General features: G+C 56.8%; 51 protein-coding genes (2 of these 51 only partly in view). 19 read left to right on the plus strand and 32 right to left on the minus strand.

Annotated elements, in window-relative coordinates:
* From BLP93_RS07025 to BLP93_RS07075, 11 genes are all read right to left on the minus strand, one after another.
* On the minus strand, positions 1-1,071 hold the 5' portion of the coding sequence (locus tag BLP93_RS07025; protein ID WP_092119177.1) for a CpaE/TadZ family protein. It extends 81 nt beyond the left edge of the window; the window shows 1,071 of its 1,152 coding nt (coding positions 1-1,071); the start codon lies at positions 1,069-1,071; the stop codon falls past the left edge of the window.
* Positions 1,072-1,138: 67 nt separating this feature from the next.
* Complete coding sequence (locus tag BLP93_RS07030) at positions 1,139-2,212, minus strand: pilus assembly protein TadG-related protein (RefSeq protein ID WP_139162947.1); 1,074 nt, start codon at positions 2,210-2,212, stop codon at positions 1,139-1,141.
* Between the two features lie 16 nt (positions 2,213-2,228).
* The gene (locus tag BLP93_RS07035) at positions 2,229-2,699 is read right to left on the minus strand and encodes a TadE/TadG family type IV pilus assembly protein (protein ID WP_092119180.1); all 471 of its coding nucleotides are present in this window, start codon (positions 2,697-2,699) and stop codon (positions 2,229-2,231) included.
* Positions 2,700-2,723: 24 nt separating this feature from the next.
* Positions 2,724-3,155 (minus strand): TadE/TadG family type IV pilus assembly protein, encoded by a 432-nt coding sequence (locus tag BLP93_RS07040; RefSeq protein WP_092119182.1) that lies wholly within the window; start codon positions 3,153-3,155, stop codon positions 2,724-2,726.
* A 63-nt stretch (positions 3,156-3,218) separates the two neighbouring features.
* Entirely contained in the window at positions 3,219-3,518 is a 300-nt protein-coding gene (locus BLP93_RS07045) for a hypothetical protein (RefSeq protein WP_092119184.1), read from the minus strand.
* Between the two features lie 84 nt (positions 3,519-3,602).
* On the minus strand, positions 3,603-5,000 hold the full coding sequence (locus tag BLP93_RS07050; protein ID WP_161946224.1) for a type II and III secretion system protein family protein: 1,398 nt from the start codon (positions 4,998-5,000) through the stop codon (positions 3,603-3,605).
* Between the two features lie 31 nt (positions 5,001-5,031).
* Positions 5,032-5,910 carry a Flp pilus assembly protein CpaB gene (gene cpaB, locus BLP93_RS07055; RefSeq protein WP_161946225.1) on the minus strand — a complete coding sequence of 293 codons (879 nt, stop codon included), beginning with the start codon at positions 5,908-5,910 and terminating at the stop codon, positions 5,032-5,034.
* A 116-nt stretch (positions 5,911-6,026) separates the two neighbouring features.
* Positions 6,027-6,602 carry an A24 family peptidase gene (locus BLP93_RS07060; protein WP_092119193.1) on the minus strand — a complete coding sequence of 192 codons (576 nt, stop codon included), beginning with the start codon at positions 6,600-6,602 and terminating at the stop codon, positions 6,027-6,029.
* Positions 6,603-6,637: 35 nt separating this feature from the next.
* Positions 6,638-6,850 (minus strand): Flp family type IVb pilin, encoded by a 213-nt coding sequence (locus tag BLP93_RS07065; protein ID WP_092119196.1) that lies wholly within the window; start codon positions 6,848-6,850, stop codon positions 6,638-6,640.
* A 906-nt stretch (positions 6,851-7,756) separates the two neighbouring features.
* Entirely contained in the window at positions 7,757-10,522 is a 2,766-nt protein-coding gene (locus tag BLP93_RS07070; protein ID WP_092119198.1) for a sensor domain-containing protein, read from the minus strand.
* A gap of 287 nt (positions 10,523-10,809) precedes the next feature.
* Positions 10,810-12,219, minus strand: a complete 1,410-nt coding sequence (locus BLP93_RS07075) for an ATP-binding protein (RefSeq protein WP_092119492.1) — start codon at positions 12,217-12,219, stop codon at positions 10,810-10,812.
* Positions 12,220-12,723: 504 nt separating this feature from the next.
* Between BLP93_RS07075 and BLP93_RS07080 the strand changes: the two genes are divergently transcribed.
* Positions 12,724-13,149: an endonuclease domain-containing protein gene (locus BLP93_RS07080; RefSeq protein ID WP_092119201.1), complete on the plus strand. Its 426-nt coding sequence runs from the start codon at positions 12,724-12,726 to the stop codon at positions 13,147-13,149.
* Between the two features lie 228 nt (positions 13,150-13,377).
* On the opposite strand, the gene BLP93_RS07085 is transcribed toward BLP93_RS07080, so the two are convergent.
* Positions 13,378-13,872: a DUF2442 domain-containing protein gene (locus BLP93_RS07085; RefSeq protein WP_092119204.1), complete on the minus strand. Its 495-nt coding sequence runs from the start codon at positions 13,870-13,872 to the stop codon at positions 13,378-13,380.
* Between the two features lie 722 nt (positions 13,873-14,594).
* On the opposite strand from BLP93_RS07085, the gene BLP93_RS07090 reads away from it, so the two are divergent.
* From BLP93_RS07090 to grpE, 3 genes are all read left to right on the plus strand, one after another.
* Positions 14,595-15,578 (plus strand): bile acid:sodium symporter, encoded by a 984-nt coding sequence (locus BLP93_RS07090; protein WP_092119206.1) that lies wholly within the window; start codon positions 14,595-14,597, stop codon positions 15,576-15,578.
* 44 nt (positions 15,579-15,622) lie between these two features.
* The gene (locus BLP93_RS07095) at positions 15,623-18,067 is read left to right on the plus strand and encodes a GGDEF domain-containing protein (RefSeq protein ID WP_092119209.1); all 2,445 of its coding nucleotides are present in this window, start codon (positions 15,623-15,625) and stop codon (positions 18,065-18,067) included.
* Between the two features lie 301 nt (positions 18,068-18,368).
* Entirely contained in the window at positions 18,369-19,157 is a 789-nt protein-coding gene (grpE, locus tag BLP93_RS07100) for a nucleotide exchange factor GrpE (protein ID WP_092119212.1), read from the plus strand.
* Between the two features lie 202 nt (positions 19,158-19,359).
* Here grpE and BLP93_RS07105 read toward each other — a convergent pair whose 3' ends face one another.
* The 11 genes from BLP93_RS07105 to BLP93_RS07155 form a co-directional block, all read right to left on the minus strand.
* Positions 19,360-22,596 carry a tetratricopeptide repeat protein gene (locus BLP93_RS07105; protein ID WP_092119215.1) on the minus strand — a complete coding sequence of 1,079 codons (3,237 nt, stop codon included), beginning with the start codon at positions 22,594-22,596 and terminating at the stop codon, positions 19,360-19,362.
* Between the two features lie 366 nt (positions 22,597-22,962).
* On the minus strand, positions 22,963-23,976 hold the full coding sequence (locus BLP93_RS07110) for a sigma-54 interaction domain-containing protein (protein ID WP_092119218.1): 1,014 nt from the start codon (positions 23,974-23,976) through the stop codon (positions 22,963-22,965).
* Between the two features lie 420 nt (positions 23,977-24,396).
* Positions 24,397-26,301, minus strand: coding sequence for a thioredoxin domain-containing protein (locus tag BLP93_RS07115; protein WP_092119221.1), 1,905 nt, complete (start codon positions 26,299-26,301; stop codon positions 24,397-24,399).
* Positions 26,302-26,311: 10 nt separating this feature from the next.
* Positions 26,312-27,730, minus strand: a complete 1,419-nt coding sequence (gene pyk, locus BLP93_RS07120; RefSeq protein WP_092119222.1) for a pyruvate kinase — start codon at positions 27,728-27,730, stop codon at positions 26,312-26,314.
* A gap of 169 nt (positions 27,731-27,899) precedes the next feature.
* Entirely contained in the window at positions 27,900-28,166 is a 267-nt protein-coding gene (locus tag BLP93_RS07125) for a DUF2442 domain-containing protein (protein WP_092119224.1), read from the minus strand.
* Positions 28,147-28,317, minus strand: coding sequence for a DUF4160 domain-containing protein (locus tag BLP93_RS17680; protein WP_425248221.1), 171 nt, complete (start codon positions 28,315-28,317; stop codon positions 28,147-28,149). The genes BLP93_RS07125 and BLP93_RS17680 overlap by 20 nt, the downstream gene beginning before the upstream one ends.
* A 119-nt stretch (positions 28,318-28,436) precedes the next feature.
* A complete protein-coding gene (locus BLP93_RS07135; protein ID WP_092119227.1) occupies positions 28,437-29,348 on the minus strand; it encodes a rhomboid family intramembrane serine protease in 912 nt (303 codons plus the stop codon).
* A complete protein-coding gene (locus BLP93_RS07140; protein ID WP_092119230.1) occupies positions 29,345-29,725 on the minus strand; it encodes a flagellar basal body rod C-terminal domain-containing protein in 381 nt (126 codons plus the stop codon). Before BLP93_RS07140 ends, BLP93_RS07135 begins: the two co-directional genes overlap by 4 nt.
* Positions 29,726-29,979: 254 nt before the next feature.
* Complete coding sequence (gene folE2 / locus BLP93_RS07145) at positions 29,980-30,765, minus strand: GTP cyclohydrolase FolE2 (protein ID WP_092119233.1); 786 nt, start codon at positions 30,763-30,765, stop codon at positions 29,980-29,982.
* A 4-nt stretch (positions 30,766-30,769) separates the two neighbouring features.
* On the minus strand, positions 30,770-31,189 hold the full coding sequence (gene nikR / locus BLP93_RS07150; RefSeq protein ID WP_092119235.1) for a nickel-responsive transcriptional regulator NikR: 420 nt from the start codon (positions 31,187-31,189) through the stop codon (positions 30,770-30,772).
* Between the two features lie 8 nt (positions 31,190-31,197).
* Positions 31,198-31,896 (minus strand): class I SAM-dependent methyltransferase, encoded by a 699-nt coding sequence (locus BLP93_RS07155; protein WP_244148671.1) that lies wholly within the window; start codon positions 31,894-31,896, stop codon positions 31,198-31,200.
* Positions 31,897-32,169: 273 nt separating this feature from the next.
* On the opposite strand from BLP93_RS07155, the gene dnaE reads away from it, so the two are divergent.
* From dnaE to BLP93_RS07220, 12 genes are read left to right on the plus strand one after another with little or no spacing between them, the layout of a single operon-like run.
* Positions 32,170-35,670: a DNA polymerase III subunit alpha gene (dnaE, locus tag BLP93_RS07165; protein WP_092119241.1), complete on the plus strand. Its 3,501-nt coding sequence runs from the start codon at positions 32,170-32,172 to the stop codon at positions 35,668-35,670.
* A gap of 27 nt (positions 35,671-35,697) precedes the next feature.
* On the plus strand, positions 35,698-36,084 hold the full coding sequence (gene queD, locus BLP93_RS07170) for a 6-carboxytetrahydropterin synthase QueD (protein ID WP_092119244.1): 387 nt from the start codon (positions 35,698-35,700) through the stop codon (positions 36,082-36,084).
* Between the two features lies 1 nt (position 36,085).
* Positions 36,086-36,550: a D-aminoacyl-tRNA deacylase gene (gene dtd / locus BLP93_RS07175; protein WP_092119246.1), complete on the plus strand. Its 465-nt coding sequence runs from the start codon at positions 36,086-36,088 to the stop codon at positions 36,548-36,550.
* Between the two features lie 20 nt (positions 36,551-36,570).
* Entirely contained in the window at positions 36,571-37,722 is a 1,152-nt protein-coding gene (locus BLP93_RS07180; protein WP_092119249.1) for a PP2C family protein-serine/threonine phosphatase, read from the plus strand.
* A gap of 19 nt (positions 37,723-37,741) precedes the next feature.
* Positions 37,742-38,089, plus strand: a complete 348-nt coding sequence (locus BLP93_RS07185; protein ID WP_092119252.1) for an STAS domain-containing protein — start codon at positions 37,742-37,744, stop codon at positions 38,087-38,089.
* A 16-nt stretch (positions 38,090-38,105) separates the two neighbouring features.
* Positions 38,106-39,203 (plus strand): FapA family protein, encoded by a 1,098-nt coding sequence (locus BLP93_RS07190; RefSeq protein ID WP_092119255.1) that lies wholly within the window; start codon positions 38,106-38,108, stop codon positions 39,201-39,203.
* 15 nt (positions 39,204-39,218) lie between these two features.
* Positions 39,219-39,965, plus strand: coding sequence for a motility protein A (locus BLP93_RS07195; RefSeq protein WP_092119258.1), 747 nt, complete (start codon positions 39,219-39,221; stop codon positions 39,963-39,965).
* Positions 39,966-39,990: 25 nt separating this feature from the next.
* Complete coding sequence (locus BLP93_RS07200) at positions 39,991-40,719, plus strand: OmpA family protein (RefSeq protein WP_244148672.1); 729 nt, start codon at positions 39,991-39,993, stop codon at positions 40,717-40,719.
* An 8-nt stretch (positions 40,720-40,727) separates the two neighbouring features.
* The gene (locus tag BLP93_RS07205) at positions 40,728-42,500 is read left to right on the plus strand and encodes a CgeB family protein (protein WP_244148673.1); all 1,773 of its coding nucleotides are present in this window, start codon (positions 40,728-40,730) and stop codon (positions 42,498-42,500) included.
* Positions 42,497-43,906 (plus strand): glycosyltransferase family 9 protein, encoded by a 1,410-nt coding sequence (locus tag BLP93_RS07210; RefSeq protein ID WP_244148674.1) that lies wholly within the window; start codon positions 42,497-42,499, stop codon positions 43,904-43,906. The genes BLP93_RS07205 and BLP93_RS07210 overlap by 4 nt, the downstream gene beginning before the upstream one ends.
* Before the next feature lie 4 nt (positions 43,907-43,910).
* Positions 43,911-45,830 carry a lytic transglycosylase domain-containing protein gene (locus tag BLP93_RS07215; protein WP_092119270.1) on the plus strand — a complete coding sequence of 640 codons (1,920 nt, stop codon included), beginning with the start codon at positions 43,911-43,913 and terminating at the stop codon, positions 45,828-45,830.
* 15 nt (positions 45,831-45,845) lie between these two features.
* The gene (locus tag BLP93_RS07220) at positions 45,846-46,160 is read left to right on the plus strand and encodes a hypothetical protein (protein WP_092119273.1); all 315 of its coding nucleotides are present in this window, start codon (positions 45,846-45,848) and stop codon (positions 46,158-46,160) included.
* Positions 46,161-46,219: 59 nt separating this feature from the next.
* On the opposite strand, the gene BLP93_RS07225 is transcribed toward BLP93_RS07220, so the two are convergent.
* From BLP93_RS07225 to BLP93_RS07265, 9 genes are all read right to left on the minus strand, one after another.
* Entirely contained in the window at positions 46,220-46,717 is a 498-nt protein-coding gene (locus tag BLP93_RS07225) for a HyaD/HybD family hydrogenase maturation endopeptidase (RefSeq protein ID WP_092119276.1), read from the minus strand.
* 353 nt (positions 46,718-47,070) lie between these two features.
* Positions 47,071-48,771 (minus strand): nickel-dependent hydrogenase large subunit, encoded by a 1,701-nt coding sequence (locus BLP93_RS07230; RefSeq protein WP_092119280.1) that lies wholly within the window; start codon positions 48,769-48,771, stop codon positions 47,071-47,073.
* Between the two features lie 47 nt (positions 48,772-48,818).
* Entirely contained in the window at positions 48,819-49,778 is a 960-nt protein-coding gene (locus tag BLP93_RS07235; protein ID WP_092119283.1) for a hydrogenase small subunit, read from the minus strand.
* Positions 49,779-50,233: 455 nt separating this feature from the next.
* Positions 50,234-51,436, minus strand: coding sequence for an FprA family A-type flavoprotein (locus BLP93_RS07240; RefSeq protein WP_092119286.1), 1,203 nt, complete (start codon positions 51,434-51,436; stop codon positions 50,234-50,236).
* 69 nt (positions 51,437-51,505) lie between these two features.
* Positions 51,506-51,664: a rubredoxin gene (gene rd, locus BLP93_RS07245; protein ID WP_092119289.1), complete on the minus strand. Its 159-nt coding sequence runs from the start codon at positions 51,662-51,664 to the stop codon at positions 51,506-51,508.
* Positions 51,665-51,717: 53 nt separating this feature from the next.
* The gene (locus BLP93_RS07250) at positions 51,718-51,924 is read right to left on the minus strand and encodes a rubredoxin (RefSeq protein ID WP_092119497.1); all 207 of its coding nucleotides are present in this window, start codon (positions 51,922-51,924) and stop codon (positions 51,718-51,720) included.
* Between the two features lie 60 nt (positions 51,925-51,984).
* Complete coding sequence (locus BLP93_RS07255) at positions 51,985-52,359, minus strand: desulfoferrodoxin (RefSeq protein ID WP_092119292.1); 375 nt, start codon at positions 52,357-52,359, stop codon at positions 51,985-51,987.
* Between the two features lie 272 nt (positions 52,360-52,631).
* Complete coding sequence (rbr, locus tag BLP93_RS07260; RefSeq protein ID WP_092119295.1) at positions 52,632-53,207, minus strand: rubrerythrin; 576 nt, start codon at positions 53,205-53,207, stop codon at positions 52,632-52,634.
* A 48-nt stretch (positions 53,208-53,255) separates the two neighbouring features.
* Positions 53,256-53,672, minus strand: coding sequence for a Fur family transcriptional regulator (locus BLP93_RS07265; protein ID WP_092119298.1), 417 nt, complete (start codon positions 53,670-53,672; stop codon positions 53,256-53,258).
* Positions 53,673-54,042: 370 nt separating this feature from the next.
* Here BLP93_RS07265 and BLP93_RS07270 point away from each other — a divergent pair, with 370 nt between their 5' ends.
* The 3 genes in view from BLP93_RS07270 to BLP93_RS07280 are tightly spaced (at most 18 nt apart) and all read left to right on the plus strand, a layout consistent with a single transcriptional unit that may run on beyond the window.
* Positions 54,043-55,881: an ABC-F family ATP-binding cassette domain-containing protein gene (locus BLP93_RS07270; RefSeq protein ID WP_244148675.1), complete on the plus strand. Its 1,839-nt coding sequence runs from the start codon at positions 54,043-54,045 to the stop codon at positions 55,879-55,881.
* Entirely contained in the window at positions 55,868-57,097 is a 1,230-nt protein-coding gene (locus BLP93_RS07275; protein WP_161946226.1) for a D-alanyl-D-alanine carboxypeptidase family protein, read from the plus strand. The genes BLP93_RS07270 and BLP93_RS07275 overlap by 14 nt, the downstream gene beginning before the upstream one ends.
* An 18-nt stretch (positions 57,098-57,115) precedes the next feature.
* Positions 57,116-57,538: the 5' end (the start) of a sensor histidine kinase gene (locus BLP93_RS07280; protein WP_092119307.1), read on the plus strand. The gene runs 1,569 nt beyond the window's last position; only the first 423 of its 1,992 coding nucleotides appear in the window; the start codon lies at positions 57,116-57,118; its stop codon lies off the right edge, out of view.

Genomic DNA, 57,538 nt, shown 5'->3' on the forward strand with positions numbered 1-57,538 from the left:
TTTGGTGATTTGCATCTTTGGTGCGAAACGCGACAGAGGCTTGCCCTTGTTGATGGCTGAAACAGTGGTTTGGTAGTCATTAGGAATCTTCCAGAAAACTTTCTTGCTCAAGGCTTTTTCCACGTCGGCCATGTCGATGCTGCCGTTTTTTAGGTGCCGATTCAGGATGACCTTGATCGTTTCAGGGGCAGGGTAGCCGATATCCTGAAAGGAGCGCAGGAGCTTGTTGGTGGTGGCCAGGCAGGGCAGGCTTTGGACTGAGATCAGGAACAGGGTGTCAGACATTTCCAGAACCTTCAGCGAGTTGTCGTCCATATGTTGCCCCAGGTCCACCACGATGAAATCAAATGATTGGCGCATGACGCTGAGCAGGCGCTGGATGATTTCCGGGGTGGCAATATTCTGGCTGCCAAAGGAGCCCGGTGAAGGAAGGACCCTCACGCCTGAAGGGTCTTTGGCCAAGATATTTTTCAGAAAAGTGGTATCCAAGCGAGAAATGTTGTTGTTGATTTCCTTCCAGGTATAGGCCGGCTCAATCTCCAGGAATAATGGAATATCCCCGAACAGGTTCAAGTCGAGAAGAACCACGGAATCGACGCTCTCCTCTTCTGCCAGACTCACGGCCAGATTAACGGCAAATGTTGTCGTGCCCACTCCTCCCTTGCTGCCCATCACGGAAAAGATACGACTTGAGCGGGTCGATCTATCAGAAGACTTGGTCTTGCCTTGTCTTGCCGCAAAGCGTTGCAGAGCCGCGGCTACTTCCGAATCTTCAGCTTCCGGTCCGAGAAATTCTCTGGCCCCGGCTCGAATGGCATTAAGTAGGAGGGCCTGATCCGTGGAGTTGGAGGTCAGGAATACCTCGCCCACCTCACCATCGTTCAACAGGTTGTGTATCAATTCAAAGGTGACATCCGGATCTTCATTGAGTTCAATGATCAGCAGGTCGGCTCGTATAGAGTCATTGTCAATTATCTCGAATTCAAACTGTTTGTTGAGAATGTCCTCGAATTTCTTGCGGAGGATTCTGCTTTGGATTTGCAACCTGACTCTGTATGTGCCTGCGTTCATTAATTCCTCTCTATTGAAATTGTTTCCGAATCAAGAGAAAAAGAAGTAAATGTATGTATAATTGTATTTACTCTACCAAGTTTGGAATGGAACCCAATAGTCCGTAATTAGCGCCACCGCCACGTGAATAATGGTGTTCATTACATAGTACAGTCGCGACAATTTCGTGATTATTGCAATCTACAGAATGAATAATTGCTCCTGAAAATCCAATGATGGGTATCAATGTGTTAGGGTTAGAACAATCATGCCAGTCATAAACTGCAACTATAGTAAACCAATTGCCATCCTCATCCCTGTTAGCTTCCCACAAATCTTCCAGATCAGGGTGATTATTATGGCAGAACGCGTTGGCAATATTTCCTCCGATAAACTCTAGGCCATCGCCTAAATTGAGTTCTGGGCTAGTATATGTTCCATCAAGCATGCCTTCAAATATACCCCTAAGTTGATTTGCTGATGCAGGGTTTAAGTCAAAGGTGTTCCAGCCGGCACATGCTTCAGGGTCATTTGCTGGATAAAATTTAATTGGTTGGTCGCAAAAATTGCCTGGCCATGTATGATTGTACCAATATGCTGAAATACCTACGGGGGTAGCAACTCCTTCTCCTATATTTATTGCGCCAGTTAGTGCGGCTGTCGCGTCTGCTCTTATGTCCTTAGTATAATTTGAAAATACAAATTTTAATTGGCCATGTGCTGCTTCTTTCAAATTTAACCTAGCCTTCACACTATTTTTTTGCCCTACAATATTTGAGACCTTCTCTAAGGTGAAACCATGTTTTTCATCCCAATAGCCAATTAATATTTCGATATATTGTTCCCAGTTTTCGCCAAACATGCCGAGAGGCTTACCGGAAATAAAGTTGCTTGCAGCAATTTGCATGGCTACATCATGAATTTCGAATTCATCAATCGGGTTCATCTTTTCCAAGTGCTGCCGACCTAATTCAGCAGTTCCTGCAAGTGCGACAGCATCCGCAATATTTTGCAGTTCATTTCTTGTTGTTGTGAGCTTACCGATATCGATTGCTAAAGCTGCTACTCCGATTAGCACAAATATAATGAAAAAAGCAGTCATAACTGCGATTGCCCCGCTTTCATTATTATTTTTTTTTATAATAATATTAAGTTTCATCATAATGATCACCTCAAATTCATTCGCAAATCATGGTTGATTTTGTAACAATTCTAATTTTAAAGTCGCTTTTAGCTAGCGAAAAAGGAGGAATGAAGTTTACCGGCAGGCCGTAGTTATAATAAAAACGGGATTCAACTTGTAATTTATCACCAAACTCGCTACATATTTTTGTTCCTGTTGATAAATTGTCTATATCAACAGATATTGGATCCCTGTTTGGATTGAATGTGACGATATATTTCGCGAACTCATTAACTCGTTCTTTGATCATCTCTTCGCTAACACGATCGATCCTTGAAACGATGCCGGTTCTGGCACCTTCTCTGGTTGCCCAGGTAAGGACGTGTCTGTTGAACATGTATATGCCAGCTTCCATAATGATAAACATTACAAGCAAGAAAACGCTAATGATGAGAGCAAATTCTACAGCTGTTGCACCACATTCATGTTTTTTATTTTTTTTTCTTTTTAAAAATTTTAATAACATAAAATCACCTGAAGTCACTATTTGTTAGGTTGATCCAGGCTCCATCTTCATGATCGTTTGTGTATTAACATTTATTGGTTCCAACTTTACTTTAAAAAATTCTGTGAATACGCCCAATAACAAATAGGAGTATTCATAATTAACACTGACTATGTAATTTCCATTGCCATCTTCGGAAGCACTAATTTTTTTGGTGGAATAATCATCTGTTCCTAATGTCAGGAATATGGCATTCTCAATATAATCACCGACCATCTCTATGATTTTATCGTCATTTTTTCCTGTTATTCCCGATCGTGCCCCTTCGCGTGTTGCATTCGTGATAACCTGTTTATTATAATATAATAATCCAAACTCTAATGTTCCCAAAAAGAACAAGAGAAGCAAAGGAAGCATTATAGCAAACTCGATCATTGCTATACCATTTTGCTGAGCATATGATTTTTTGCTGAACATAAGATCACCACATGGTGATTATTTGTTACACAAGTTCAATTCAACGTAATTGTTGTTCTTAATCTAATTTCCCATAATGATTATTGGACTCACCTGCTCTCGTTCTACTCCGTCTTTGAAGCTCTCCCGATACCGCTCGACGCTATGTGCCGCAGCCTTGGGGTCGATGCCTTCCACTGGGGCTTTGGTCAGGCCGGCGGTCGGGTTGAGCGTCTGGTTGTAATTGGCAGTTTGGACGGATCTTCCCCAGTTGTCCTGGAGATAATAAATTCTTTGGCTTTCCGGCAGGTTCCCGGCGCAGCCCCAAATCATAGTACTTATAGCAAGAAGCAAACCAACGCAGATCGCCATGCTCTTGTTCATCCCAGCCTCTCCTTAATTTGTTTGTCTTGAATTTCCGATTCTGATCTTCTTACTTCTGCCTCTTAATGCAATCTTCACCAAGTTTTACCTGACAATCACATGTCCGAATTGCCCATCAAAAACCGCGGTTCTGTGCGGCAGGTTGTGGGTATGTGATTGCCCGAAGATTTCCCAGAGATAGAATTCCGCATCATCCGGTGGTATGTAGAAATCAGTGGGCAAGGTCTGTTCTGCGGCGACGATAGGTTTGACCAAGCGCGGGGTGATCAGGATGACCAGTTCGGTTTCATTGGACTGGTATCTCTTGTTGGAAAACAAAGCTCCCAAAATGGGCAAGTCGCCCAGGCCTGGAAACTTAATCGCAACCTCTCGTGAGGTTTCGCTAAGCAGTCCAGCTATGGCGAAACTTTGGCCATCGCCCAATTCGACTGTGGTAGATGCCTGCCGGATTATAATTCCGGGGACAGGAGTACCAAGAATATTGTACTCTCTGGTTGGGTCCAGTTCGGAAACTACCGGCACAACCTCAATGGCGATTCTATCTTCGCTAAGTACTGTGGGCGTGAAGGAAAGCTGGATTCCATAATCTTTGAACTCAACACCGCCAATCTCTCCTCTGCTGTCCAATGTCGGTAAGGGAATTTGCCCTCCGGCAAGGAAACTGGCGGTCTGCCCACTGAGAGCGATCAGGGATGGTTCGGCCAAGATTTTAGCCAACCCGCTTTCCTTGAGGATATCGAAGATGCCCTGCCACTGGATGGAATCACCAGGGGCGGAGCTGAAGGTAAAAGTTCCCCTCATAGTTTGTGGCGGTAGACCGCCCAAAAAACCTAGGGCAAAGCGCCCGCTTTCATTCACCAGATTGAAGTTCACACCAAGTTGCTTCATCGAATTCCTGGACACATCGGCCACCTTAACTTCTAGCATCACCTGATGGACTCCGCCCACTTGCACAAGATTGCGGATTCTGTCTTGCGGGGCGTAGGCTTCGGCCATTGCCAGGATTTGGTCCAAGGTGGAGGTGTTGGAGACCCGGCCGGACAATGTGATGGAATTGTTGGTAGACAGGATGCGCAGGTCTGTTTCCCTGGGGAAGACTTCATTGATGCGCTGCTTCATCCGGGCGATTTCGTACCGGACTTCCAATTCGTAGATTGCTGAAATTTCATTGCCCTGCCACAACATCAGGTTGGTCGTGCCCGCTGAAGTAGGGCGCAGGTAAATCTCTCGTGCGGAGATGGCCCGAACGCTGACAACATCCGGATCGGCCACCAGAGCGCGGTCCACTTCCCTGGGAGCCCTGAGGATCACGGCTCGGCCGTACTCCAGTTGCAGCCGGCGCGGGTGATCCATGTCAACGATGACTTCATCGGGGGCAACCTGGAAGTTCTGGGCTTGGGACTCCAGGGGAAGCAACCAGGCCAACGACGCCAAGAGCAATAGAACTGTTGCTGTTTTCCAGGATCTGATTGGGGCAGGCATGGATAACCTTTCTCCTTGCATGTTGAGATGGCTACTGATTGAACTTGAACTGCTGGACGCTGCTGCCCTGGATCACTTCCATGGTGAATTCCGAACGTACTGGGGCAGGGGATGGATTATTCGCCCGGGGCGCGGGATTGGATGCCAACTGGACGGGGCGGGGGTTGAGGTAGCTCATGGCGTGTCTGGCCGTGGCTCCCCTGGTTGCAGCCGAAAGAGAATCGACTGGGCTGCGCAGGGCGAACTGGAGCCGGCCATGGTTGCGGACGTGTGTCAGGATCTCGGTTTCCTCGGGGGTCAACTCAAGGGTATAGACATCCACCGGAGCCGTGGTCCCTTTCTCCGTTTCCTGCATTACCGTACCCGTAGCCAGAACAGTGACATTTTCCAGCACGATCTTGGTGATATCTTCATCGCCATTGTCCGGATCAGACCAGGTAACGAGCACGTCAACCTTGTTGCCTGGATGGATGAACCCGGAAATCCCGATCACCTTGTCTCCGCCCACGGCCACGGCCCGCTTGCCCTCGCCGAGTATGGCCGACACTCCGCCAGTACGAATGTCTACGGGCGCCAAGCGGTGCTCGATGATCGTCTCTCCGGCTCGCAAAGGCACAACCGCCACCCGGCCGAGCAACTCCGAAGGTTCCCTAAAGTGTCCCGCCGGCAGGCTGCTCAGGAGATGTTCCCTGCTGGTGATCATTTCCGCGTCCAATCTGGTACCTGCTGCAAGATCAAAGGCCGCCACGGCCACATACGCTGTCTCCGGCCGTTCCCTCTGGATTTCCTCCACCACTCTCGCGGGCACGCCCGTTGTCTGCTGCTGCATCCAGTTGTAGATGAACAAACTGCCCCCCACAGCGATGAACATGGCGAGGGTGATTGGGATGAATGCTTTCCACCTGTCCATAAATCCTCCGGATTGGAAACTCATTAATTGTGACTGAAGTTTGCGGATTCAAACGTGAAGAGTGGAACAGAAATCCTGGGTCAGCAGCTGGAAAATTGATCACCAAGCAAGGAATGTCAGCTACCCCAAAGAGTATATCCAAGGTGATTATGTAAAAGGTAAGTGGTTGTTCCCAATGCAATCGCTACGCCATAGCAGAGTTTTGGTTTTTTTTTGATGGGATGAGGTGCGTCTACAGGTACATATTGGCGGGTCAGGAGAAAGGTTTTGAGGACGGCCCATGTCCGGGAAATCAAGACACGCCCGTATTGGCGATGGATTAATAAAATTAATAAAGCGTACAAACCTCCATATAATCCAGTGTAGATGGCAGAGATTAAGACGCCTTTAGCGCCTATCATTGAGCCGACTGCACCCATAAGTTTTACATCCCCAGCTCCCATCCCCCCGAGCGTATAAACAGGAAGGAGCATACATATACCTACAGTAAGCCCAACGCCGCTGAATAGTAATCCTTCGAATCCAGTTGCAGATATGTTATAAAAAACTGCAAAAATAATTAATGATAGATTTAGAATATTTGGGATTTTTTTATATTTAACATCATATATAGATGCACTTATGAGTGCTATTGCTAGTACAAAGAATTCTATCATGTTATTCATAGCCAGTAAAAACTGTTTAAGGGGCATAAGTATATTATACTTGATGCCCCTTTAAAAACTAGTTAGTTGACGCCGTGTGTGGGTTCTGTCCATGGGGGCAATTTAGCGCCTGGATTATCAAATGCGTCTCCAACATCGGCAAAGAAATCACCAAGTTTTCCTCCAAAATATGTGGCACCAAACACTACAATAAGAGCAACAAAAGCAATCAGTAATGCATATTCTGTAAATCCTGCCCCTTCCTCGTCCTTCAAAAAATTCATCAGCTTTTCCATGTTGTCCTCCTGGATAATGTTGTTGAAAGAGTTAAGGAAATTTTGGAATCCTCAGCCAAAATTTTTGATCTCGCCTCAGACCTGAGATGCTCCTTTCTATCAAGATTCGGGCCAAGGCGGACCTTGAATGTTTAACATGTTAAAAATGTTGATCAAGTTGAAATCTTGGTTCGGTTTTGGGCTTGTTTATGAGGTGTAGATGGACTTCTAGGCAAAGCTTTTTGTCTGATAAAATGGGATCTGGGGTGGGATAGGGGTTTAATTGGGCAACGGATTGAAATTGAATGCCTTGTATCATGGTGGGGTGCAACCTGTGGACGGATGCTGATTCGAATGTTCTGGATTGGTCGGTGGTGATTTTTGTCGGTAAACGAGACAGTCAGTGTAAAAAAGTACGACAAGTTGGTTTTTGTAATTGTGGTTCTCGTCTTGAGTATTTATTTACCGTTTTAGATTGTTGAATATTACGAACTGATACATCAGTTTTGAGTGTAAAGTTTTTTTACACAATGAGAGAAGGCGCATTTCTATATTAATTCGGACTATTTTAGTTGCATATGGTCTTGTTTTAATGGAGCGTCCGGGTTTTCAAGATGGATTTGTCGGGAGTTTATGGAATATTTGTGGGGGTATGTTTGTTTTAACATAATGCGAGTGGCCATGTAATTACGGAGGAGAGTTGAACCGCCCGCTTCGCTTAAGGCGCAGAGGACGCCAAGGGGAAAACATTTTTTGAAAGCAGGGAAAGAGCTGCTTTCAAAAAGGTTGCCTCACCCCTGGCGGGGTGATGTGAGAAACGCCGCTAGGTGTGAAGCCCTTTTGGTTTCCGCATCTTTCCAGCGGAAGACAAAATTTCTTCTTGGCGTCCCCTGCGCCTTAAGCGAAGCGGGCGGTTCAAAAAATCTCTTACTGGATCGGAATCACGGGATGAACGATATCTGGAGTGGAGGAGGTTTGAGGGCGTGGCGGTTCGGTTGGGCGGGGTTTTGGCGGGTGGATCCAGGTTTTTTCGATGTCCGCGGGGTCCATGGGTTTGGCGAACAGGTAGCCTTGGCCGTAGTGGCACTTGTAGGTCTTGATCAGGTCGCATTGGAACTGGGTTTCGATGCCTTCGGCCACCATTTCCAGATTCAACCCCAGGGCCATTTCCACGATGGCGTGGATGATCCGGTTCTTCGCGGGGTTGGCGTTGATGGTGTTGATGAAGGCGCGGTCGATCTTCAGTTCGTCCAGGGGGAAGCGCTGCAGGTGGGCCAGGGAGGAGTAGCCGGTGCCGAAATCGTCGATGCTCAGCCGGGCGCCCATGTACTTGAGCCGTTTCAGCGTGCGCAGGTTCGCATCCATGTTGGACATGGCCATGCTTTCCGTGACTTCCAGGTTCAGGCATCCGGGGTCCAGGCTGAATTCCTGCAGGATCTGGTAGATCCTCCCCTCCAGGCCTGTTTTGGCCAACTGCTTGCCGGAGATATTCACGTTCAGGACCAGCGAGTCGTTGGTTTTCCGCCATTTGCCGATCTGGCGGCAGGATTCCCGGAGCACCCATTCCCCAATGGGGTCGATCAGGCCGGTTTCCTCGGCCAGGGGGATGAACTGGGCCGGGGAGATCAGGCCGTTGTCCGGGTGTTTCCAGCGGATCAGGGCTTCCAGGCCCTTGAGTTCTCCGGTGTCCAGTTTCACGATGGGCTGGTAGTTGAGGAACAGCTCGTCCCGTTCCATGGCCCGGCGCAGTTCCTTTTCCATGATCGTGCGCCGGCTCTTGCGCTGGTAGATCTCCGAGCTGAACACGGCGCAGCGGTTCTTGCCCTGCTGCTTGGCCTGCTGCATGGCCAGTTCCGCGTCCCGGAGCATGTCGTCCGGGCGGACGTAGTTGGGATTGTAGGCCAGGATGCCGAAGCTGGCGGTGACGTAGATCTCGTGGCCGTCCACCTGGAAGGGATCTTCCAGCTTTGTCCTGATCTTTTCGGCCAGGGACATGGTGTCTCCGGGCAGGGCGTCTTCCGTGAGCACGCAGAATTCATCCGAGCTGAACCGGGCCAGGGTGTCCGTGGGGCGGAGCTGGTCCCGGACCCGCTGGGAGATTTCCAGAAACATCCGGTCGCCCACGAAATGACCGAAGCTGTCGTTGACCGTGCCGAACCCGTCCAGATCGAAGATCATCAGCCCGAAAAGATGGTTCGGATCGCCGGCCGCCTTTTTCAGGGACTGGTCCAGTTTCTCCAGGCAATAGGAGCGGTTGGGCAGGTTGGTGCGCTGGTCGTAGAGAACCTGGTGCATCAGTCGCTCATCGTTGTGCTTGCGGATCGTGATGTCCGTGATGCTGCCCGCGAACTGGACGATTTCGTTCATGTTGTCGCGCACGGCGCGGGCATTCTCGGCGATCCAGACCGGGTTGCCGTCCTTGCGCCGGACCAGGGTTTCCATCTGCAGGATTTCGCCCTTGTTCCGGAGTGCGGCAAGCCGGCTTTCCCGAACCTTGGGGATCAGATAGATTTGTGAAAACGGCATCGTGCGGTTCTCGGCCTCGAACTCCTCGGGGGAGTCGTAGCCGAGGATTCGGGCAAAGGAGCGGTTCACGCAGACAACAGTATCGTCGGCCCTGGTCAGGTACATGCCTTCCGGGGCATGGGCGAACAGGGCGCGGTAGGTGGCCTCGGACTTGCGGAGGTTGATTTCGGCCTCATGCTCCTCGGTGATGTCGGACATGGTTCCGGCGAGCTTCAGGTTGCCGTTGCCGTTGTAGCTCAGGGCCTTGCCCCGCAGCCGGATCCAGCGCCATTTCCGGGTGTCGGACTTCATCCGGAAGCGGTGTTCGAAATGCGCTCCGTTGTCGGCTTCGTACAGCCTGATCTGTTCCTGGAGCTGCTCCCAGTCCTCGGGATGGACCAGGGTGTCGAAGGCGGCGTGGTGCTTCAGCTTTGCCGTGGATTCGGTATCAGAATGATCATTTACGGGTAGATCCACCACCATCTTGTACGTGGTCATGTCCATCTCGCAGACCAGCTGGCGGGCGCCTTCCAGGGCGGCTCGCAGGCGCTTCTGATCCAGCTCGATGGATTCCTCGATCCGCTTGTGCTCCGTGAAATCCTCCAGCTTGACGAAGACCTTTTCCACCAGCCCGGCGGTGTTGCGCACCGGAATGAAGGTCACGCGCAGGAAAACGCTCCTGGAATGCGGCTTCGGATGCTTTGCGGGCAGTTCCCGCCATGCTTCGGGCAGGACCACGGTTTCACCGAGGCGAACACGGGAAAAGATGTCGTTCAGGCCCCAATCCGCTGTGCGGTGGTCCGTGGTGACGGTAAAGCCTTCGTCCGGCGGCAAGCCCATCAGGTCGGCGAAGGAATCGTTGAAAATCAGGGTGTTGCCGGAAGGATCGCAGATCAGGGTCGGGTGGGGGTTGGAGCGGATGATGTCTTCGAGTTCATTGTTCCCGTTCTTTTTGCGTCTGCCCAAGCCTGTGAAAAATATCCTGAGAGTGTTTTTGAGATTCAGTCCGAGGAGGAGGGTCGCGGTGAGGAGCAGGTCGATGAAGTCGAGGGGTTGGGATGGGTGCCGGTGGCAGGAGGATGCCCAGAGCAACACAAAGACCACGACAAACAGCATTGCCATGACCAGGGAGGGAACCCTTCGCACGTTTTTGGCGTGGGCATGGCCAGTGATGGTCGTGGAGTCCATTTTTTCCAGACTTGGGTATGTAAGAAGTGATCTTGTTTTTCAGGACAGTAATATTTACGAAATCAATCTTCTTTCTTCAGGTGTAATTTGTATCGTTTAGCAACATGCGTGCCTGAGGGTTTGGATTGCGGCAGCAAACATCATAACATGCCAGCTTTGACACAGGGCACTGCATTAGCAGGCAATATGCTGCCCCACCATGAAAAGAGCTGCTGAGAATTTTCGAAAAGTTGCACGGACTATCGCAAAATGCCGAGCTCAGCCCATCACCCATCACCCCTTTCCCGCTAAGCAACGAAAAGATTATCCCAGGCCATGGCGATCTTTTCTTCGGTCAGTTCGGGATGGCGGCCGTGGTAGTACGCTTCGTCGATGATGTGGTCGATGATGTCCCGGGGTTGGCACGCGGAGAGGCGGACGTCCATGCGTTTGTAGTATTGGTCCATCAGGAATTCGAAGACGTCTTCCTTGAACTGGACGTTGTTCGCCTGGCAGACCTTGATGAAGATCCGGCGGTAGTCCAGGGGCGAGGGGTGGTCGATTTTGATCTTGTAGCGCAGCCGGCGCAGGAAGGCCATGTCCACCAGTTGCTTGGGATCGATGTTGGTGGCGAAGACGATCAGCTGGTCAAATGGCACGGCGAACTTGCGGCCCGTGTGCAGGGTGAGCAGGTCCATGCGCCGGGCCAGGGGGATGATCCAGCGGTTGAGCAGGGTCTGGATGTCCATTTCCTGGCGGCCCAGGTCGTCGATGATGAACAGGCCGTTGTTGGCCTTGACCTGGAGCGGGGCCTCGTAGAACTTGGCGATGGGGTTGAAATCCAGGTCCAGGGTGCGCATGGTCAGCTCCCCGCCGACCATGATCGTGGGGCGTTTCACGCGAACCCAGCGCTGGTCCGAGGGCGGAGCGTCGGCAGTGGGCGGCACGGGCAGATGCACGGACTTGTCGTACACCGTGATGATTTCCCCGCCCACGATGAAGGCGTGGGGCACGTAGACCTCGCCGGGCAGGGCGCGGCCCAGAGCCTCGGCAATGGTGGACTTGCCGTTGCCGGGGGGGCCGTACAGGAAAACCGCCCGTCCTGAGCAGGCCGCGGGCCCCAGGGTGTTCAACACCGAATCGCTGACCACGAGATGGGAAAAAGCCTTGTTGAAGTGCTCCGGTTTGATCACGATGTTCATCACGGTCTGCAGTTCGATCTGCTTGCTGTATTCGGCCAGGAGCACCGGCGCGGGACCGGTGTAGCGGCAGACGTTCAAAAGCTCCGCGGCCCGGTTGCGCCCGGTGTCCGTCATGCCGAACTTATAGGATGTCTTGGTCAGGGTATCCGCGCCCTTGACCACGATGCACTGCTCCCGGCGCAAGACCTCCATGGCCTCGTCCACAATGGGAATGGGCAGCTTGACGCTGTCGGCCACCGTAGGAATCGTGAACTCGCCCATGAAAACCACGTGCTTGTTGATCAGGTCCACAATAAAGGTCAGGGGCAGGCCGGTCTCCTCCACCGTGCGCGGCGGCGGGGGCGTCTTGCGGAAGAAGTCGACCAGATCTTTTTCCTCAATAAAGCCCAGAGTCACCAGATTGTATCCCAACCGCCCCCCGGACATCCGCTGCCGCTCCAAAGCCATCTCCAACTGCTCCTCGGTCACCAGATTCTTCTCCACCAGACGTGAACCTAAAAGAGTATGGTCGAGCATTTGTTGTCCTCTCTTTTGTTTGTTCAAGATTTTGCCCACGGAGCACACAGGTTGACACAGATGGCAGAGTATTTTTTCCTGCGGGAAAACGGGACAAGACCGCCAAGAACAGCCCTCGGCCGCAATTGGTGATTCAGTTGTAAGTGCAGGCTAATGATGCTACGCGGCGAAGAATCCGTATTCGCTACGCCTGATGATTCTGGCATCAGATCTTGTTCGGTATGCAATAATTTTGCCGAAGAAACGCTATCTTTGGGGGGGAGGGAAGTGAAGCGGGCTACCACCCCGCCCTTCGGGCACCCCTCCGAAGGAGGGGAATTAACCACCCCGCCCTTCGGGCACCCCTCCAGAGGAGGGGAATTTTATCCTTCGTGCCGTTGTGTGGACCGGAGCCCGGAGAGTGAGGCCCGGGGAATTACGTTCCTTTGGTGAATGACAGACGAAGCCTGATGGAATTCCCCTCCTCCGGAGGGGTGGCAGGCGAAGCCTGACGGGGTGGTGCCTATGAGAAGTACAAAACGCTACATGTCCTTGCCCTTCAACCCCAAGCTGAAAGAGCGTGCCAGGGAACTACGCAAGGCCGGTCTTCTGCACGAAGCCTTGTTATGGAATCAGCTCAAGCGGAAAAGCTTCAAAGGATTGGACTTCGACCGACAGAAAATCATCGGAAACTACATCGTAGACTTTTTCTGTGCAGAAAAAGGCGTCGTAATCGAAGCCGATGGCGTCTCGCACCAAGGCCGCGGGGACTACGATGCGCAACGAGATGATTATCTAAGATCCCTGGGGCTGACAGTGATCCGAATATCGGCCAAGGACATTTTGCAGAACATGGAAGGGGTACTTGGGTTTTTACATCATCATGAGGCATTGATGATCGACCAAAAACCACCCCGCCCTTCGGGCACCCCTCCAGAGGAGGGGAATTAACCACCCCGCCCTTCGGGCACCCCTCCAGAGGAGGGGAATTTTATCCTTCGTGCTCTTGTGTGGACCAGAGTTCGGAGAGCGAGGCCCGGCTGAATTACGTTCCTTTGGTGAATGACAGACGAAGTCTGATGGAATTCCCCTCCTCCGGAGGGGTGGCAGGCGAAGCCTGACGGGGTGGTATCCATGATATGTGAAAAAGTAACCCATGCAGGTGCGAACAGCACGAGGTCACCCATGTATGACGGCATACTCCTGGATGGTGGGCAGGTTGCGCGGGAGTTCGTGAGGTCTGGGCCGGGTGGCCTCCCAGCCCAGGCAGGCCAACCAGATCGCACGCGGGATCGGCTTGTGGGCGGTGCGATAGTAACTGACCATGCGTCGACTGATCCCCAGAGCCTCGGCGGCGGTTGTCAGGGAGAGGCGGTTGCGCTGCATCCAGGTAGCGAACATCTCATGGCTGACTTTTCCAGCCTGTTCCTTCCCCCAGGCATAAACATTGTCCGCTCCGAATTCCGAGTCGATCCATTCAATAGAGTCTCCGCCCTCGCCAAGGTGGACGCCGGCAAAAATTTTGGGATCGAGAATGAGGGCAAGAGCAGGTATACGGCGCAACACAGCCTCGACATCTACCAAGAGAATTTCGCCCGTGTTCCAGGTTGTGCGGAGAAGATATGGACCCTTGGATTCGACAGACAGAAGTTTTGGATGGAAATATTCGCTCATGGATTGTTCCTTTGCCATTCATCAAATAGAAAAGCTTGGTTGGCTCGGATCCAGTCCAACGCATCACGAATGTCTCGTTCAGCGACCTTCCCTTTGATTTCATAGGATTGAAGTTCAACCGTACAATCCCGCCCATTGCTCAGTTTGAGATGACGTGCGGCGGTGGATGGTCACCGTGAAAAATCAGCACTCGGCAGGATGAGAAGCGTTTCAACGTCGGCACAAGGGAAGGATCTAGTGCAATGGTTTCACTATGGCAAGTGGTATGTTCGGGAGACGAGGCTGGAGAAAAAGAAACCTTGAATGTGAAGCGCTCGCTTCCCTCAAGGCGCAGAGGGCGCCAAGGAAAACATTTTTTGAAAGCAGGGGAAGAGCTGCTTTCAAAAAGGTTGCCTCACCCCTGATGGGTGATGTCAAAAATTGCCTTCAGGCGTGAAGCCCTTTGGCTGCCGCATCTTTCCAGCGGAAGACAAAATCTCTTCTTGGCGCCCTCTGCGTCCTGAGCGAAGCGGGCGGTTCCAATTTCTTCAACCCGCTTCGAAATCGAATACATGTTACAGCACATATCCAAATCCGACCCCACGCTTCCAACATTGCCCCCAACGCAAATTCCGTTTAAAGCCGGACTTTAGCCGTTGAGCGTATACTTCGTTGAGCCAACGTTCCACGGCCGGTGTTGGTTCCCATCACCTATCACCCATCACCCTTCACCCATTACAAAAATGACCACCTTCCTCAAAAAACACTGGTTCTTCGTCGGCATGGCCGTGGTTTCGGCTTTGGCGTTTGCCGTTCCGGAGCTTGGCGTTGTCGTCAAGGAATACAAGATCCTCAATTTCGGCATCTTCCTGACGTTTCTGATCACCGGGTTGAGCCTGGATACGCGCAGCGTTCTGGAGCAGATCAGGAATGTTCGCGTGCTTTCCGCATCCTTGCTGTCGGCCCTGGTGGTGATTCCGATCATCACGGCCGTATTGGCTACCTTGTTCTTCGGCGACAACATTGATTTCATCATTGGTTCGATCATCATTGCCGCGGCGCCGGTGACCGTGGCTTCGGGGACGGTGATGACCGCCATGGCTCTGGGCAACGTCCCGCTGAGCCTGTTCATCTGCGTGCTCTGCAACCTCTTTTCCCTGATCTCCATCCCGCTGGTCCTGAACTGGCTGCTGGGATTCATGGAGCATATGCTGCGTTTCGAGCAGGCCATCTCTTTGCCGGTGGGGCAGATCCTGATCACCCTCAGTCTGACCGTGCTGGTGCCGACGGTTCTGGGGCAGATCATGCGGCCCTGGCTCAGGGAGCAGGTGGCGGTCTACAAAAAGGCGTTTTCCATTTTTTCGCAGTGCGTGGTTCTGTTGATCATTTTCAACGCCGTTTCCAGCTCCGTGGGGGTGATCGGTTCCCTGGGCCTGGGATTGGTGGGGCTGTTCGGGTTCATGATCTTTTTGCACGTGGTCATCCTGGCGCTGAACTACGGCATTTCCAAGGCGATCCGGCTGGATGAACCCTCCACGGCCGCCTTCACCATCCACACTTCCCAGAAAACCCTGACCATCTCCTATCTGGTCTGGGCCGGCTACTTCGCCCACCTCTTCCCCCTGGCCATGGTTCCGGGCATTGTCTATCACGTGGTGCAGATGATCATGGACACCTTTGTGGCCCAGTGGTTTCGGGAGCGGGCCGGGCGGCGGCAGGGAGGTTGACGCGACGGCATTCGTGCTGCAACTATCGATCAGGATACCAAATCATGATTTTCAACACCCTTGATGCTACGGAAACGTCCATGCGGCTTGAGCGGCAGGACCTGATCACCTTTGAGCCGGAATTGCGGGCGGCCATGTCCCGCTTTCTGCCTTTTTCCTCCTACGGCCTGTATTTTCCGGCCAGCCTGCCCACGGACATGCTGGTGGCGGACAGTCAGGGCGGCCATCAGATCTTTCCGGTCTATCATGCCCAGGAAAAGAAGGCCCTGCTGCCCCTGCACCGGCACGGGGAGCTGCTGGGCGTCTTCGTGGCCCGGGGCGTGCGCGGGCGTGTGACCAAGACCATGCTTCACCTGTGGTCCTGCCTGTGCGGGCAGATCATGGACAATCTGCTGCTGCACAAGAAGACGCGGACCGACCCGCTGACCGGGCTGGCCAATTCCATCTGCCTTGAGGAGACCCTGAGCCGGGAGATCCGGTTGGTGCACCGCGGTCTCTGGCCGGACACCCCCATCAGCCTGGAGGACGGCATTTCCGAATACAGCGCCAGCGTGGGGCTGATCTGCCTGGACGTGGACGGATTCTCCCGGATCAACGAGTTGTGGGGGTACCAGTTCGGCGACATCGTGCTCCGTGATCTGGCCCGGGTCGCGGTCCGCGTCGCTCCGGAGCAGGCGATCTGCGCCCGGCTTCGGGAAGATACCCTGGCGATCTGCTTTTCCGGCGCCACCACCACCAAGTGCCAGGAACTGGCCTCGGCCCTGCTCCGGGAAGTCGGAAAAATGGAATGCGAAAACAAGATCAACGGTGAGAAAATTGCCCTGTCCGTCAGCCAGGGGTACGTCACCTATCCCCAGGATTTTCACGGCCGCCAGCTCCGCAAATCCGTCCGGGAACAGACCGGTCTGATGCTTGAGAAAGCCGCGCGGGCTCTGCACAATGCCCAGGAACAAGGTCCGGGTCGGATTCGCGCCTTTTCCGGCATCCTGCGCGAAAGCGGCGTGGTGCTGGAGATTTTGCCCATGAATCGGATTCTGGTCAGCCTGGGCCGTTCCGTGGATGCCCGGGAGGGGCAGCGATTCCTGGTCTGGTCCTCGATTTTGGACTCTGAAAACCGGGCGCTTCCGGAAATTTCCACGCCTTCGGGGCGCAAGGGCATGTCCCGGGTTTGCAAGGCGGAAGTGCAGTTGGTGGAGGTCCGCGGGGATACTTCCGTGGCCGAAATCATCCTGTTGCATGATCCCGGGAGCAGCATCCTGCCTGAGGACCAGTTGACCATTCTGCGGACGGGGTCCCGCAACGAGGCGGGCGAGGACGTGGAGGACCAGGCGTTCCGGGATGCGGTTCTGGAACTGCAACTGATGACCTCCCGGGAGTTCATCAAGCAGTGGGTGGACCTGCGGCAGCAGTACGGGCGGTTCTCCCTGATTCTGCTGCACCTGGAGGGTGTTTCCAACGAGACGGAAAGCGTCGACCATGCCGACGTGGAGCGCAAGATGCTTGCCCTGGCCACTCTGGCGTCGGACAAGCTCGGACCGCGTCCGGTCATGGGGCGGTTCAGTTTCAGCACGCTGGCCTGCCTGATTCCGGAGAAAAGCGCCGCCGACCTGCACCCGTCAGCCAACGACCTGATCCGGACAGCCGGGGAAGTGCTGCTCTGTCCAGTATATGCGGGAATGGCGGACTACCCGTTTCTGGCCTATTCGAAAGCTGACATCCTGGACAACTGCCGCAAGGCCCTGGAACATGCAATGATGCTTCCCGAGCCCAGCGCGGTGGAGTTCTGTTCCACGTCCCTGACCGTGAGCGCGGATCGCTACTTTTCCAGCGGCGACATCTATTCCGCCCTGGAGGAATACAAGACGGCGCTTCTGGCGGATGAGCTGAATCATCTGGCCAGGAATTCCCTGGGCGTATGCTATGCCAGGCTGGGCAAGTACCCCGAGGCGCTGGCTCAGTTCACCGCCATTCTCAACCAGAATCCCAAAGACATCATGGCCTCCTACAACCAGGGCCACACCTTCCTGAAGCTGGGAGAGCAGGACCGGGCCAGGCAGGCCTTCCTGCGTTGCCTGGAGCTTGACACGAAGCATGTCTTCAGCCTGATCCGGCTGGGGCAACTGGCCGAGCAGGACGAGAGCCTGGACGCGGCCCGGGAATATTTCGAGCAGGCCAAAACCATGCCCGGAGGCGAGGGGCTGACCCATCGCCATCTGGCGCGCCTCGATCTGCGCCAGGGCGACCTTGAAGGCGCCCGCGAACATCTGCACCAGGCCCTTGTGCACAATTCCCGGGACGCCCTGGCCATGCACCTGCTGGCCAAGATGTACCTGGAGCAGGGCGAAGATCCGGAAATCGCCGAAACCCTCGCCCGACAAAGCGTGGCCCTGTGGCCGGAGCAGAGAAGTTTCTGGGAAGTTCTGGCACGGGCTTTGGAGGGCCAGGGGAGAGATGATGAGGCCAGGTTGGCCAGGGAAAGATCGGGCTGAAAGATAAAAAATGAACCGCCCGCTTCGCTCAAGGCGCAGAGGACGCAAAGAGGTTTTTGGCTTCCGCTGGAAAGATGCGTAAGCCAAAAGGCTTCACGCCTGCGGCGATGTTTACCTTCCCGTAGGGAGAGGCACCTTTTTGAAAGCAGCTCTTTCCCTGCTTTCAAAAAATGTTTTCCCCTTTGCGTCCTTGGCGACTTGAGCGAAGCGGGCGGTTCAACTTCTTAGCATTCCTCAGTCGAATTACGGAAAAGGAACTGTGGACGTACCTGACCATAATCCCCGAGCAAGGAGAAACGTCATGAAAAAGGTGTTTGCGGCGTTGTGGAGAGCCGTGAAGGCTGTTGGAAGGTTCCTGGACCACTATATTGTCCTGCCGATCATGGGCGTTCTGGGCCGGTGGATGATGGGTCGGGTGAATGCCGCCAAGGCGAAGGATCAGGTGGTCATGAAACCGTGGAAATCCGAGGCCGTGGAGGATTTCAGGATCTGGGTCGGGGAATTGCCGGACGAGAAGCCGAGGTTCGATGACGGCCCCTTTGAAGGCAATGAAATCATGATGGTGCTCAAGGAATTTGCCACGCTGCGGCAGGAAATCGCGATGCAAAATCAGGAACAGCATAAGACCACTGCCTATATCAAGGACCTGCTGCAATCCTTCCAGGACGCCTCGCGAATTTATGAGCAGAATACCCAGGGGCTGGACCAGCTCGCCGAGAATATTCGACTGACCGTGGAAAAGGACGTGGTGCTGCAGTTTGTTTCCCTGCGGGACATCCTGGTCCGTGGTCAGGTCGCGGCCCAGGCGGCCGCCGAGGAAAAATCCTTCCTGCGCCGGCCTCCGGCGGTGCTCGATGAAGCCGTGGCAGGCTACGACGCGGCCATCCTCCGCCTGGACCGGGCCCTGGATCGGATGAGCATCTACAAGGTTCCCACCGTGGGGCATATGTTCGATCCCAAGACCATGGTCGTGGCAGGCCGCCGCCTGGAACCGGGCCGGGCCAGAAACATCGTCCTGGAAGAACAACGCAGCGGCTATGAACGCCAGGGGGAGGCCATCCGCACGGCCGAGGTCGTGGTGAACGGATAGAGCAGGCTGTTGAAAAATCCCCGCTGGCTGCGTTGCTGCAAAAAGTTCAAGCCCTCACGTATGACCAAATACGCTTCGGGCTTGAACTTTTTTTGCGCCTTGCCATCGGGGTTTTTGAACAGCCTGCTCATCCTACCTTGAGCAAAGCGGGCGGTTCATTCCTTCATCTCTTCATCCCATCATTTCAGCATCTTCCGAATCCTTATGGCCTGAAGCGGCCGGCGCTGTCTTCCAGGGTTCGGCCTTGCAGGGCTGAGGCGGCCAGGCGGCCGTAGAGGCCGCGGGGGTCGTTGGCCTGTAAGTCCTTCAAAACGGCTTGCCATTGGTTGAGATCGTGGTTGCGCTGGTAGAGTTGGGCCAGGCGGTACCGGCTCATGGTCCATTCCGGATCGGACTGGTCGATGAGCTGATCCAGTTCCAGGGCCCAGGCCAGCGCTTCCTGCAGGCGGCCCGTGCGTTCGGTGACCTGCGTCAGCCAGAGCACGTTGTCCCGGATCTTTCCCTGATCCTCCCGGTCGACAAGCAACAGACTCAGGGACTCCTGTGCGTAGAGGTAAACACGCTCGAAATTCTCGTTCTGCATAGCCTTGCGGGCCAGGAAATAGAGGGCGTAGCCGCGCTGGGCATGGCCCAGATTCAGGTCTTCGGCCAGCTTCAGCCAGAGAGGCTGGGCATCATCCGAGCGTCCCAGATTTTCCAGGGCCAGGGCCATGGAATAGGACAGTTCCCGTTTCTGCGGCGCGGGCAAGTCGTCACGCAGTGCACCCAGTCCCACGATCCGTTCCCATTCCTGCTGTTCCAGATAAATACCGAGAATCATCTCCAAAGCCGGAATCAAAACCTGGCGCGGCGTTGCGTCGGTGAGATACGGCCCGGCCAGGGTGATGGCCTGCTCAAAGTCTCCGGTCTTCCAGAATGCCATGGCCAGGCCAAGCCGGGTGGCGGGTGAAAAATCCTCCAGCAATGCATGCAGGAAGGGATTGTCGCGCCATTGCTCGAGGGTTTCCGCATAACGTCCGTCCTCTGCATTGCGGTGCACAAGCTGGGTGAACGCCTCTTCGCCCACTTCCAGGGCCTTGGGGCTCAAGGAATGATTGGGATGGTCCGCGAGAAAATCGCTGATGACCATCAGGCTGTCCTCGAACCGCTTGTTCCAAATCTGCCAGATGGCCAGCTTGATGGTGGCCACGGCGGCCAGCGGGCTGTCCGGGTGCTTGGTGATGATTTCCGAGTAGACGTCGGCGGCCCGCCGTGTCGTGAACATGTCCTCCAGGCTGGGTTCGTCGTGAATTCCTCCTTCCACGAGGCGCATTTTGGCGATCAGCCCACCTTCCTGATCCGGAAATTCGCGGGCCGCTTTTTCAAAAATACGTCTTGCCGGATCCGGCCGGCCGGTGAGCAGGTAGATGTCCCCGATCCGGGCCAGGAGCATGTCCGCGTCCGGGGTGTCGGGAACCAGGTTGTAGTAGGTCAGGAGGCGTTGCTTGGCCGATTCCAGTTCGTTCACGCGCAGGGCGATGATTCCGGCCAGTTCCAGCAGGCTCGGGTCGTCGATATAGTACCGCGGCCAGCGTTTTTCCAGAAAGTCCATGATCTGGAAGGCCTGCCCGTCATGGCCCAGGGCGTTCAGAGCCCTGGCCAACCCCACAGACGACTGCTGGGAAATGGAATATTCCGGATGGTTTTGAACCACTCGCTGGAAATAGTCGGCGGCCTGATTGTAGTCGCCGCGATCCAGGAAGTATTGTCCCAGATAGTATTCCGTGGTGGGTACCAGGGGATCGTGGGGATAGTCCCTGCGGAGCACGTTGAAGTAGGCCCTGGCTTCAGGCAGATTGTCCACCCGCAGGTGCAGAACTCCCAGGTTGCGCAGCGCCAGGGGGGTCCGGATGGATTTCGGGTTCATGTGCATGGCCCGTTCATAGGCCTGGGCGACAGGGACGAAATTGTTGGCCAAGTCATTCTGATGAAGGCCGAACATTGCGTCGCCCAGGTTGTAAAGAGCCTCCTCGCGCATGGAATCCGAGAGTCCGTGGACATTGGAGAGGGTGCGCAACGCTTCCACGGCCACATCGAATTCCGCATTCATCAATGCTGCCTTGGCCGTGGACATTAATCCCCGATATTGCTGGTCCGGGTCTTTCTCCTGCGGTATTTCCTCCGGCCTTTGCTCCTCATGAGCTTTTTCCACCCGATCTTGCTCCACCTGCACGGGTTGTGATGCGGGATCTTCAAGTGCCGGGGCGGCATGTTCCACGGCTTCCGACGGGCGCTCCGGCTCCGGGGCTTCAGGAAAAACAGGTTGCGCGGGGGTGATTTCCGGCGTTGGCTGCGCCGGCGTCGGCGACGGACCTGGATCGATGCGTTGCCTAATAATCGGAGCCTGAGCCGGAGAGACGTCCGTTGCCGATGTAATGACCGGAGCATTTTCCTGGGGATCGACCGCCTCCGGAGACGACGTGGCGGCCGGCTGTGGTTCGGAGGAAATCGCCGGTTCCGGCTGTTCCCGGAAAGGAGCAACGGGTTGCGCATCTTCAGGGCTGACGCGCCGGATCGGATTCCGGATCATGCTCTGTGTGGGAGGCGGAGTGGATTGGCCGGAGGGATCCGATAATTGTTGAGAATCGTTTTGCGCAGGAATGGGCGCACGGATTTGTTCAGGGGCGCCGACGGGAGGAGCAGGCTCGGTGATGCTCCGGCGCAACCCGGCGAAAGTTTGCAGGCCGGCAGGCAGGGGAGGGGGCGAAGACTCCGCGGCGGGAGATTGCATGGGCGGCAGACGATCCGTTTCAACCGGTTGCTCCACGGCGGGTCCCGGCACTTGATCCCGCGATTGGGCCTGGGACCGATTTTGTTCTTGGTTCCGTTCCGGAACGGATGCAGGCTGCGCGGGCGCGGGGCGGCTCGCCGGCTCGCCAGCCGGCGGAGGCGTACGGGCCGGCGAGGCAGTGGACGGTTCCGGTCGTTGGGGGCCGGCGTTCTGTTGCCAACGGCTTCCCAGAGGATCGGGAAAAAAGCTGATCAACAACAGGCCTTTTGCGGCATCGTACTGGCCCACAAACCCGAAGGCTTCCGTGGTCGTCCGGACCCGCAGCCCTTCCCGGCCCAGGGAAACCGCATCCAGAAGAGTCGACCCGCTCAGGAACGGAGCGGCATTGTCAGCGGAAACCGACATGGGAAGAAGGACATGAACGTCGCGTGCCGCGATCCGCTTGACATCCGGTTGAGGACTCTCGGGAGGCAGGCGCAATTCCAGTTGCTCTCTATTGGGGAATCGCCGGAAAGAAACATCCAGGGCGGAAAAAGCCTCGGCGCAGAAGAACAACAGGAAAAAGACGGCCCAGGACGAAACCGAAACGGATCTCGGAACCCAGGACGCCGGGGAGCGGAGAACGCTCCCGGAAAACAAAGCGCGGTACGCACGCCAAAATCGGAGCATGATCAGATCTGCATAGCCTCTCTGCTTCCACAATGAAACATCACAACTCCCCCTCTCTCGAATTCGGTGCTAACTCTCACCTACGTGCATCATAACCCTGGTCATTTGGCTGGCGCGCAGATTTGTAAGATTGAACCGCCCGCTTCGCTCAGGACGCAGAGGACGCCAAGAAATTTTTGTCTTCCGCTGGAAAGAATGCGGAAGCCAAAAAGGCTTCACGCCTTGCGGCGAGTATTTCTTAGGGCGTGTAAACAGCACCCTTCTCGCGAAATTGGCTGCCGCGTCGTCGGAATAATATTGAAAGCCGTTAGCAAGAACCATGCTTGCGGGGACAGACAGGGCGGAGTGTAGGATTAGGATGTGTGATTACGGGTTGATACTGCGTTTTTTCAGTTTCTCAATCAGGGTGGTGCGCTTGATTCCCAGCAGTTCCGCTGCCTGATTTTTGACTCCGTGGCTTTCCTGCAATGCCTCAATGAGCAAACGTTCCTCGATCTCGTCCATGAAATCCTTCAGCCCTTGGTCCCGAGCCCGCAAGTCGCTCAGCGTGGGCCATTCGAAGCCGTTGACGTTCTTCTTCGGAGTACGTTCGGGGACGTCCATGCCGACAACCTGAAGAATCTTGGCAGGCAGATCATCGGGCATGACGTCATCACTCTCGCAGAGAATGGAGATCCGCTCCATGAAGTTTTCCAGTTCACGTACGTTTCCCGGCCAGGGATACAAAGCCAGCAGATCCTGGACCTTTCGGGACAGGCGCAGCACGGGCCGCATTTTTTGCGTACAAAATACATTCAGGAAATGCTTGCCGAGCAGAATGATGTCGTCTTCGCGCTCGCGCAGCGGGGGCAGGTGGATGGGGATGACGTTCAGGCGGTAGAAAAGGTCTTCGCGGAACCGACCCTGGGCCACCTCCGCTTCCAGATCCCTGTTGGTGGCGGCGACGATGCGGACATCGACCCGGGTGGTCGAGGTGGCGCCGACGCGTTCGAATTCTTTTTCCTGGATCACGCGCAGAATCTTTACCTGCAGGGGCAGATCCAGTTCTCCTATCTCGTCCAGGAAGATGGTGCCCCCGTCCGCCAATTCGAAGCGGCCCGTCCTGGTGCGGATGGCATGGGTAAATGCGCCCTTTTCATGGCCGAAGAGTTCGGATTCCAGGAGGTCCTTGGGGATGGCGCCGCAGTTGACGGGAACGAAGGGCTTGCCCTTGCGCTTGCTGTTGGAGTGCAGGGCTCGGACCACCAATTCCTTTCCAGTGCCGGATTCTCCGGTGACCAGTACGGTGCTGTCCGTGGGGGACACCTTGGCGAGAACGGAGAAAACCTGTTGCAAACAATGGCTCTGGCCGATTATGCCGCCTCGATCGATGTCCGTCATGAAAAGCTCCTGAAAAGGCAGGGAATCAATTCCATGGCGGAAGGAAAGGTCGTTTTGGTTTTCAGCTGAAAGGAGAAGAATCTTAGGGGAACATCGGTTTCGGCGCTAATAATCATCTGGTTCGTTCCATCGTTGATGTCCATGTTTGGTGCCAAGTGTCGGCGGGAGCCGCGGCATCAGAATGTGCCTGCGCGCCGCGTACAAAATATGGAATCTCGTGTCAACAAACTGACACAATGTCAAGTACCGATGGAAATTTTCTAGGCCTGGTTTAAGAAAATTGAACCGCCCGCTTCGCTCAAGTCGCCAAGTACGCAAAGAAGAATTTTGTCTTCCGCTGGAAAGATGCGGCAGCCAAAAAGGCTTCGCGCCTGGCGGCGATCTTTTTGCGAACTTGGCGTCTTGAGCGTAGCGGGTGGTTCAGTCCTCTGCCGGCAATTCTCCGAAAGAAAGTGCGGTGAGCCAGTGGGTGCAGGCGTGGGGCTGGGTGTTGATCAGGTTGCCGAAAGCATGGGCGGATTTCCGGGCTTGGGTTGCGTATTCCGGGTTGCCGGTCAGCGTGGCCAGTCGGAGCAGGTTGGCGGCGCTGACGGCATTGCCGGAGGGCAGGGCGCCTTCAGCCGCCTGCTTTGGACGAAACAGCAGCGGCTCGGCGTCCCGGGCGGTGAGAAAGAAACCGCCGTTGGTTTCGTCGCCAAAATCCCGCAGCTGCGCCATGGTGATCTCCTCCGCGGCGTTGAGCCAATGCGGATTCTGATCCGCTTCGTACAGTTCCAGCAGGCCCCAGACCACGAAGGCCTGGTCTTCCAGAAAACCCTGTGCGGCCAAATGGCGTGTCGGATGCTGTGTCGGATGTGGGGCATCTGGCGAGTCAGGGTGCCGGGCGTGCGGTGCGTCGGCTGGCTTGTCAGCGGCAACAGAACGGAAACGGTGCAGGACTCGCCCCTTTTTATCGCGCATCACGGTCAGCACCAGTTCAGCGCAGCCGCGGGCGGTTTCCAGCCAGCCCTGTTGGTCGAAAACCGCTCCGGCCCTGGCCAGGGCCGCGATGAGCAGTCCGTTCCAATCCGCGAGCACGCCGTCATCCGTCAGTGGTTTGGGACGTTCTTCCCGGGCCATCTTGAGGCGATTGCGCAGCACGGCCCAGCGTTCCTGCTCTTCCGTATCTGTCATATCCTCGGCAAGGTGGAGAATGTTTGCGCCGGTGGACTTGCCGGTGGCTTCATCCTGAAAATTGCCGCCGGGCTGGATCCGGAACGTCCGGCAGACCCATTCGCCGTCCTCGGGACCGAGAACGGCGAGCAATTCATCCCGCGTCCAGACATAGAACCTGCCTTCCTCACCTTCGCTGTCCGCATCCTGACCGCTACCGAAACCGCCTTCTTCCGTGGCCAGTTGATCCACGACATAATCGACGATTTCCGCCACCACGCGCCGGTAGAGCGGATTTCCGGCGGCGCGCCAGGCGTCGGTGTAGGCCAAGAGCAGCATGGCCTGATCGTAGAGCATCTTTTCAAAGTGGGGGAGCAGCCATTTGTCGTCGGTGGAGTAGCGGTGGAAGCCGAACCCGACATGGTCGAACAGCCCGCCCAGGCGCATCCGGCCGAGGGTGGTTTCGACCATGGCCAGGGCCTGGGGTTCGTTGTGCTTGCGGGCGTACTGGAGAAGGAACAGCAGGTTGTGCGGCGACGGGAATTTGGGCGCGGTTCCGAAGCCGCCGTGCTCGGAATCGTAGCGCTGGACAAAGAACGAATACGCCTGGTGCGCCGCCTGTTCCGGGTCCGGCTCGCCGGCCATGGATTCCTGTTCCTGGGCGGCACGCAGGGCCTCTTCAAGCTGGACGCCGGTGGCCAGAACGTCCTTGCGCTGGCTGCTCCAGACTTCCTCGACCCGGGGAATCAGGTCCAGCATGCCCATGCGGCCGAAGCCGGATTTCCGGGGAATATACGTCGCAATGAAGAACGGGCGGCCGTCCGGCCCCATGAACACGGTCAGCGGCCATCCTCCCCGCTGACCCAGAATATGGCAGGCGCTCATGTAGACCTGATCGATGTCCGGGCGCTCCTCCCGGTCCACCTTGATGCTGATCAGATGCCGATTCATCAGTTCGGCTAGGGCCTGGTTCTCGAAGCACTCCCGTTCCATGACGTGGCACCAGTGACAGGTGGAATAGCCGATGGACAACAGGATCGGCTTGTCTTCGGTCCGGGCCCGGGCAAAGGCTTCCTCGCCCCAGGGAAACCAGTCCACCGGGTTAAGAGCGTGCTGGAGCAGGTAATGGCTGCTTTCCCGTGCCAGCCGGTTTGGCCGAGGAGCAGGGTGCATAACGCCTCCGTCACTTGATGTAGATCTTGATCTGATTCGTCGAGATATCCTTTTGTCCCGGCGTCTTCTGGCCGGATGTGATGATCAGGCCGTCGCCGGGCTTGAACCCGTCGAAGCGTTGGATGAACCCGGCCGCGCGGGCCATGTGGCTTTCCGGTTCCGCGTCCACCAGCCGGGGGTGCACCCCCCAGACGAAATTCAACGACCGCATCACCCGTTCGTTGCTGGTCAGCGCATAGATGGGCCGCGCCGGACGGCGGGAGGACAGCATGCGGGCCGTGATCCCGGAAGTGGAGTGGCAGACCAGGGCCTTGCTCTCGGCGTTGTCCGCCAGCAGGCAGGCGGCATAGGCCAGATACTTGCCGGGGTTCTTCTCTTTTTTGGGAAAATACGGCTCACCCAGACGTTCCAGATAATACTGTTCCGCCTCCCGGGCGATGTCGTTCATGTTGCGCACTGTTTCCACCGGGTAGTTGCCGATGGCGGTTTCCTCGGAAAGCATGATGCAGTCCGCGCCGTCCATGATGGCGTTGGCCACGTCGGTGCACTCGGCCCGGGTGGGGACGGGATTTTTGACCATGGACAGCAGCATCTGGGTGGCGACGATGGCCGGCTTCTGGGCATGTCGGCAGGCCCGGATGATCCTTTTTTGGATCACGGGCAGGGCGGAGAGCGGACATTCCAGACCGAGATCGCCCCGGGCGACCATCACCCCGTCGGCCAGAGCCAGGATGGCGTCCAGATTCTCCACGGCATTCTGACGCTCCAGCTTGGCGATCACCGGGACCCACGTTCCAAGGTCGCGGATCAGATCCTGCAGGTCCGCCACGTCCGAGGCGTCTTGGACAAAGGAAAGGGCCAAGGCGTCGATGCCGATCTCCAGGGCTTCCCGAACGTCCTTGCGGTCTTTTTCGGTGAGCGCCTTGATGGGGTGGCTCTTGCCGGGAAAGGAGATGCCCTTGTGGGACGAGAGGTAGCCGGCATTCTGGGCTTCCAGCTCATAGAGCTCGTTTTCAACGATGACCCGGGAAACCTTGAATTGCAGCATGCCGTCGCTGAGATTGACCGGCATGCCCACCTGCAGGCCCTGGAGCAGGAGGGGGATTTCCAGGCTGATGAACGGGGTCTTGCCGGACTCTTTACGCTCCAGCGGTCCCAGAAGCACATGGCCGCCCTTGTTCACCTGCAGCGGGGAGCCTTCCACCTCGCCGATGCGGACCTTGGGGCCGCACAAATCGCCCATGGCCGTCAACGGCATGTCCAGTTCCGCCTCCACCCGGCGGATCATCTCCATGGCCGGAACAAAGAACTTGGCGTCGGCATGGGAAAAATTCAAACGAAATATCCGCACCCCATACTGCACCATGGCCTTCATCACCTCATAATCCAATGAGGCCGGGCCCAGGGTGGCGATGATCTTGCAATGCATGACGCTCTCCTTCTTTATTTTGATTGGTATTGGTAAGGGTTGTCTTAAGAGATTGTGAGAAAAACCTGGCGAGTGATTGTCGAGAAAAAATATCAGGATGACGGGCGCCTTCGTCTTCATAGGCACTTAAAAACCGTCGTTCAGGAGTGGATTGGGAACGTATCGAACATCAATCCGGAATGCGTCTTCTTGCAGGAGATCCGCTCAGCATCCCCGCCACGCTGATGTCTTCATCCACGTCAGGCCAATGAATGCCTTGCCCGTCCCCGATCAACCGATAATTCTGACGCTGTTCTGGCGTTGCACCCGACAGACGCCAGGACCAGGCCAGGGGAACGCAGACCGTTCGGCCATCCGCCAAAAAAACAGAAATTTCATCTTCGGTCACATGCACATTGAGAAGCCTTGGCTCATGTTCACGAATCGCAATGGTCATGCCACGCCTCCTTGATGATCTCATATTCAGAGCGGATAATTTTCATGATGGAGTTCAAATCTTTTGGCGTAAAACCATGGTTTGTAGATAATGCAAGAGGAGCCAACCAAAATTTGCATGTGGCGTTGTCTCTCTGGACATGAACATGCATTGGTTCATTGCAGTCAAAGCTGTAAAAGAAAACCGGTATGGGCTTGTTATCTTTTTGATTGTCGGCATATTGGCTTAGCGGAGCCACGCGGGTTGAGCATTTCTCTCCGAGATCACAGTCTAAGTCCAGCTTCCTGTCAATGCCCGCCACCAGGATGCGGCGAGGATGGCCAGGGTGAGGAGGAGCAGGTGGTTTTGGCGGGTTTCGCTGAGGTGACGCGGACCAAGGAGCGTGTATCCGATGCCCAGGCAGAAACCGGCCAGACACCCCATGAGGTGCGCGCCGATATCGGTCTGCACGTCGCTGCCGAGCATTGCCAGCAGGCCCAGGGCCGCGCCCAGGGGGAGAATCCAGGACCTCGGCCGGTTGTCGTCCGAGCCTTCGGCGGGAAAGACACGAACGCCTCCGAGCAGGCCCACGGCACCGAAAACCGCCGTGGATGCGCCGATGGACAAGAAGCCGCTCTGGTGCAGCCAGGCATTTACCAGGTTGCCGCCGGCCCCGGCCAGCAGGATCAGCAGCCAAGCCGCTCCCACTCCGACCCGTCGGCAGAGAAACGTGCCGAACACGGCAATGCCGAGCATGTTTCCGGCCAGGTGGCGGGAATCGGCATGCAGGGTCAGCGCGGTGATCGTGCGCCAGTATTCACCTTCAAGAATGCGCGCGGCATGGGCGCCGGCTTCCAGGATGATGTTCTGGTGCGCTCCGTCTCGGCTGGTGGCCATGTGGAAGGCCAGCAGAAGCAGGGCCGCGGCCAGGCCGGTCATGGTGGGCGGAGCCGGCTGAACAGGAAGAGTGGGAATGGAGAAGGAACCCGTTGCGTCGGGATTTTCCCGGAGGTACTGCTCGATCTGGATCTCTGCCTGGGCTGCGTCGTCCTCCGCGACCTCCAGGGACCAGCCCCAGCCGGACCGGCGAAAACGGTAGTCAATGTCGGCCGAGGAGAGGACCAGGGCAAACTGGTCCGCCTGGTCGGACGTCAGGTTTTCAAGGATGACGCGGGTTTCATCCCGGGGGCCGAAATCATTCACGCACGCATGTCCAGTACCGTTCCGGTCAGTTCATCCCATGTGCGGACCATGGCCACGTTGGCCTGGAAGGCCCGCTCATCGCGGATGGAGTTGACCATTTCGGCAACCAGTTCAGTGTTGCTGCCTTCGGCCAATCCCCAGACCGTGGCGTGATGCCCGTCTTCGTCGGTGGCACCCTCCAGGGCCGGAACCAGGGGGCCGGGCGTCGGGTCCTGATCAATGGCCTGGGGACGCACGCCCAAGCCTTCCGGTCCGGTCTCCAAGGACAGGCGGGAGGCCTTGAAATCCGGCGTGTTCATATTCGCGACATTGTTCGCCCCGACCTGCCGGGACAAGCCGATGGCGTGCAAGGCCTGGATGTTGGGGGAAATATTCATGATCGGTTCCTTGCTACGATTCCAGTTTGCTTTCAGAAAGATACAATGGGATTCAACGTGGCATTGATATCAGGATCGCAATCGCAATCGAAATCGCATTCGCAATCGGTCTCGTATAGTTTCATTATCTATTTGTTTTTTCGATTTCGATTTCGATTTCGATTGCGATTGCGATTGCGATTGCGATTTCGATTGGGATTTCGACTATGAGCATGCGCTTGCTGTAAATTGAACACAAATAGAATGAGATATTTTCAGGCCTTCATTCCGGTTAGTGAGCGTTCGATGCAGGCGTAGGCGCTGTGGTTGTGGATGGATTCCTGGCTTTCCACCTCGACCCGGTACCAGAGAAGCTGCGTCAGCTTTTCCAATTCATGGGAGACGTTGCGCACCACATCCTCCACGAAACAGGGCCGCTTAAAGGCGTTGTCGATGACCAGCTTCTCGTCCTCGCGCTTGAGCAGGGCATACACCGGCGAGGAGGCGGATTCCTGGGCCAGTTCGATCAAGTCTTCCAGCCAGATCAGCCCCTTGTTCCTGGTTTGCACGCGGACCACGGCCCGTTGGCTGTGCGCGGCCTGGTCGCAGATGGCCAGGGAGCAGGGGCAGACGGTCATCACCGGCACTTCCACCTCCAGGCTGAAAAGCAGCCGACTGCCCTGGAACTCCCCGGCGACGCGGCAGTGATAGTCCATTCTGGCCTTGCTGCCGCTGGCCGGAGCCGCCCGTTCCAGAAAAAAAGGAAAACTGAAGCTGATCCAGGCCCGTTGGGCGTCGAGACGGGCCTGGACGTCATTCAAGAGATGCTTCAAGCTGGGATAATCCAGAATGCCGGACCAATCCTGAAGGGCTTCCACGAATCGACTCATGTGCGTGCCCTTGAAACAGGCCGGCAGATCCACCCCCATCTCCACCTGGGCTACGGTGTGCTGCCGGCCCTGGGCCCGGTCCAGAACCATCAAGGGAAAATGAACATGCTTGATGCCGACCCTGTCGATATCCACCGGAACCGAAGCCGGGTCGTTCTGGACGTCGAGCATCCCGCTATTCAAGATTCTTTCCGGTGGTGGTCAGGTTCAGGGTGCCGTGCTTGACGCCCTTGGTGGAGGTCATTTTCGCGCCCAGTTCCCGGAGTTTTTCGCCGGTGCCGCGCAGCACCAGGATTTCCATGCAGTTGCTGTGATCCAGGTGGACGTGCATGGATGCCACGATAATATCCAGATAATCGTGTTGCTGTTCCGTGAGCTTCTGGGCCAGATCGCTGTGATGATGATCATAGACGATGGTCAGGGTGCCGGCCGTTTCCCCTCCGAGATCTTCCCATTCCTTCTGGATCAGCATGTTTCTGATCAGGTCCCGGATAGCCTCCGAGCGAGTTTGATAGGAGCGCTCGTCACAAAGAACGTCAAATTTTTCCAGCAGATCCGAATCCAGGGATACGCCGAAACGAATTGTTTTACCCATATTTCACCTCAAAGATTTATTTGTGCTTCCCAAATGTTGATGTTGACGACGTACCCTTCCGTGGGCACGGCTTTTTGCGCCGCGCGACGTACATTCCAACCTGATTCCCGCAACATGTTCCACGCGCCGGAAGAGACGCTGCGTTCGGGCTCAGCCAGCCAGATGCGTCCCCCCGGGGCCAGAACATGCTCGAACATGCCGATCAGGGGTTCGGCGAATCGTCTTTCGTAGAAAATGTCCCCGCCCCAGATAAAGTCAAAGCCATGCTTTCGGAAGCCGGGAAAGCGCCAGTCCATCTGGACCCAGAGCGGATCGGGAACCTGGTTCTCGCGAGCGTTCACTTTTGCATAATATAATGCTTCCAACGCATAATCCAAGCCCACCACCCTCGCGCCGACGGAAGAAGCGGTGCAGGCGCTCAACCCCAGGCCGCATCCCACGTCCAGGCAGGTCCTGCCCTGGATCAACGGGGCATTGGCGGCCAGCCATTCGACCAGCAGCAGGCTGGAGGGCCACAGCTCGACCCAGTAGGGGATACGTTCATCAGGACCGAAATCCGACTCGCCCATCTGTTGCCATAATTCTTCAAGATCGGCCGGGCGATAGATGCTCCAAATCCGGTCCGGGGCATCGATGGCCAAACATTGCGCCGAGGCGAGCAGGGCGGCATGTTCTCCGGATGCGATACGGCCCGTCCAGGGGCTCAAGGGTATATTCCCAGGTTCTTGATCATGTCCTGAAGTTGTCCTTGCCGATTTTTTCCAAATCCTGCATTGTGCACGGGCTTGAGAGATCCAGCACTCCGGTCCGATGCGGTTTTGATTGTTCTAATTCATTGATATATATCTTCCGGGACTGTTTCTGGCAATGCTCGGCGCGCGGTCCTCGCGCCCGGAAGCCCTTCGGGCGGCCTTCCGGAATGCATGAACCGGTCCCAGAGCGTCTGCTGTTTCGCATAACCACCACTTCCCTCCGTCTTTATGTCAGATTTTGTTCATCTTCACTGCCATACCGAGTACAGCCTGCTGGACGGGGCCATCCGGATCAAGGAGCTGTGCGCCCGGGCCAAGGATTTTGGTCTCGGCGCCGCGGCCATCACGGACCACGGCAATCTGTACGGGGCCATCCACTTCTACAAGACGGCGAAATCCTTCGGCCTGAAGCCGATCATCGGCTGCGAGGTCTATGTGGCCCGGGCCAGCCGGCTCGACCGGGACGCCCGTTCGGCTTCCCAGGCCGGATATCACCTTGTTCTGCTGGCCCAGAACGAAACCGGCTACCGGAACCTGATCCGGCTTGTCTCGCAGGGGCACTTGGAGGGGTTCCACTACAAGCCTCGCGTGGACAGGGAACTTCTGGCCGAGTGTTCGGAAGGCCTGATCGCTCTTTCGGCCTGTCTCAAGGGTGAAGTCCCGTACAGGCTGATGCGGGAAGGCTTTGACGTGGGCCTGGAAACGGCCCGGTTCTACGCCGATCTCTTTCCGGGCCGATTTTATCTGGAAATGCAGGCCAACGGCCTGGCCGATCAGCTCGCTCTCAATGAGCGGTTGCGGGAACTGGCCGAGGCGACCAGGCTGCCCCTGGTGGCGACAAACGACTGCCATTATCTCAGCGCCGACGACGTCAACGCCCACGACATTCTGCTCTGCATCCAGACCAACGCCTGTGAGACGGACGAGAAGCGGATGCGCTTCGATACCCGGGAACTCTACTACCGCAGCCCCGAGGAAATGGAGGCGGCCTTCGCGGACTGTCCCCAGGCACTGGCGGCCACGGCGGAAATCGCCGCGGCCTGCAACCTGGAGCTGACCTTCAACAAGCCCCATTTTCCGGCCTACAGCCTGCCTCCGGGGATGACCCTGGAAGAGGAGCTGCGCCGGGCGGCCCACACGGGGCTGGAGGAGCGGCTGGCGAAGATCAAACCCGGCGCGTCGCGGCAGGTCTACGATGAGCGTCTGGCCCTGGAGCTGGACGTGATCTGCTCCAAGGGCTTTGCCGGCTACTTCCTGATCGTCCAGGACTTCATCAACTGGGCCAAGTCCCGGAACATCCCGGTGGGGCCGGGCCGCGGTTCCGCCGCGGGCAGCCTGGTGGCCTACGCCCTGCGGATCACGGACCTCGATCCCATTCCCTACAACCTGCTCTTCGAACGATTCCTGAATGCCGAACGGGTCAGTCTGCCGGACATCGACGTAGATTTCTGCTTTACCCGGCGCGAGGAAGTGCTGCGGTACGTATCGGAGAAGTACGGTCAGAGCAATGTGGCCCAGATCATCACTTTTGGCCGGATGAAGGCCCGGGCCGCGGTGCGCGACGTGGGGCGGGCCCTGGGGTTGAAGCCGTCCGAGACGGACAAGATCGCCAAAATGGTCCCCGGCGCCCTGGGCATGACTATTGCCAAGGCCCTGGAACAGGAGCCGGACCTGCGCAAGCTGGCCGAAGAGGATCCCACGGTGGGCCGGTTGATCGACACCTCTCTGCGCCTGGAAGGTCTGGCCCGGCACGCCTCCACCCACGCCGCCGGCGTGGTGCTCTCGGACCGACCCATGGTGGAGCATGTGCCGTTGTGCCTGGGCAAGAAGAAGGAAACGGTCACCCAGTGGGACATGAAGTGCGTGGAGAGCGTCGGCCTGATCAAGTTCGACTTCCTGGGCCTGAAAACCCTGACCGTGATCCAGGACGCCGTGGACTTGGTCCGTGAAGGAGGCAAGCCCGCGCCGGATATGGCCCACCTGCCTCTGGACGATCAGCAAACCTTCGACCTGCTCTGCGAGGGCCGCACCGAAGGCGTGTTCCAGCTGGAAAGTTCGGGCATGCGCAGGGTGCTCACGGACCTGAAGCCTTCCTGCTTCGAGGACGTCATCGCGCTGCTGGCCCTGTACCGGCCGGGACCGCTGGAAAGCGGGATGGTGGCCACCTTCATCCGCTGCAAGCACGGCCAGACCCCGGTGGAATACCTGCTGCCCGAGCTGGAGACGATCCTCAAGGAAACCTACGGCGTGATCCTCTATCAGGAGCAGGTGATGAAGATCGCCTCGGACCTGGCCGCCTATTCCCTGGGCGAGGCGGACATTCTGCGCCGGGCCATGGGCAAGAAGGATCCCCAGGTCATGGCCCAGCAGCGCTCCCGGTTCATGCAGGGGGTCAAGACCAACAAGCTGCCGGAAGCCAAGGCCGCCCAGATTTTCGACCTGATGGAGAAGTTCGCCGGATACGGGTTCAACAAGTCCCACAGCGCGGCCTACGCCCTGATCTCCTACCAGACCGCCTATCTCAAGGCCCATTTCCCCGTGGAATTCATGGCCGCGTTGATCAGCTCGGAAGTGGACAACGCGGACAAGATTTTGCGGTACCTGAACGACTGCGGGGATATGGACATTTCCATCCTGCCCCCGGACGTCAATCACAGCCAGGCCCGGTTCAGCGTGCAGGAGGACAAGATCCGCTTCGGCCTGTCCGGGGTGAAGAACGTGGGCGAAGAGGCCATCCGGGAGGTCATCCAGGGCAGAATCCAGGGGCCCTACCGGAGCGTGTCCGACCTGTGTCAGCGGGTGAATACCCGCAAGGTGACCAAGCGCGTCCTTGAATACCTGATCAAGAGCGGAGCCTTCGACTCGATCCATCCCAGCCGGGGCCGGCTGCTGGCCGGTCTGGACACGGCCATGGCCGCGGCCCAGAAGAAGGCCAAGGAGAAGAAACGGTCCCAGATGTCCCTCTTTGCCTGCATGTCCGGCGGCGAGAACGGATCCGGCATGGTGCCGGATTGCGGGCTGGATCTGGGTCCGGATGATCCGGGGCTGGAATGGACTGATGAGGAAAAATCACGGTACGAAAAGGAAGCCCTGGGCTTTTTCCTGACCAGCAATCCGTTGCGTCCTTTTCGGGAAGAGGCGGTGCGGCTTGGTCTGCGGACCATCGTGGACTGCCAGGATCTGCCCAAGAAGAGCGAGATTCGCCTGGCGGTGCTGGTTACCGGGGTCAAGGAATTCATGACCCGCAGAGGGGACAAGATGGCCTTCTGCCAGATCGAGGACCTGACCGGCATGGCCGAGGCCACGGCCTTCGGCGACGTGTACGCGCCGGCCAAGGAGTTGTTTCACGGCGACCGGCCGCTGCTGATGGAAGCCCGAATCAGCGACTATGAAGGCCGGATGGACAACGGCTCTGAAAACACCGTTCAGCAGCTCAAGCTGGAGGTGGTGCAGGTCAGCCCGCTGAGCGAGGCCTGCGCCCGCAGCGACCAGCCGGTGCATCTGCGGATCGAGCGGGACGATCTGAGCCGGGAGGATGTCTCGGCGTTGAAAAGCCTGTTCCAGAAACATCCGGGACAGACTCCGGTGCGCGTTGTCCTGGATTTGCCTGAATGCCGGTGCACATTGCAACTTGGTCCCCAACACCAGGTCCTGCCTTGCCCGCAGTTTTGGAAGGACGTTGCCGCCTGGCACGGCGAGGGGCAATCAACAGCAGGGGGAGAAGCATGATGCGGATGCGCACGGAGGAGGGACGTCATGGGTGAAGGTCTCTGGCGGCTGACGGTTGCCGATCATTTCAGTTCCGCCCACCAGTTGCGGCATTATCAGGGAAAATGCGAATGCCTGCACGGTCACAATTTCGCGGTCCAGGTTCAGGTTCAGGGCCGGCGCCTGCACCCGGAACTGGGCATTGTCATGGATTTCAAGGAACTCAAGGCCCTGCTTAAAACCGTGCTGGCCGAACTGGACCATTGCAATCTGAACGAAATGGCGGAATTCAGCCGGATCAATCCGTCCTCGGAAAATATCGCCCGACACATTTATCAGCGTCTCCAGACGATGCTTCCCGGGCCTGAGGTGATCATGCACAGCGTTTCCGTTGCCGAAGGGCCCAATTCCGTGGCCATCTACATGGAGGACTGACGTGCGGTTTGTGCTGCAGCGGGTGAAATTCGCACGGGTGGAAGTCCAAGGCCGGGCGGTGGCCGCCATTGATCAGGGAATCCTGGTTCTGGTGGGTTTCGGGCAGGAGGACGAGGACATGCCCGCAGCCGGGATCGTGCTTTCCCGGATGGCCCGCAAACTCGTACAGGTCCGCATCTTTCCCAACGAGTCGGACAGGCTGGACCTGAGCGTGGCGGATGTGGGCGGGCAGGTTTTGGCCGTTTCGCAGTTCACCCTGCATGCGGACTGCCGCAAAGGACGCCGGCCCTCCCTGCACGATGCCGCCGAACCGCAACGCGCCGCCCGGCTTTTCGACGCCTTTGCCGCGGAACTGGAACACCTGATTCCTGGTCGGGTGCAAACCGGATCCTTCGGCGAGGAGATGGACGTCATCCTTCACAACTGGGGTCCGCTGACTTTGATCTGGGATTCGCAAACACTGTGATTATTCTTCCAAGGACCTCCATGCCTGCCGGCCATGCCGATGCAACCCCGATCAGCGTCATGGTCGTGGACGATTCCATGACCTTCCGCAACTATCTTGAGGAGATCCTTCGTGATCACTACCAGATTCGGGCCTGTCGCGACGGGATGGAGGCAGTGGAGGCGTATCGGGAGGCGCGTCCGGAAATCTGTCTGCTGGACATGAACATGCCCCGCATGGACGGCCTGGAGGTGATCCGGCATGTGCGCCGGGTCCTCGGCGACCAGGATCTGTTCATCCTGGTCCTGACATCCGACGACACATCGGAGCAGAAGTCCGAGGCACTGCATCTCGGCGCCAACGACTACCTGGTGAAGCCTTTTGATGCGCTGGAACTCCTGGCCCGGGTCCGTGTGGCGGAGCGTCAGGTCAGGCTGACGCGCAGCCTGCGCGAGGCCAATACGGCCATGTCCCGGGAAATCGAGGAAATAGCCAGGCTGCAACGGCGTTTGCTTCCCGCTTCCAGCCCACGTCATCCGGGAATCAAGATCCAGAGCCTGTACCTGCCGTCGGACCAGGCCAGCGGGGATTACTTCGACTACTTTTTCCTGCCCGATGGGAATTTTCGCGTGGTCATGGCCGATGTCAGCGGCCACGGTGCCAAGGCGGCGTTCATCATGTCCATGGTTCGGACCATGATCCGCTTTTCCGGCAACTTCGAGAGCCTGGGCGGACTGTTTGAACTGATCAACGAACAGTTGCGGTTGTATGTCGGCGAGGAGGGGGATTTCGTGACCTTGTTTGTCGCCGATATCCGCGCGGACTTTTCTTCCATGGTCTACGTCAATGCCGGCCATGCACCGGGAATGCTGCTCCGCCGCGGGGATTCCCCGCTGATGCTGCGCCCGGCCATGCCGGCATTGGGAGTCATGCCGTGCCGTGCCCAAACCGCGGATGTTCCTCTTGAAGCCGGGAGCGTTCTTTTTCTCTTTACCGATGGTTGTTACGAGTGGGAAGTCGCGCCGGGCGAAGTTCTGGGCCTGGAACGGTTCTGGGACCGGGCGGCTTCTTTCGTGGGACGTTCGGACCACGTGCTGGATGACATCTTCCGGGATCTTGGCTGTGCGGGCACGCCGGACATCCGCGACGACGTCAGCGTGCTCAGGGTTCAACTGGGATTAATCAAGTCCTGAACTCATATGAGGTAAAAATATGGCTGAGTTGCGGTATGAGTCGTTTGGCATATGGAGCAAGTTGGTGTTTTCCGGGAAGATCACCTACGAAATTACCCAGAAAATGAAGGGAGAGGTCGAAGCCCAGCTTCTGGAAATGGGCGAGGGGACTATACTGGTCTGCGACCTGAGTCAGGTCACCTTTCTGGACAGTTCGGGCATCGGTTGTCTTGTTTTCCTGAACAACAAGATGCACCAGAAAGGCGGCAGCTGCTGCCTTTATCATCCAAGCGACGTGGTCTTGAAAACACTGGACCTGGTGCAGTTGACCACCTTTTTTGATGTTGTCGTCAATGAATGCGACCTGATCACCAGAACTTCGGGGTAATCATCAATCACCCACCATGAGTTATTTCCTGAAGCATCATTTTGATCCGGATTTCGATCACCTGGACATCAAGACCAAAGCGCTGGGCAATGAACCGGTGGATCACTTGAACCGCGACTATGTGCACAATGTCGTGGATGGACAGGTTCTGGCCGAACTGGTGGATATACCGGAACATGAGGAAGGCAAGTACGACCCCAGATTCATTCTGGAGCAGCCGGTGTTTCCCATGGGGGAGAACACCCGGATCGATCCGCGGAACGTCAGCCTGCTTTTGTCCACGGCCAACGGGTACGTCTACTACGATCCGAACGGCAAGATCGCGGTCAAGACCCTGCTCAACGTCCGCCGGGATGTCGATTATGCCACCGGAAACATCACCTTTATCGGGGATGTCGTCATTCATGGTTCTGTTCGGTCCGGGTTCAAGGTCAAGGCCAGGAACATTCTGGTCAAAGGACCCGTGGAGGGCGCCGTGCTGGAGGCCTCCCAATCCATCCACGTGGAGGCCGGCGTTAAGGGCGACAACAGGGCGGTTCTCAGGGCCAAGGGCAGCATCAAGGTCAAGTTTTGCGAAAACGCCATGATCAGCGCAGGCAAGAATCTCCTGGTGGAGGGCTCCTGCCTGCACTGCAAGGTTTTTGTCGGCAACGCCCTGGCGGTGCGAAGCAAGTTGATCGGCGGCGAAACATCCTGCCGGCGGATGGTGCATGTCCGCGCGCAACTGGGTGGCGGACTGAGCACCATTACCGCGATCAATCTGGGATATGACCCTTTCCTGATGCAGAAGCTTTCGGAGTTGGAAACCACCATTGATTCCTTGAAGCTTCGCAAGGACGCTCTGGATGTTCAGACCATCGAGACCAATCACGACGTCCAACTGCGGCAGGACCTTGAGCACCGGCTGTCCGTGCTGGAAAAGCAGCGCATTCTCTGGACCGAGCAGATTACTGCGAACGATCTGTCCTCCTGCGCCGTGATCGTGCCCGGAGAGATCCGCCCGGAGGTGGAAGTGAGCATCGGGCAAGCCTATCAGGCCATCTCCGATTATGTGTATAACGTTCGGATCATACTGCAAAATGATCAAATTCATCTGGCAACTCCGGCGGAATAAAGGATTCTGGCAATCATGGACATCGGCACCTTACTGGGCTTGATCAGCGGCATTCTCTTTGTTTTCATCGCCATCATGCTGGGCGGAGATTTCATCGGTTTTCTCAATGCCCCCTCCGCTTTGATAGTCATCGGCGGCACTGTTTCCGTAACCTTCATCATGTTTCCCATGGGCGTGGTTCTGGGCTCGTTCAAGGTCGCCCTCAAGGCCTTTTTTTCCAAGAGCCCCAACCCCCAGCTCGTCATCAACGAGGTGGTCGCCCTGGCCAATCAGGCTCGCAAGGAGAGCCTTGTATCCCTGGAACGGGCTACGGTTTCGGACAAGTTTCTGCGCAAGGGAATCCTGCTGATAGCCGACGGCTCGGAAGAGCGTCTCGTGCGCAATATTCTGGAGACCGAACTGAATTTCACCCAGCTTCGCCACCGTCAGGGCCAGGGAGTGTTCAAGGGCATGGGAACCATGGCCCCGGCATTCGGCATGATCGGCACGTTGATCGGCCTGGTGAACATGCTCCAGGTGCTGGACGATCCCACGGCTATCGGTCCCGGCATGGCCCTGGCCTTGCTGACCACCCTCTACGGCGCCTTGATGGCCAATCTGGCGTTCATTCCCATTGCCAAGAAACTGGAGGAGCGCTCCCAGGAAGAATTGTCCAAGATGGAAATGACCATGGAAGGCGTGATGTCCATTTTGCGCGGGGAAAACCCCAGGCTGATCCAGGAAAAGCTGGAATCGTTCATGCCGCCCTCGATGCGCCAATAACCGCATTCACTGCTCACGTATGCCCATGAAGTTCAGGAACACTCCTCCTCCGGAAGAAGAAGGCGCTCCGACATGGATGGTCACCTTTGCGGACCTGATGTCCCTGCTGTTGACCTTTTTCATCCTGGTGCTCTCCTTCGCGAACATGGATATTGTTCGATTCCGGGATATGCTCGGCTCCATCCAGACGGCTTTCGGCGTGCAGGTGCAGCGTCGGGAGGCGGATTACGTGGCCTTTTCCCCCTCCCAGTTCGAGCGCAAGGATATGGAACTGAGCAAGGAGAACGAGGAGATCCTGAGCATGGTCGTCCAGTTGCGCACCATCATGGAGAATGATGAAACGCTGCAGAAAAGCACCGGCGTGGAGGCCGACGACAACGGCATGGTTCTGCGGGTGGACAGCGCGTCCATGTTCGACAGAGGATCGGCCACGCTCAGACCGGAAGCCGAATCGGCCCTGGATGCCGTTATCAGTATTCTGCGGAACTACAACATGAACCTGGTCATCCGCGGCCATACTGACGACGTGCCCGTAAATTCGGCCCAGTTTCCCTCCAACTGGGAACTTTCCGCGGCTCGGGCCACGGCCGCTTTGCGCTACATCATGGAGTACGGCGGCTTTTCCCCCACCCGGATGCGGGCCGTGGGCTACGCGGACAGCCGGCCGCTGGTTCCCAACACCTCGGAAGAAAACCGGCGGAAAAACCGGAGAGTGGAATTCTACTATCACTCGCCCGACGCCCAGACCTGGTGAGGCAGCACATGGCCGATGCCCTAAATCCCCTTTCGCCTGGCCCAACTTCGCCCCAGCAGACAAAAGGCCGTGTCGCCTACAGGGCCATGGCGCTTGGTCCGGCTCAGGATTCCGAGTTCGGCGCGGAGACCGGCCCGGAAGATGTGCGCATCATCCTGGAATCGGGCCGCCAATGGCATCTCTGGGGACGCAAGGGCCGGGAACGTGAGCAATCGTTGGCGTCGGAAGCGGACGCGCAGACGCTGCCCGTGCTGCTGGGCAGCGGTCTGGGCGTGGCGGTGCGTCAACTTCTCGCCATCACCCGCGGTCCCATTGCCGTCGTGGATAAAGAGCTCGAGATCCAGAAGGTTACCGGTTGCCGGGATTCGGCCGCAAACCCGCGCGTTCTCTGGGTGGACGGCGACACGCCCCAGGAGGCCCTGGATGCGTTGACCCGGTGGCAGATGGACAACGGCGGTCTGCCGCTTCGGCCGCTGATCATGCCCCTCTACGCCCGTCTGGACCCGGAATACTACAAGGTCATCCAGGCCCACCTGGAAGCCAGCGCCCGCTTCGACATCTGGGCGCGCACCAGCTATCCCAAATGCCGGCAATGGCCTCCCCGGGTGCTTCTGCTGACCAGCCAGTATTTCCTGCTGGGCGAGGTGGTCAGTGCATTCAAGCGTCTGGACGTCCCCCACAGGCTCCTGGAGTTTACGCCAAGGGAGACGGGGAGGACCGAATTCGTTCAGGAATTGCTCACGGCCATCCTGGAGTTCAAGCCGGACTTCGTGCTGACCATCAATCATCTGGGGGTGGACCGGGAAGGCGTGCTCATGGATCTCCTGGAAAAGTGCCGCCTGCCCTTGGCCTCCTGGTTCGTGGACAATCCCCATCTGGTGCTCTACGTCTACAACAATCTGGCCGGTCCCTGGACGACCATTTTCACCTGGGACGCGGACAACGTGGATTCCTTGCGCGGCCTGGGCTTCGAGCATGTCCATTACCTGCCCCTGGGCACGGACGTGCACCGGTTTCGACCGCCTTCCGCCGCAGTGTCGCCCTGCCCGCGGGAATGGCGGGCCGAGGTGTCCTTTGTGGGCAATTCCATGGCGGCCAAGGTGGCGGCGCGGCTCAAGGTCGGCCGCTTCCCCAGACCCATGCTTTTGGCTTACAGGAAAATCGCATGTTCTTTCGGTGATTCTTCGGCAGACAGCGTCCGGGAGCATTTGCAAACCGATTTTCCAAATATTTTCGAAGCCTTTCAAGCCCTGCCCAGCATCGAGGATCGTCTGGCCTATGAAACCGCGATCACCTGGGAGGCCACGAGAATCTACCGCAACCGCTGTATCCGCCAAATTCTGCCCTTCAACCCGCTGATTGCCGGAGACAGATACTGGAAGCGCGCCCTGCGCGACAGCGTCGGATCCTGGCGCTGGCATCCGGAGCTGAACTACTACGCGGATCTGCCCCGGTTCTATCCATGTTCGGCGATCAACTTCAACTGTACCAGCATGCAGATGAAAGGCGCGGTGAATCAGCGGGTTTTCGACGTGCCGGCGTGCGGCGGGTTCCTGGTTACGGATCAGCGGCGTCAGATGGACCATCTGTTCGAGCCCGGCCGGGAGGTGGTGGCTTATGCTTCCCCGGAAGAGATTCCCGATCTGGTGCGCCATTACCTGCGCCGGCCAGGCGCCCGCGAGCGCGTCAGTCTGGCCGCTCGGAAGCGAATCATGCAAGAACATACCTACGACCACCGGATGACCAGGCTTCTGAAGACAATGGTCGCGGTCTACGGATGATGTCCAAAAAGCCGATCCTCGTTTTGCAGATGCAGCGGATGGGGGATTTGATCCTGTCCTTTCCCCTGTTTTTGTGGCTTCAGCGCGAGTATCCGGGCCACCCTCTGTGGGTGGTGGGCGAGCCGCGCTTCTACAACGAACTGCTGCGGCTCAGCCCCCCGGCTTCGTACTTTCCCTGGACTGACACAGGCGCATTGCGCACGCAGCCATTCTCCCTGTGCATCAATTTGAGCCATGAAGCCAAGGCCGCTGTTCTGGCCGGAGAGGTGCGGGCTGAGCAGCACATCGGGGCGGTGCAGTCCGCGGATGGCGTGCGCCATGTCTACGGCAACTGGCAATTGTATCGAACAGGTCTGGTTCATGCCAACCGGCATAATCGTTACCACTGGGCGGACCTCAACGCGCTGGACTGCATCCCTCTGGCCCGGATCAGGTCCACGCAATGGTCCGAACCGAGATCTTGCCTGGGAGACCGGCGGCGGATCGGCCTCTTCCTCGGCGCCAGTGAATCCTCGAAGCATCCTGACGCCGATTTCTGGGCTGGGCTGGCCCGGGAACTGCTGCACCGGGATTTGCGCCCGATCCTGCTTGGCGGACCGGGCGAGAAGGCGCTGGCCGAGGCAGTCCGCAAAGGTCTTGGCCAGAACGTACTGGACTTGACCAATCGCCTGAGCCTGGTGCAGTTCGCCCAACTCGGACAAGAGCTGGAACTGTTGATCACGCCGGATACCGGACCGATGCATCTGGCCTCCTGGAGCGGGCTGCGGGTGCTGAACCTGTCGCTGGGACCCGTCAACCCCTGGGAAACCGGCCCCTACCAGCCCGGTCACTTCATTTTGCAGGCCAGACAAAGCTGCTCGGGATGCTGGCGATGCACCCGATTTGGAGTTCGGCCCATATGTCACGAGCACTTTCCTCCCCGGCGAGTGGCTCTGCTGGCGCACGCCCTGGTCAATTCCGCGGGGATATCACCGCAAAGGCTGCGTTGGCCGGGGTTGGAACTGTTTGCCTCTTCCAGAACCAGGGCAGGGCTGTACCGTCTGGGCCCTCTCCGGCGTAATCAGGCAACTCCCATGGCCAGGGAGCGACTGGCGGATTTCTGGTCGCTCTTTTGGGGGCAGCTCTTCGGGTTGTGGGGACGGGACAAGACACTGGCTTCCTGGACGGACCTGGTCCGGGCGCACCCGGCTCTGGCCAAAGCCTTCGTGCGGTTTCTGCTTGGTTTTCACCGCAAATTGCGACAGGCTCGGGAATCCTCCTTCTGGAGCCAGGGACCGCCGCTACTGCGACCTTTGTTCAGCCATGCGCACATCGTGCTCCAGAATGGTGGGTTCTCCCGGGACAGTGAGCGTGAAGCGCTGAAGGTAACGGAAGAATTGCTGCGAATTGTATCCGGAGAAGAATAGCATCATGATCAACCTCAAAAATTGGATGAGCAGAGGATGGCTTTGCTCTCTGACGACATCGTTCGTCCTGCTCTCAGTGACGGCGGTGGCGAGCCATGCCGAAGAGCAACGCATCTCCCTGCCCATGACTCTTGAATACAACCTATTGAATGCACTTGTGCTCGATACGTTTCTTGGCGGTGGTGCGCCGGCGGGCGTGAACGAGGCCAGGACGCACAAGACGCTCTTTTACGAGCAGGACGGATGCCAAGCCGTGGTGGTCACCGCACCTCGGTTTCGTGAGCAAGCCGGGGAACTGCTCACGGAGATCCAGGTTCATTTGCGCTATGGCCGGAGCATGGGCAGCTACTGCGTGCTGCCGGTGACCTTCAATGGAACCCTTGTCCTGAAGCAGATTCCGGTGGTTCGATCCGAAGACTGGAGCCTGCGTTTCATTCCTACAGGATCTGAAATTCAGAATCTGGACGGGCAACCTGCCCGCCTGGCATCGCTGGCCTGGGGACTGATCGAGAACCATGTCCTCCAGTCCATGACGGACATATCCATCAATCTCGCCATACCCAAAGACGAGCTGCAGACTTTTTTGACTCTGGTGCTTCCCGACGACCATCCCCAGGAAATTCTGGAGATGCTGCAAGGAATGCAACCCGGAGAGGTTCAGGTTCTGGCCCACGGTTTGAAACTGGAAAATACCATGGCAGCGTTCGATGCGCTGTACCGGCCGGAACCGGAGCCTCATGGATCGTTTTTCTCAGTGGAGGAACTGGAGGCATTCATTGCCGAATGGGAAGCATGGGATGCGTTTCTGGTGCACATGATCACCGTTATGGCAGGGCAGCCGCTGAGCGAGGAAGAGCAATGGCTGCTTCTGGACATGTTGCTGCGAATGCGCCACGAGTTCTCGGCCCGGCTTGATGACCCCGTGATGCATGATGATCTGGTCCGCTCGCAGTTCGTCGAGGTCTGGACAACTCTTGGTCCGCTTTTCCGCGGCCATTTGATGAATGCAAAATCGGAGTCCTTGCTGGGTTATTTCGCGTTTTTTTCCGCCTCGGATGCATTGTTGGCCTTGAATGGCCTCGGTTCCGCCCTGGACCTGGTGATCAGCCGGGACGGGCTGCTGCGTCTGGCAAGGCTGCTGGACGAGGGAGCGGAAGATCTGCCGGGTTACGGGCCGGAAATGATTCCGGAGCTGCAACGTCTTCTCGGTCTGGAGAGGCAGGACTCGTCGGCGCGGACCTCCCCGCGGTCGTGGATCATCCAGACTTTGGAATTGGCGGCGGGATTCTTTTCCACATCCTCGGCGAGAGCTGAATCACCACCCGCGGAACTCCGGGACAACCTCGAGCATTGGCTTTTTCGCGGCAAGGACCTGGAAGGGTATATGGCCAGGGTAACCAGGGTGCTCAACAAAAAGGCGAACTCCGTTATTGCCGAATCCAAAGCTCCTTTCGCGCATCAAGATTACTTTCAGGACCTTGTTCTGGCCACGGCTTGGCTGGAAAGCTGCTTCCGGCAATTCAGACTCTCGGGGGGGGAGATCATGTATCTGAGATCCTCCAACAATACTTCCGTGGGCATCATGCAGATCAATGAACGGGTCTGGCGCGGCCTGTACGACCAGACGCGGCTCAGGTGGGATCCGGCCTACAACTCCAGAGTGGGAGCTGAGATCCTGGATCTTTACTACACCAAGTACGCCCAACCCAGGATGAGCAGGGAGGCTGGGAAGGACTGGGATCCGGACCTGCAGGCCGCGATGCTCTACGCAATGTATAACGGCGGCCCGAGCCAGCTGGAACGCTTCTTGACCCGGAAAAGCGAGAACAGTCTGCACCGCAGTGATCGACTGTTTCGAGAAAAATGGGATTGGGTGCGACAAGGCGAGTTGGACAAGATCAGTATTTGTCTAATCGGACGCTGAAACCTCATCCAGGACATGATCGACAAGAATTCAGCAATACCTTCGCTTCTGGAGCGCCTGGCAAAGCTCCCCGTCGGGCACTGTCTGGAGATCAGGACCTACAAGCGTAATAGGCGGATACTGTTCCGCAGGGACGGCGAGGAGGACTGGAGCGCGTTTCAGGACGGATTTGAAAAAGGCGTTCACGAGAAAGTGGTCACGGAAAAATTGCGGAAACTCTTGCAGTCATTGATCCGCAAGGAATTTCCCCGCAGCACGAAAATCCGCGTCTATGCCCTTGGCCCGTGCAGTCTGGAGGGAGAATCAAAGCTGTCCCGAAAGGTGCTGTGATTCATGAAGTGAAGCGGCAGACGGCCTGACGGACGTCTGCGCGGTAGGCCGTTATGAACCTATGTTGAAATTGGTGAGAACTCCCCGCCGCTTTCCTTGATTTCAGCGAGCACGGCCTGGCAGATGTCCGCCAGCCTGGCCTGGACCGGAGGAGTGAGTTCCGTGCCCCAAGGGTCGAATTCCTTGGGTTCCATGCCGATCACTACGGTTTCGGGGCATTTGCCCAGCACCTTGCAGGTTGCCAGGGTTTCCAGCAGGTCCGTCTGATGCATGGAATTTTTGAAGGCTACGCTCTTGCCCATCTCTACGCCGACCAGACGGTACATGGTCCCCGGATCGCCTCCGTTGACAACGGCGTCCACGACGATCAGGCGGTCACACAGCATGATCGGATCCATCAGCGCCATGCCCAACGTGCCGCCGTCCATAAGTTGCACGTTCGGAGAGAAAGCGTACTCCGCCTGAAGTTTTTCCACGGTTCTCACGCCGATGCCTTCGTCCTTGAGCAGGATGTTGCCCACGCCCAAAACCAGAATCTTTTTGTTATTGTCCGTCATGTTGGCCTTGTAAGGTAAAGAGTAACTACACACTCAATGTCCGGCTTGCCATGTTTTTAACCAGCCTCGCAACTCTTGGCCGGCTTCGTAACAGCGAAGTGTTGCGTGAATTAATAGTATCTGGTGGCGCAGGAGCACGGCAAAGGTTCGCCGAACGAAGTCCTGGCACAAAGTCAGACTTGCGAGACTGCAAATCAAAGCAAATCGGGCCGTTCCCTCTCTGTCCCAAGGGTGTTGCTGAACAGATCCAATAAAGAAAGCGAAGGACTTCGAAAAGATCTCTTCGCTTTCGGTTGACAGATCGCGGGTGATATTCAACGCGCCCGCGATCTGTCAATAGCTGTCGATAGGGGTTACAGGACCTTGAACTCGTGGACCTGGTTGGTCTTGGAGTCGATGACGTGCACGCCGCAGGCAATGCACGGGTCGAACGAGTGCACGGTGCGCAGCAGTTCCACGGGTCGCTTGGGATCGGCGATGGGCGTGTTGATCAATGCCTCTTCGACCGGACCCAGCTTGCCCTTGTCGCAACGCGGTCCCAGGTTCCAGGTGGAGGGCACCACCAATTGGAAGTTTTCAATCTTGCCGTCCTTGATCTTGATCCAGTGGCTCAGGGCGCCGCGGGGAACGTCGGCAAAGCCGACGCCTTCGGCTTCCATGGGCATGGGGTGGTCGTTGGCAAGCTTGGTGTTGCCGCTCTTGACGTTCTCAACCAGTTCGTCGAGCCACTTTTCGTTCTGCTGTGCTACGGTCAACGCCCTGATGCCCCGGGCCGCGGTACGGCCGAGGGTGGAATGCAGAGCTTCCGGTCCCACGCCGAGATGGCCGAGCACCATGTCAACGGCGGCAACGGTTTCCGGATGACCTTTGGCATAGGCAACCAGCACCGAAGCCAGCGGTCCGGTTTCCATGGCTTCTCCCATGTATCGCGGAGCTTTCATCCAGGAGTAGCGCTGCGGGTCGTCCAGGCTGGTGTACTTGGGCTCGGTCACGCCCTCATAGGGATGACGGGCTTCGGTACCTTCGTACCAGCTGGCGGACACGTGTTCGTAGATCTCGTTCGGATTCACGTCCTGGATGTTGGCCAGGTCGCGGTTCATGATCACGCCCTGAGGCAGCCAGCGGGCGTTCAGGTCTCTTTCGTTCCAAGGGAACTCACCAAAGGCGATATAGTTGGTGCAACCGCCGATGCCGGCCCAATCCTTGTAGTAGGACGCCACGGCCAAGAGATCCGGAATGTACATCTGCTCGATGAACTCGCGGGTCTCCCTGGTCAGAGTGCGATATTCCTCCAGCTTTTCAGGGCGCAGGGACTCGTAACAGGTCACGCCGCCGCTGATGGTGAACTGGGTGTGGGGAACCTTGCCGCCGAAGACGGCGATTGCCCGGGTGGCCTTGATCTGCAGGCGCAGGGCTTCCAGATAATGGGCCGTGGCGATCAGGTTGACCTCCGGCGGGAGATAGTAGGCCGGATGGCCGCCCAGGAAGTCGGCATTGGTAAAGATGCCCAGCTGTCCCTGGTTGACGAAAGCGGTCAACCTATCCTGTACCGCCTTCAAGTCGCCGGCGGAAGTAGGCCGCGGCGAAATGTTGTTGGCAATTTTTGCGGCCTTGACCGGATCGGCTTTCAGGGCACTGGTTACATCCACCCAGTCCAAAGCATGCAGGACATAGAAGTGGATAAAGTGGTCGGCCATGATCTGGGAAGCCATGACCAGGTTGCGAATGATGCGTGCATTGTCGGGAATGTCGACGCCCACGGCGTCGTCCAGGCATCGGGTGGATGCCAGGGCATGTACGTAGTTTCAGACCCCGCAGGCGCGGGCCGTGAAATGCTGCGCATCTCGAGGGTCGCGCCCCTTCAGGATGGTTTCCAAACCGCGATACAGCTGGGAACTGGAACGGGCATTAACGACCTTGCCGTTGTCCACTTCTACTTCCAAACGTAGATGACCTTCGATCCGCGTCAATGGATCGACAACAATGGGGCCAGAGTAATTGCTCTGGGGCGTCACCGGAACAACCGGTGCGGCTTGAGGCTTACAGCCTGACATATTTCGTTCTCCTTCTCTGGTTTATAGAAAGATGAGGGTACGAAGTCCTAGACCTTCTCATAGAACGGTGACAGCTGGTCCCAGAATTTCGGCTCGCTGCAGCCAATGCATGGATGGCCGGCTTCCACGGGCCAGTTCGTTTCGTTGAACTTAACCTTGGGACAGTTATTGTAGGTGTCCGGACCTTTGCAGCCCACTTCGTAGAGGCACCATCCATTTCGCGCCTCTTCGGAATCAAAGGACATGGCGAATTCATAGTTGTAGAAGTGGTCCAGGCGTTCGCACAGTTCGTGAACGGATTCGCCGAAGAACATTCTCGGACGACTCAGATTATCCAATGCGGGCATGCCCTGGGTCAGCAGGTGAACCACGGTGCCGACAAAGTTGTACGGGTTGGGCGGGCAGCCAGCGACGTTGATGGCCTGCACCGGCAGGTTGAGGTGTTTCATCAGTTCGTTCACGCCCATGGACTCCGTAGGATTGGGGTGAGCCGCCTGGATGCCGCCGAAGTTCGCGCACGCGCCGATGGCAATCACTGCCTGGGCTTTGGGCAGGTACTTCTGGGCCATCTCCAACATAGTATGACCGCCGACCATGCCGTAGATTCCATTGTCCTTGGTGGGAATAGCGCCTTCGACGACGGCGATGAAACCATGGGGCGAGGTGACGGCCTGGTGCAGGGCGTCTTCAGCGGCGTCGCCGGCCGCGGCCATTAATGTTTCATGATAATCCATCGAAATGGTGTCCAGGAGAAGTTCGTCGATGTACGGGTTGACCGTGCGGACAACTGCCATGGAACAACCGGTGCATTCCGCGAAATGGAAGTAAACAACCGAAGGCCTGCGGGGATTCGTGAGGGCCGCCGCCACCTGCTTGGCGAACGAGGCCTCCATGCCCATGACCGCCGCGACAGTGGCGCAAAACTTCATGAAATCGCGCCGATTCACGCCGCGGCTTTCGAGCCGTTCGATAGCCCCTTCCTTAGCCAGACCAACACTAACTTTCATAATCCACCTCCGTCTAGAGGGTTAAACTGAAAGACACACAATCCGTGTTTATACCGCAATGAAAAATCCCAAAATGGGAAAAAAGCATGATTTTAGTCAATTAAGTGATGCAAAGAGTCAATTTCATTTTTCGATGCCGGCACTTTTCTCTGTGAAAAAAAAAACATGCTCATGCGGCGTTCTTCCAAAGTCTAATTAATTATCTAGCCTTGTTGATATTAAGATGTCAACCAGGGGGTGGTTAGTCAAAATAAATCATTAATTTTAAAAATAGCATAATAATTGGTTAATGGTATCACGCATGGTAATTATTTTCTTCGTTGTTAGCTAAAACATGCATCCCGTGGTTCTTTCCCCTGGTGAGCGAAGAAATACAAAAGGACGCTCTTGGGAGCGTCCTCTTGTATTATATGAAGAGCTTATCGAGGGGATTTCGCGTTAGATAATCATCTGGATTATACGTCAACTCGTTGAATCACTTCCCGGCCGATCTTCAGTCCAAACTCACGACATGCGGCCAGATCCTGCTCGGTGGGGACATTCTTGATGCGCAGCGGCTCAGCCACGATCTCCACCTTTGCAGCCTGCAGGAATTCGGAAATTTGCTTGGGAGCTTCGCCGCTCCAGCCGTAGGAGCCGAAAGCCGCTCCGATTTTACCCTGAGGCTTGAGACCCTTCATGTAGGTGAGCATGTCCGCGACCAGCGGCATCATGCCGTTGTTATGGGTGGATGAGCCGGCGATCACGGCCTGGGCTTCCATGATATGCGGCATCACGTCGCTGTGATGGGCGCTTTTCAGCGGCAGAACGCGAACACTGACCCCCTCCTTGAGCAGGCCTTCCGTGATGGCCTGGGACATGCGTTCCGTGCTTTTCCACATGGTGTCGTAGAAAATGACGGCCTTGCGCTGGGGCTTCTGGGCGCTCCACTCGCCGTATTTGGCGAGAATCTCTGGAATGTGGCGGCGCCAGATCAGGCCGTGATCCGGGGCGATCATGTCGATGTCCCAGCCGACTTCACCGACCTTGGCCAATACTTTCTGGACCAGGGGCGAAAACGGCAGGATGATGTTCGCAAAATAATTGGCCGCGAGACTGAAGAGCATGCTCTGGTCCACTTCGTCGTCGAAGCGTTCACTCGTGGCCCAGTTTTGGCCGAAGGCATCGCTGGAGATGAGCAGTTTGTCTTCCGGGATATAGGAAAACATGCTGTCCGGCCAATGGAGCATTTTGGTCTCCAAAAAAGTCACATTACGCTTGCCCAGGTTGATGGTCTGCCCGGTGCTGACCACTTCATAGGGCCAATCTTCGCGGTGGTAGTGACTGACCAGAGCCTGCCGGGCAATGGGCGAGCAAAAGACCTTTTCCGGCTTGATGATGTCCATTATCCGGGGCAGTGCGCCGGAGTGATCGGGTTCGACATGATTGACGAACAAGTAGTCGATCCGTTCCGGATCTATCGTCATTTTCAGACAGTTTAAAAATTCGTCCAGACAACTGGCAGGAACGAGATCAAAGAGGGCGATTTTCTCGTCTTTCACCAGGTAGGCATTATAAGTGGTTCCGTGCCGGGCCAGGGAATAACCGTGAAAATCGCGAAGATTCCAATCTACGGAACCGACCCAGAAAATGTCTTTTTTGATTTCTACAGGCAACATGGTGGTCTCCCGACAAAAAAGCCCTCTGCCGACAACTACTGGAGAGGGCTTATGATGCTGATGAAGTGATTAGCTTTCTGGCTCGAAATCCGTTTTGGACGCTCCACAGACCGGGCAGACCCAGTCCGCGGGAAGATCCTCAAAGCTCGTTCCGGCCTCGATGCCGCTATCCGGATCGCCTTCGGCCGGATCGTAAACATACCCGCATATACTGCAAACATAACGCATTGCCGCCTCCTTGTTGAGTTTGGTTCATTGATGGAAAACTCATTTGGTGGATTTCAGGTCTGGTCAGCAGTGGAGCCAGGACCGGCAAGTGGTCGAAACGCCTTGACTCCGGCGCCGCAGACAGGACATTTCCAATCTTCGGGCAGATCCTTAAACGCTGTGCCGGGCGGAATTTTCTTGCGCTTGTCGCCGCGGTCAGGATCGTAAACATATCCGCAATTCGTTGTCTGGCATTGCCACATTTCTTCGGGATTCGCCATGGCATCTCCTCCGATGTGCAGTTGCTGGAGAACGACCATCGTGGATGGTCGCAGGATTGATTAGGCCTTCCAAAGTCCGTGCAGATTACAGTATTCCCTGGCGGTGACGTTTTCCGCCTGGATGCAGAATTCCACGCTGGGCGTCTGGCCGGGAGAAAGGAATTGCCGATAGGACTTGCCATCGGCAATGATTTCAATCCATTCAATATAATGTTTCTGCTCCATTGGATGGGGGACGCTGCCCACGGTGACCTTGTAGCCATTGGCGGTCTTTTCGACCACCGGAACATGTTTCTCCTTGGCGGCATCCACGGTATTCTCGGTCATCAGTTTCATCGGTTCTCCGCAACAGACCAGTTCGCCTCCGCCGCCATGCAGAACATCGATAATGTTGCCACACAGATCACATTTGTACACGTCATGCTGTTGCGCCATAAGAACTCCTCGTGGGCTTTGATTGGATGAGAATGTTTTGGACTTTAGCCACCGTAATCAATAACGTCAATAAGTTACGGTAAGAAAATCTTGTGCAATTTTGGCGGTTTCCGCAGATCCTGATCATAAGACAGGATCTGTCATGCAATTAAAAGTGCTGAATGACATCAAGAACTTTCAGAACAACCTGTCCGAAGCTGACAAAACGTACAACATGAACCGGAGGCTTCTGCGCCCCCGGTTCAGCTTCGCCATGAATCTCAGCGGACGGTTTACCAGTTTTCCTTCAGAATTTCGAAGTGGGCCTGGGGATGGTCGCATGCGGGACACTTCTGGGGCGCGCCGGCTCCATCGCCGACGTAACCGCAATTGCGGCAGCGCCAGGTGACAGTGGCGTCCTTGGCAAAGACCTTGTTGGCCTTTACGTTGGCTGCCAACTCTCTATATTGTTTTTCATGCTGACGCTCCGCGACGGCAATGGCCTTCATTGCCGATGCGATCTCAGGAAAACCCTCTTCTCGGGCAATTTTTGCGAAATCCGGGTACATTTCGGTCTGCTCGTAATGTTCGCCTTCCGCGGCAGCCAGCAGGTTGTCATATGTGGAACCGATGACGCCGGCCGGATAGGAGGCCGTAATTTCCACATCGCCGCCTTCCATGAACTTGAACAGCCGCTTGGCGTGTTCTTTTTCCTGATTCGCCGTCTCTTCAAAAATATATGAGATCTGTTCGTACCCTTCTTTCTTGGCCTGCTTGGAGAAATAGGTGTACTTGTTGCGAGCCTGTGATTCTCCGGCAAATGCGATCAGCAGGTTCTTTTCCGTTTGTGTTCCCTTCAGTGCGCTCATGAAATGTCCTCCTGTTTCAATTGAAGTTTGGATTTCCAAAATGGGGTTTCACTTATCCACAACTACTTTGTTTCCGCAATCAGCGCACACGCCGTACAACTCCAGCCAATGACCCGTTACCTCGAACCCGGCTTCCGAATCGGTCAGGCCCTCGGTCCGCAGAGTTACCGTGGCGGCATTCTGAGGCAGGTCCGCGACCTTGCCGCATTTAAGGCAACTGATGTGCAGATGTGGATCGACAAACGCATCAAAACGCATCTGCGTTCCCACCTTGTCCAGCTTGAGAATCAAGCCCTGGGTATGGAGAAAGTCGAGGTTGCGATAAATGGTTCCCAGGCTGACATGGGGCAGACGTTTTCGGACCAGATCGTAAACTTCGTCTGCCGTGGGATGGCAACGTGTATTGCGCAATTCTTCAAGAATTATTCTGCGCTGGGGAGTCAAACGTAAACGTGAATTCGGCATCGGTGCTCCTGTCGATATAAAGAACGATAATTATTCCTAATAGCGCGCTTGCTCTTTGTCAAGCCTGGCGGAGTTGCTCAACCCCTGGGCCGTCTCGGACAGATATTATTGATTCAACTTGGCATAGTGTCCGAATCGTAATCGAAATCGTAATCGAAATCGAAATCGAAATCGAAATAGAAATAGAAATAGGTATCGCAATAGTTTTATCTGTTTTTCGATTACGATTACGATTACGATTCGGATAAGGAGCATGCACTGGCAATGCTGAATAGTTGCCAGCTTTTTTTCAATTTAAGCTGTTGCGCGAGTGGATTTCACGCGGTGTTCAACTGCGCCGCCGTCCTTCCGACTCTTCCGGTGCGCGGCAATGTCGTGTAGCATTCGCGCCATGTCCGCGACAATTCTTGCATCCATTACGGGTTTGAGCAAAGCCTTTACCGCGCAACCCCTGTTTACGAACATTTCCCTCGGTTTTTCCGAGGGTGAGCGTATGGGCCTGATCGGGCCCAACGGCTCCGGAAAGTCCACCTTGTTGAAGATCATCGCCGGGATCGAGGATCCTGATCAGGGAGAGGTGCACCAACGTAAAAACGTCCGCATCGTCTACCTGCCCCAGGAGGAACGCTTCGATCCGGCCCTGACCGTCGAAAAAATCCTCCTGGCTGCGTTGCCGGAAGATGTTCCCGGCGCCGATCGCTTCCAGCGGGTCCAGAAAATGGCCAGTCAGCTGGAATTTGCGGATATCGCGGCCACGGCAGGGACCCTTTCCGGCGGCTGGCGCAAACGCTTGGCCCTGGCCTGCGCCCTGGTTCAGGAGCCGGACCTGCTGCTTCTGGACGAACCAACCAACCACTTGGACCTTGAAGGCATTCTGTGGCTGGAAAAGCTTCTCTCCGGCGTTACGTTCGCCTTTGTCCTGGTCAGCCACGACCGGGTGTTTCTGGAGAACGTCACCAACCGGATCGTGGAACTGAACCGGGTTTACCCGGAGGGGTATCTCCGGGTCGAGGGAAACTACAGCACGTTTTTGGACAAACGCGAGGCCAGCTTCACGGCCCAGGAAGTCCGGGAACAGGTGCTGTCCAACAAGGTCCGCCGGGAGATCGAATGGTTGCGGCGCGGTCCCAAGGCCAGGACCACCAAGGCCCAGGCCAGGATTGACGGGGCCGGTCAGCTCCAGAGCGAACTGGCGGATGTCAAGGCACGCAATGCCCTGAAACAGTCCGTGGGCATCAGCTTCGACGCGACAGGGCGCAAGACCAAGCGTCTGCTGGAAGGGCGCGGCCTCGGCCTGGCCCTGGGCGGCAGGAAGCTCTTCTCCGACCTGGACTTGCTGCTGTCTCCGGGCTCCCGCCTGGGCATCATGGGTCACAACGGCGCGGGCAAGAGCAGTCTGATGCACGTGCTGCAGGGGACGCTGCAGCCGGACGAGGGCACTCTGCGCCGGGCTGATGATTTGAAGGTCGTCTTCTTCGATCAAAAGCGCGAACAGCTCAACCCGGAGGACACGCTCCGTCAGGCCCTGGCGCCCACCGGGGACACTGTGGTCTTCCAGGACCGGGCCTTGCACGTCGTGACCTGGGCCAAGCGTTTTCTGTTTCGCCCTGATCAAATCGGTCTGCCAGTGTCCATGCTGTCCGGCGGAGAGCGGGCCAGGGTGCTCATCGCCCGCCTGATGCGCACGCCCGCGGACGTGCTGCTGCTGGACGAACCCACCAACGACATCGACATCCCGACCCTTGAGGTACTGGAAGAGGGGCTGCGGGATTTTCCCGGCGCCATCGTCCTGATCACCCATGATCGCTATCTGCTGGATACGCTCTGCGACCGGCTTCTGGCCCTGGACGGTTCGGGAGAGGCCCAATATTACGCCGACCATGCCCAGTGGCTGGCTGCCCGCAATCCGGACCGCAAGACGGACGGCAAGTCCGCTGCGAAGTCCGCCAAGCCCAAACCACGGAAGAACAAGTTGTCCTACGGCGAACAGCGTGAGCTGGAAGCCATGGAGGAGATGATTTTTAAGGCGGAAGAGGACGAGCTGAGGGTACGGAAAGGTCTTGAAGACCCTGAAATTGCCAGCAACGCGGAAAAGCTGACGACCTTGGCCGCTCAGCTGCGTCAGGCCGAGGAGGAGGTGGCGCGATTGTATCGACGCTGGGATGAACTGGAAACCAAGCGACAGGAATATGAACATGCTTCGACATGAACGTTGGACGGTGCAATTACGGATAGCCGCACTCTTTTTCGCGATCTGGGGAGCATTGCTTTTCACCCTGCCTGGAGCCATGGCATGGGCCCAGGCCGCGATGCACCAGGAATCGGCAGTCCCATTTCCCAGCGGCGGCGCCGAGGCCTATCTGCTCATGGACGCCCACAGCGGCCGCCTGCTGGTGAGCCACAACATTGATGCACTGCGTGAACCGGCCAGCCTGACCAAAATGATGACCGTCTACGTCGCCGGTCGCGAATTGAACGCGGGCCGGCTCTTCATGTCGGACATGGTCCGGGTGGGCCGCAACGCCTGGAGGATGACCGGCTCACGCATGTTTCTCGACCTGAATTCCGAGGTGTCCGTGGCCGCGCTGCTGCACGGGATCATCGTCCAGTCCGGCAATGACGCCAGCGTGGCCCTGGCTGAACACATTGCGGGCAGCGAGGGCGAGTTCGTCAAAATGATGAACCAGGCCGCCCTGGATCTGGGCATGACCAGCACCAATTTCGCCAATGCCACAGGCCTGCCCGCACCGGGCGTCCACACCACGGCCCGGGATCTGGCCAGGCTTTCCCTGGCCCTGATGCACGAACACCCCTACTTGTACAGTCTGCATTCCGTTCGCGAATTCGAACACAACAACATCAAGCAGACCAACCGCAACCGTCTGCTCCATCGCGATCCTTCCGTGGACGGGATCAAGACGGGCTACACGCGAGCCGCGGGATATTGCCAGGCAACATCTGCCCAGCGCGGTGAGATGCGTCTGATCGCCGTTGTTCTCGGCTGCGATTCGGTGGCTGCCCGGACCCGACTTAATCAGCAGTTGCTGGAGTACGGATTCAACCGATATGAAACCCACAGGCTCTATGCCCGGAATGAACCCCTCGGTTCGGTCAAACTCTGGAAAGCCCGCCAGTCCGAATTATCATACGGCATCCAAGACGATATTTTCATCACCATCCCCAAAGGGCAGATCGACGTTCTGGATCGTCGCATCTCCCTGTCCCTGATCGATCCGGTTTTCGGGCCGGTGCTCCGCGGCCAAAAGGTGGGCACGCTGCAAGTGGCCCTGGGAGAAGAAGTGCTCGCGGAGCAGGATCTGCTTGCCCTTACCGAAGCAGATGAAGCAGGTTTTTTCAGCCAGATGGTCGACACGGTGCGTTTGCTGCTGCTTCGCAACAACCTCTTACACGTGATGAGCCCATAAATATCACCTGATCAAGTCATGCCCGGTCCACAGGATGAAGTCACCCGCTTGCAGGCTGCACTGGATGCAGCCAATGCCGAGATTGCCCTTCTTGTCTCCGGCAACCGGGAAGACCGGCTCGTCATCGAGGCTCTGCGCGGTTCCGAGGCCAATCTACGGGCTCTATTCGATGATGCGCCCGAGGCCATCTTCATCATCAGTCCGAACGAAGCGACCATTGATCTGAATCAGGCAGCGGAGCAGCTCTTCCGGGCATCCAAAGAGCAGCTCAAGATCATGAATCTGCGCAAGGAATTGTTCCGTCCGCGAGGCCCCCTGGAAAAATTTGATGAAATCCGGCTCCGGTTGGACGCGGACCAACCCATTGACTTTCAGTGGGTGGCCAAACGCCCCGACGGCAGCCTCTTTCCGGTGGAGGTCACGCTCAAAAAAACGGCGTGG

Origin of the sequence: Desulfonatronum thiosulfatophilum, from assembly GCF_900104215.1 — a bacterium.
In the GTDB taxonomy this organism is placed as follows: Bacteria; Desulfobacterota; Desulfovibrionia; order Desulfovibrionales; family Desulfonatronaceae; genus Desulfonatronum; species Desulfonatronum thiosulfatophilum.

What these genes read in the sequence shown, in the direction of transcription:
- BLP93_RS07030 (WP_139162947.1), bottom strand. Translation starts at nt 2,212, where the DNA reads ATGATGAAACTTAATATTATTATAAAAAAAAATAATAATGAAAGCGGG.
- BLP93_RS07035 (WP_092119180.1), bottom strand. Translation starts at nt 2,699, where the DNA reads ATGTTATTAAAATTTTTAAAAAGAAAAAAAAATAAAAAACATGAATGT.
- BLP93_RS07040 (WP_092119182.1), bottom strand. Translation starts at nt 3,155, where the DNA reads ATGTTCAGCAAAAAATCATATGCTCAGCAAAATGGTATAGCAATGATC.
- BLP93_RS07045 (WP_092119184.1), bottom strand. Translation starts at nt 3,518, where the DNA reads ATGAACAAGAGCATGGCGATCTGCGTTGGTTTGCTTCTTGCTATAAGT.
- BLP93_RS07050 (WP_161946224.1), bottom strand. Translation starts at nt 5,000, where the DNA reads ATGCCTGCCCCAATCAGATCCTGGAAAACAGCAACAGTTCTATTGCTC.
- cpaB (WP_161946225.1), bottom strand. Translation starts at nt 5,910, where the DNA reads ATGGACAGGTGGAAAGCATTCATCCCAATCACCCTCGCCATGTTCATC.
- BLP93_RS07060 (WP_092119193.1), bottom strand. Translation starts at nt 6,602, where the DNA reads ATGCCCCTTAAACAGTTTTTACTGGCTATGAATAACATGATAGAATTC.
- BLP93_RS07065 (WP_092119196.1), bottom strand. Translation starts at nt 6,850, where the DNA reads ATGGAAAAGCTGATGAATTTTTTGAAGGACGAGGAAGGGGCAGGATTT.
- BLP93_RS07070 (WP_092119198.1), bottom strand. Translation starts at nt 10,522, where the DNA reads ATGGACTCCACGACCATCACTGGCCATGCCCACGCCAAAAACGTGCGA.
- BLP93_RS07075 (WP_092119492.1), bottom strand. Translation starts at nt 12,219, where the DNA reads ATGCTCGACCATACTCTTTTAGGTTCACGTCTGGTGGAGAAGAATCTG.
- BLP93_RS07080 (WP_092119201.1), top strand. Translation starts at nt 12,724, where the DNA reads ATGAGAAGTACAAAACGCTACATGTCCTTGCCCTTCAACCCCAAGCTG.
- BLP93_RS07085 (WP_092119204.1), bottom strand. Translation starts at nt 13,872, where the DNA reads ATGAGCGAATATTTCCATCCAAAACTTCTGTCTGTCGAATCCAAGGGT.
- BLP93_RS07090 (WP_092119206.1), top strand. Translation starts at nt 14,595, where the DNA reads ATGACCACCTTCCTCAAAAAACACTGGTTCTTCGTCGGCATGGCCGTG.
- BLP93_RS07095 (WP_092119209.1), top strand. Translation starts at nt 15,623, where the DNA reads ATGATTTTCAACACCCTTGATGCTACGGAAACGTCCATGCGGCTTGAG.
- grpE (WP_092119212.1), top strand. Translation starts at nt 18,369, where the DNA reads ATGAAAAAGGTGTTTGCGGCGTTGTGGAGAGCCGTGAAGGCTGTTGGA.
- BLP93_RS07105 (WP_092119215.1), bottom strand. Translation starts at nt 22,596, where the DNA reads ATGCTCCGATTTTGGCGTGCGTACCGCGCTTTGTTTTCCGGGAGCGTT.
- BLP93_RS07110 (WP_092119218.1), bottom strand. Translation starts at nt 23,976, where the DNA reads ATGACGGACATCGATCGAGGCGGCATAATCGGCCAGAGCCATTGTTTG.
- BLP93_RS07115 (WP_092119221.1), bottom strand. Translation starts at nt 26,301, where the DNA reads ATGCACCCTGCTCCTCGGCCAAACCGGCTGGCACGGGAAAGCAGCCAT.
- pyk (WP_092119222.1), bottom strand. Translation starts at nt 27,730, where the DNA reads ATGCATTGCAAGATCATCGCCACCCTGGGCCCGGCCTCATTGGATTAT.
- BLP93_RS07125 (WP_092119224.1), bottom strand. Translation starts at nt 28,166, where the DNA reads ATGACCATTGCGATTCGTGAACATGAGCCAAGGCTTCTCAATGTGCAT.
- BLP93_RS17680 (WP_425248221.1), bottom strand. Translation starts at nt 28,317, where the DNA reads ATGCATGTTCATGTCCAGAGAGACAACGCCACATGCAAATTTTGGTTG.
- BLP93_RS07140 (WP_092119230.1), bottom strand. Translation starts at nt 29,725, where the DNA reads ATGAATATTTCCCCCAACATCCAGGCCTTGCACGCCATCGGCTTGTCC.
- folE2 (WP_092119233.1), bottom strand. Translation starts at nt 30,765, where the DNA reads ATGCTCGACGTCCAGAACGACCCGGCTTCGGTTCCGGTGGATATCGAC.
- nikR (WP_092119235.1), bottom strand. Translation starts at nt 31,189, where the DNA reads ATGGGTAAAACAATTCGTTTCGGCGTATCCCTGGATTCGGATCTGCTG.
- dnaE (WP_092119241.1), top strand. Translation starts at nt 32,170, where the DNA reads ATGTCAGATTTTGTTCATCTTCACTGCCATACCGAGTACAGCCTGCTG.
- queD (WP_092119244.1), top strand. Translation starts at nt 35,698, where the DNA reads ATGGGTGAAGGTCTCTGGCGGCTGACGGTTGCCGATCATTTCAGTTCC.
- BLP93_RS07180 (WP_092119249.1), top strand. Translation starts at nt 36,571, where the DNA reads ATGCCTGCCGGCCATGCCGATGCAACCCCGATCAGCGTCATGGTCGTG.
- BLP93_RS07185 (WP_092119252.1), top strand. Translation starts at nt 37,742, where the DNA reads ATGGCTGAGTTGCGGTATGAGTCGTTTGGCATATGGAGCAAGTTGGTG.
- BLP93_RS07190 (WP_092119255.1), top strand. Translation starts at nt 38,106, where the DNA reads ATGAGTTATTTCCTGAAGCATCATTTTGATCCGGATTTCGATCACCTG.
- BLP93_RS07195 (WP_092119258.1), top strand. Translation starts at nt 39,219, where the DNA reads ATGGACATCGGCACCTTACTGGGCTTGATCAGCGGCATTCTCTTTGTT.
- BLP93_RS07200 (WP_244148672.1), top strand. Translation starts at nt 39,991, where the DNA reads ATGAAGTTCAGGAACACTCCTCCTCCGGAAGAAGAAGGCGCTCCGACA.
- BLP93_RS07205 (WP_244148673.1), top strand. Translation starts at nt 40,728, where the DNA reads ATGGCCGATGCCCTAAATCCCCTTTCGCCTGGCCCAACTTCGCCCCAG.
- BLP93_RS07210 (WP_244148674.1), top strand. Translation starts at nt 42,497, where the DNA reads ATGATGTCCAAAAAGCCGATCCTCGTTTTGCAGATGCAGCGGATGGGG.
- BLP93_RS07215 (WP_092119270.1), top strand. Translation starts at nt 43,911, where the DNA reads ATGATCAACCTCAAAAATTGGATGAGCAGAGGATGGCTTTGCTCTCTG.
- BLP93_RS07220 (WP_092119273.1), top strand. Translation starts at nt 45,846, where the DNA reads ATGATCGACAAGAATTCAGCAATACCTTCGCTTCTGGAGCGCCTGGCA.
- BLP93_RS07225 (WP_092119276.1), bottom strand. Translation starts at nt 46,717, where the DNA reads ATGACGGACAATAACAAAAAGATTCTGGTTTTGGGCGTGGGCAACATC.
- BLP93_RS07235 (WP_092119283.1), bottom strand. Translation starts at nt 49,778, where the DNA reads ATGAAAGTTAGTGTTGGTCTGGCTAAGGAAGGGGCTATCGAACGGCTC.
- BLP93_RS07240 (WP_092119286.1), bottom strand. Translation starts at nt 51,436, where the DNA reads ATGTTGCCTGTAGAAATCAAAAAAGACATTTTCTGGGTCGGTTCCGTA.
- rd (WP_092119289.1), bottom strand. Translation starts at nt 51,664, where the DNA reads ATGCGTTATGTTTGCAGTATATGCGGGTATGTTTACGATCCGGCCGAA.
- BLP93_RS07250 (WP_092119497.1), bottom strand. Translation starts at nt 51,924, where the DNA reads ATGGCGAATCCCGAAGAAATGTGGCAATGCCAGACAACGAATTGCGGA.
- BLP93_RS07255 (WP_092119292.1), bottom strand. Translation starts at nt 52,359, where the DNA reads ATGGCGCAACAGCATGACGTGTACAAATGTGATCTGTGTGGCAACATT.
- rbr (WP_092119295.1), bottom strand. Translation starts at nt 53,207, where the DNA reads ATGAGCGCACTGAAGGGAACACAAACGGAAAAGAACCTGCTGATCGCA.
- BLP93_RS07265 (WP_092119298.1), bottom strand. Translation starts at nt 53,672, where the DNA reads ATGCCGAATTCACGTTTACGTTTGACTCCCCAGCGCAGAATAATTCTT.
- BLP93_RS07270 (WP_244148675.1), top strand. Translation starts at nt 54,043, where the DNA reads ATGTCGTGTAGCATTCGCGCCATGTCCGCGACAATTCTTGCATCCATT.
- BLP93_RS07275 (WP_161946226.1), top strand. Translation starts at nt 55,868, where the DNA reads ATGCTTCGACATGAACGTTGGACGGTGCAATTACGGATAGCCGCACTC.